Origin of the sequence: Sphingomonas phyllosphaerae, from assembly GCF_029623345.1 — a bacterium.
GTDB lineage: Bacteria > Pseudomonadota > Alphaproteobacteria > Sphingomonadales > Sphingomonadaceae > Sphingomonas > Sphingomonas phyllosphaerae_C.
On the sequence record NZ_JAPYKH010000023.1, the window covers coordinates 1 to 56,511 of the forward strand.

The 56,511-nt window shown below is 69.8% G+C and carries 51 protein-coding genes and 1 tRNA gene (1 of these 52 only partly in view); 17 read left to right on the forward strand and 35 right to left on the reverse strand.

All coding sequences use genetic code 11. From position 1 onward, the window contains the following. The first annotated feature begins 60 nt into the window (after nt 1–60). A complete protein-coding gene (locus QBJ89_RS17185; RefSeq protein ID WP_277981699.1) occupies nt 61–807 on the forward strand; it encodes an energy transducer TonB in 747 nt (248 codons plus the stop codon). A 37-nt stretch (nt 808–844) separates the two neighbouring features. On the opposite strand, the gene QBJ89_RS17190 is transcribed toward QBJ89_RS17185, so the two are convergent. Then, complete coding sequence (locus QBJ89_RS17190) at nt 845–1,429, reverse strand: L,D-transpeptidase family protein (RefSeq protein ID WP_277981700.1); 585 nt, start codon at nt 1,427–1,429, stop codon at nt 845–847. Between the two features lie 216 nt (nt 1,430–1,645). Here QBJ89_RS17190 and QBJ89_RS17195 point away from each other — a divergent pair, with 216 nt between their 5' ends. Continuing rightward, entirely contained in the window at nt 1,646–2,383 is a 738-nt protein-coding gene (locus QBJ89_RS17195) for a murein L,D-transpeptidase catalytic domain family protein (protein WP_277981756.1), read from the forward strand. Nucleotides 2,384–2,387: 4 nt separating this feature from the next. Here the strand turns inward: QBJ89_RS17195 and QBJ89_RS17200 are convergent, their stop codons facing one another. From QBJ89_RS17200 to QBJ89_RS17245, 10 genes are all read right to left on the reverse strand, one after another. Further along, nucleotides 2,388–2,693 carry a chorismate mutase gene (locus tag QBJ89_RS17200; protein ID WP_277981701.1) on the reverse strand — a complete coding sequence of 102 codons (306 nt, stop codon included), beginning with the start codon at nt 2,691–2,693 and terminating at the stop codon, nt 2,388–2,390. A 444-nt stretch (nt 2,694–3,137) separates the two neighbouring features. Next, nucleotides 3,138–4,730 carry a PepSY-associated TM helix domain-containing protein gene (locus QBJ89_RS17205; RefSeq protein WP_277981702.1) on the reverse strand — a complete coding sequence of 531 codons (1,593 nt, stop codon included), beginning with the start codon at nt 4,728–4,730 and terminating at the stop codon, nt 3,138–3,140. After that, nucleotides 4,727–5,005: a hypothetical protein gene (locus QBJ89_RS17210; RefSeq protein ID WP_277981703.1), complete on the reverse strand. Its 279-nt coding sequence runs from the start codon at nt 5,003–5,005 to the stop codon at nt 4,727–4,729. Before QBJ89_RS17210 ends, QBJ89_RS17205 begins: the two co-directional genes overlap by 4 nt. Before the next feature lie 277 nt (nt 5,006–5,282). Continuing rightward, nucleotides 5,283–7,847 carry a TonB-dependent receptor plug domain-containing protein gene (locus tag QBJ89_RS17215; RefSeq protein ID WP_277981704.1) on the reverse strand — a complete coding sequence of 855 codons (2,565 nt, stop codon included), beginning with the start codon at nt 7,845–7,847 and terminating at the stop codon, nt 5,283–5,285. A 95-nt stretch (nt 7,848–7,942) separates the two neighbouring features. Next, entirely contained in the window at nt 7,943–8,872 is a 930-nt protein-coding gene (locus tag QBJ89_RS17220) for an ABC transporter substrate-binding protein (protein ID WP_277981705.1), read from the reverse strand. Then, nucleotides 8,869–9,963 carry an LLM class flavin-dependent oxidoreductase gene (locus QBJ89_RS17225; RefSeq protein WP_277981706.1) on the reverse strand — a complete coding sequence of 365 codons (1,095 nt, stop codon included), beginning with the start codon at nt 9,961–9,963 and terminating at the stop codon, nt 8,869–8,871. Before QBJ89_RS17225 ends, QBJ89_RS17220 begins: the two co-directional genes overlap by 4 nt. A 23-nt stretch (nt 9,964–9,986) precedes the next feature. Beyond that, the gene (locus tag QBJ89_RS17230) at nt 9,987–11,216 is read right to left on the reverse strand and encodes a rhodanese-like domain-containing protein (RefSeq protein WP_277981707.1); all 1,230 of its coding nucleotides are present in this window, start codon (nt 11,214–11,216) and stop codon (nt 9,987–9,989) included. Continuing rightward, nucleotides 11,213–11,779, reverse strand: a complete 567-nt coding sequence (locus QBJ89_RS17235; protein ID WP_277981708.1) for a cysteine dioxygenase — start codon at nt 11,777–11,779, stop codon at nt 11,213–11,215. Before QBJ89_RS17235 ends, QBJ89_RS17230 begins: the two co-directional genes overlap by 4 nt. Then, complete coding sequence (locus tag QBJ89_RS17240) at nt 11,776–12,552, reverse strand: ABC transporter ATP-binding protein (protein ID WP_277981709.1); 777 nt, start codon at nt 12,550–12,552, stop codon at nt 11,776–11,778. The genes QBJ89_RS17235 and QBJ89_RS17240 overlap by 4 nt, the downstream gene beginning before the upstream one ends. 4 nt (nt 12,553–12,556) lie before the next feature. Further along, nucleotides 12,557–13,357 (reverse strand): ABC transporter permease, encoded by an 801-nt coding sequence (locus tag QBJ89_RS17245; RefSeq protein WP_277981710.1) that lies wholly within the window; start codon nt 13,355–13,357, stop codon nt 12,557–12,559. 166 nt (nt 13,358–13,523) lie between these two features. Here QBJ89_RS17245 and QBJ89_RS17250 point away from each other — a divergent pair, with 166 nt between their 5' ends. The 5 genes from QBJ89_RS17250 to QBJ89_RS17270 all read left to right on the forward strand — a co-directional run bounded on the left by QBJ89_RS17250 (nt 13,524) and on the right by QBJ89_RS17270 (nt 17,071). Next, entirely contained in the window at nt 13,524–14,369 is an 846-nt protein-coding gene (locus QBJ89_RS17250) for a LysR substrate-binding domain-containing protein (protein ID WP_277981711.1), read from the forward strand. Nucleotides 14,370–14,400: 31 nt separating this feature from the next. Beyond that, on the forward strand, nt 14,401–15,327 hold the full coding sequence (locus QBJ89_RS17255) for a TauD/TfdA dioxygenase family protein (RefSeq protein ID WP_277981712.1): 927 nt from the start codon (nt 14,401–14,403) through the stop codon (nt 15,325–15,327). Further along, nucleotides 15,324–15,995: a peroxiredoxin-like family protein gene (locus tag QBJ89_RS17260; protein ID WP_277981713.1), complete on the forward strand. Its 672-nt coding sequence runs from the start codon at nt 15,324–15,326 to the stop codon at nt 15,993–15,995. The genes QBJ89_RS17255 and QBJ89_RS17260 overlap by 4 nt, the downstream gene beginning before the upstream one ends. Before the next feature lie 597 nt (nt 15,996–16,592). After that, nucleotides 16,593–16,666 (forward strand) — tRNA-Gly (locus tag QBJ89_RS17265). Nucleotides 16,667–16,753: 87 nt separating this feature from the next. After that, entirely contained in the window at nt 16,754–17,071 is a 318-nt protein-coding gene (locus QBJ89_RS17270) for a PilZ domain-containing protein (protein WP_277981714.1), read from the forward strand. Here QBJ89_RS17270 and QBJ89_RS17275 read toward each other — a convergent pair. The 15 genes from QBJ89_RS17275 to QBJ89_RS17345 all read right to left on the reverse strand — a co-directional run bounded on the left by QBJ89_RS17275 (nt 17,061) and on the right by QBJ89_RS17345 (nt 35,757). Then, the gene (locus tag QBJ89_RS17275) at nt 17,061–18,821 is read right to left on the reverse strand and encodes a glycogen debranching protein (RefSeq protein ID WP_277981715.1); all 1,761 of its coding nucleotides are present in this window, start codon (nt 18,819–18,821) and stop codon (nt 17,061–17,063) included. The genes QBJ89_RS17270 and QBJ89_RS17275 overlap by 11 nt on opposite strands. Then, nucleotides 18,818–20,437 carry an alpha-D-glucose phosphate-specific phosphoglucomutase gene (locus QBJ89_RS17280; RefSeq protein WP_277981716.1) on the reverse strand — a complete coding sequence of 540 codons (1,620 nt, stop codon included), beginning with the start codon at nt 20,435–20,437 and terminating at the stop codon, nt 18,818–18,820. The genes QBJ89_RS17275 and QBJ89_RS17280 overlap by 4 nt, the downstream gene beginning before the upstream one ends. Beyond that, a complete protein-coding gene (glgA, locus tag QBJ89_RS17285) occupies nt 20,434–21,933 on the reverse strand; it encodes a glycogen synthase GlgA (protein WP_277981717.1) in 1,500 nt (499 codons plus the stop codon). The genes QBJ89_RS17280 and glgA overlap by 4 nt, the downstream gene beginning before the upstream one ends. Before the next feature lies 1 nt (nt 21,934). Further along, entirely contained in the window at nt 21,935–23,194 is a 1,260-nt protein-coding gene (gene glgC, locus QBJ89_RS17290) for a glucose-1-phosphate adenylyltransferase (RefSeq protein ID WP_277981718.1), read from the reverse strand. 258 nt (nt 23,195–23,452) lie between these two features. Beyond that, nucleotides 23,453–25,618, reverse strand: coding sequence for a 1,4-alpha-glucan branching protein GlgB (gene glgB / locus QBJ89_RS17295; RefSeq protein ID WP_277981719.1), 2,166 nt, complete (start codon nt 25,616–25,618; stop codon nt 23,453–23,455). Beyond that, nucleotides 25,615–28,038: a glycogen/starch/alpha-glucan phosphorylase gene (locus QBJ89_RS17300; RefSeq protein ID WP_277981720.1), complete on the reverse strand. Its 2,424-nt coding sequence runs from the start codon at nt 28,036–28,038 to the stop codon at nt 25,615–25,617. Before QBJ89_RS17300 ends, glgB begins: the two co-directional genes overlap by 4 nt. Nucleotides 28,039–28,074: 36 nt before the next feature. After that, nucleotides 28,075–28,986, reverse strand: a complete 912-nt coding sequence (locus QBJ89_RS17305) for a YihY/virulence factor BrkB family protein (RefSeq protein ID WP_277981721.1) — start codon at nt 28,984–28,986, stop codon at nt 28,075–28,077. A 291-nt stretch (nt 28,987–29,277) separates the two neighbouring features. Continuing rightward, nucleotides 29,278–29,631, reverse strand: a complete 354-nt coding sequence (locus QBJ89_RS17310) for a HesB/IscA family protein (protein WP_277981722.1) — start codon at nt 29,629–29,631, stop codon at nt 29,278–29,280. Beyond that, nucleotides 29,631–30,101 (reverse strand): SUF system Fe-S cluster assembly protein, encoded by a 471-nt coding sequence (locus QBJ89_RS17315; RefSeq protein WP_277981723.1) that lies wholly within the window; start codon nt 30,099–30,101, stop codon nt 29,631–29,633. The genes QBJ89_RS17310 and QBJ89_RS17315 overlap by 1 nt, the downstream gene beginning before the upstream one ends. Nucleotides 30,102–30,126: 25 nt before the next feature. Beyond that, nucleotides 30,127–31,347, reverse strand: coding sequence for an aminotransferase class V-fold PLP-dependent enzyme (locus QBJ89_RS17320; RefSeq protein ID WP_277981724.1), 1,221 nt, complete (start codon nt 31,345–31,347; stop codon nt 30,127–30,129). 118 nt (nt 31,348–31,465) lie between these two features. Further along, on the reverse strand, nt 31,466–32,533 hold the full coding sequence (locus QBJ89_RS17325) for a SufD family Fe-S cluster assembly protein (protein ID WP_277981725.1): 1,068 nt from the start codon (nt 32,531–32,533) through the stop codon (nt 31,466–31,468). Between the two features lie 88 nt (nt 32,534–32,621). Further along, complete coding sequence (gene sufC, locus QBJ89_RS17330; protein WP_277981726.1) at nt 32,622–33,365, reverse strand: Fe-S cluster assembly ATPase SufC; 744 nt, start codon at nt 33,363–33,365, stop codon at nt 32,622–32,624. Then, the gene (locus tag QBJ89_RS17335; RefSeq protein ID WP_277981727.1) at nt 33,352–33,843 is read right to left on the reverse strand and encodes an endonuclease domain-containing protein; all 492 of its coding nucleotides are present in this window, start codon (nt 33,841–33,843) and stop codon (nt 33,352–33,354) included. The genes sufC and QBJ89_RS17335 overlap by 14 nt, the downstream gene beginning before the upstream one ends. Beyond that, nucleotides 33,840–35,303: a Fe-S cluster assembly protein SufB gene (gene sufB / locus QBJ89_RS17340; protein ID WP_277981728.1), complete on the reverse strand. Its 1,464-nt coding sequence runs from the start codon at nt 35,301–35,303 to the stop codon at nt 33,840–33,842. The genes QBJ89_RS17335 and sufB overlap by 4 nt, the downstream gene beginning before the upstream one ends. A gap of 1 nt (nt 35,304) precedes the next feature. Next, the gene (locus QBJ89_RS17345) at nt 35,305–35,757 is read right to left on the reverse strand and encodes an SUF system Fe-S cluster assembly regulator (RefSeq protein ID WP_277981729.1); all 453 of its coding nucleotides are present in this window, start codon (nt 35,755–35,757) and stop codon (nt 35,305–35,307) included. A 298-nt stretch (nt 35,758–36,055) separates the two neighbouring features. Here QBJ89_RS17345 and QBJ89_RS17350 point away from each other — a divergent pair, with 298 nt between their 5' ends. Continuing rightward, the gene (locus tag QBJ89_RS17350; protein WP_277981730.1) at nt 36,056–37,087 is read left to right on the forward strand and encodes a quinone-dependent dihydroorotate dehydrogenase; all 1,032 of its coding nucleotides are present in this window, start codon (nt 36,056–36,058) and stop codon (nt 37,085–37,087) included. Between the two features lie 117 nt (nt 37,088–37,204). Here the strand turns inward: QBJ89_RS17350 and QBJ89_RS17355 are convergent, their stop codons facing one another. Next, the gene (locus QBJ89_RS17355) at nt 37,205–37,780 is read right to left on the reverse strand and encodes a type 1 glutamine amidotransferase domain-containing protein (RefSeq protein WP_277981731.1); all 576 of its coding nucleotides are present in this window, start codon (nt 37,778–37,780) and stop codon (nt 37,205–37,207) included. A 98-nt stretch (nt 37,781–37,878) separates the two neighbouring features. Here QBJ89_RS17355 and QBJ89_RS17360 point away from each other — a divergent pair, with 98 nt between their 5' ends. Together QBJ89_RS17360 and QBJ89_RS17365 are read left to right on the forward strand one after the other, a co-directional pair. Beyond that, nucleotides 37,879–38,922: a DNA topoisomerase IB gene (locus tag QBJ89_RS17360; protein WP_277981732.1), complete on the forward strand. Its 1,044-nt coding sequence runs from the start codon at nt 37,879–37,881 to the stop codon at nt 38,920–38,922. Nucleotide 38,923: 1 nt separating this feature from the next. Beyond that, entirely contained in the window at nt 38,924–40,084 is a 1,161-nt protein-coding gene (locus QBJ89_RS17365; protein WP_277981733.1) for a mechanosensitive ion channel family protein, read from the forward strand. A gap of 63 nt (nt 40,085–40,147) precedes the next feature. Here the strand turns inward: QBJ89_RS17365 and QBJ89_RS17370 are convergent, their stop codons facing one another. The 4 genes from QBJ89_RS17370 to QBJ89_RS17385 form a co-directional block, all read right to left on the reverse strand. Beyond that, nucleotides 40,148–42,100, reverse strand: a complete 1,953-nt coding sequence (locus tag QBJ89_RS17370) for a beta-N-acetylhexosaminidase family protein (protein WP_277981734.1) — start codon at nt 42,098–42,100, stop codon at nt 40,148–40,150. A gap of 352 nt (nt 42,101–42,452) precedes the next feature. Continuing rightward, complete coding sequence (locus tag QBJ89_RS17375; protein WP_277981735.1) at nt 42,453–43,151, reverse strand: hypothetical protein; 699 nt, start codon at nt 43,149–43,151, stop codon at nt 42,453–42,455. Between the two features lie 136 nt (nt 43,152–43,287). Next, the gene (locus QBJ89_RS17380; protein WP_277981736.1) at nt 43,288–44,829 is read right to left on the reverse strand and encodes a cation:proton antiporter; all 1,542 of its coding nucleotides are present in this window, start codon (nt 44,827–44,829) and stop codon (nt 43,288–43,290) included. A gap of 296 nt (nt 44,830–45,125) precedes the next feature. Continuing rightward, a complete protein-coding gene (locus QBJ89_RS17385) occupies nt 45,126–46,715 on the reverse strand; it encodes a sodium/sugar symporter (RefSeq protein ID WP_277981737.1) in 1,590 nt (529 codons plus the stop codon). Between the two features lie 260 nt (nt 46,716–46,975). On the opposite strand from QBJ89_RS17385, the gene QBJ89_RS17390 reads away from it, so the two are divergent. Then, nucleotides 46,976–47,365 (forward strand): hypothetical protein, encoded by a 390-nt coding sequence (locus QBJ89_RS17390; RefSeq protein WP_277981738.1) that lies wholly within the window; start codon nt 46,976–46,978, stop codon nt 47,363–47,365. Nucleotides 47,366–47,457: 92 nt separating this feature from the next. Here QBJ89_RS17390 and QBJ89_RS17395 read toward each other — a convergent pair whose 3' ends face one another. Then, a complete protein-coding gene (locus QBJ89_RS17395; RefSeq protein ID WP_277981739.1) occupies nt 47,458–48,408 on the reverse strand; it encodes a hypothetical protein in 951 nt (316 codons plus the stop codon). On the opposite strand from QBJ89_RS17395, the gene QBJ89_RS17400 reads away from it, so the two are divergent. Further along, complete coding sequence (locus QBJ89_RS17400) at nt 48,407–49,444, forward strand: TauD/TfdA family dioxygenase (RefSeq protein WP_277981740.1); 1,038 nt, start codon at nt 48,407–48,409, stop codon at nt 49,442–49,444. The two genes, QBJ89_RS17395 and QBJ89_RS17400, sit on opposite strands and share 2 nt — an antisense overlap. An 81-nt stretch (nt 49,445–49,525) precedes the next feature. Here QBJ89_RS17400 and QBJ89_RS17405 read toward each other — a convergent pair whose 3' ends face one another. Beyond that, nucleotides 49,526–50,356 (reverse strand): arylamine N-acetyltransferase family protein, encoded by an 831-nt coding sequence (locus QBJ89_RS17405; RefSeq protein ID WP_277981741.1) that lies wholly within the window; start codon nt 50,354–50,356, stop codon nt 49,526–49,528. A gap of 97 nt (nt 50,357–50,453) precedes the next feature. Between QBJ89_RS17405 and QBJ89_RS17410 the strand changes: the two genes are divergently transcribed. After that, nucleotides 50,454–51,581, forward strand: a complete 1,128-nt coding sequence (locus tag QBJ89_RS17410) for a zinc-binding dehydrogenase (protein ID WP_277981742.1) — start codon at nt 50,454–50,456, stop codon at nt 51,579–51,581. Between the two features lie 320 nt (nt 51,582–51,901). Here the strand turns inward: QBJ89_RS17410 and QBJ89_RS17415 are convergent, their stop codons facing one another. Continuing rightward, the gene (locus tag QBJ89_RS17415) at nt 51,902–52,351 is read right to left on the reverse strand and encodes a DUF2721 domain-containing protein (RefSeq protein ID WP_277981743.1); all 450 of its coding nucleotides are present in this window, start codon (nt 52,349–52,351) and stop codon (nt 51,902–51,904) included. 199 nt (nt 52,352–52,550) lie between these two features. Between QBJ89_RS17415 and QBJ89_RS17420 the strand changes: the two genes are divergently transcribed. The 4 genes from QBJ89_RS17420 (at nt 52,551) to QBJ89_RS17435 (ending at nt 56,254) form a co-directional block, all read left to right on the forward strand. Beyond that, complete coding sequence (locus QBJ89_RS17420; protein WP_277981744.1) at nt 52,551–53,006, forward strand: hypothetical protein; 456 nt, start codon at nt 52,551–52,553, stop codon at nt 53,004–53,006. Continuing rightward, nucleotides 53,007–53,750: a TorF family putative porin gene (locus tag QBJ89_RS17425; protein ID WP_277981745.1), complete on the forward strand. Its 744-nt coding sequence runs from the start codon at nt 53,007–53,009 to the stop codon at nt 53,748–53,750. 104 nt (nt 53,751–53,854) lie between these two features. Next, nucleotides 53,855–54,748, forward strand: a complete 894-nt coding sequence (locus QBJ89_RS17430; protein ID WP_277981746.1) for a LysR family transcriptional regulator — start codon at nt 53,855–53,857, stop codon at nt 54,746–54,748. 66 nt (nt 54,749–54,814) lie between these two features. After that, the gene (locus QBJ89_RS17435) at nt 54,815–56,254 is read left to right on the forward strand and encodes an MATE family efflux transporter (RefSeq protein ID WP_277981747.1); all 1,440 of its coding nucleotides are present in this window, start codon (nt 54,815–54,817) and stop codon (nt 56,252–56,254) included. A 68-nt stretch (nt 56,255–56,322) separates the two neighbouring features. Here QBJ89_RS17435 and QBJ89_RS17440 read toward each other — a convergent pair whose 3' ends face one another. After that, nucleotides 56,323–56,511, reverse strand: the 3' end of a protein-coding gene (locus QBJ89_RS17440; RefSeq protein WP_277981748.1) for a glutamate ligase domain-containing protein. 1,230 nt of this gene lie beyond the right edge of the window; the window shows 189 of its 1,419 coding nt (coding positions 1,231–1,419); its start codon lies off the right edge, out of view — the gene reads right to left on this strand; its stop codon occupies nt 56,323–56,325.

Sequence of the window (56,511 nt, forward strand, 5' to 3'; positions counted from 1 at the left end):
TCATCGCGCTTCCCGCGGCCGCTCACGCGCAATTCATGGCGCGCTTCTTATGTAGCCCGCATGTACGCGGCAGCTCGGCATGATCGATACGGCGCGGCGCTGGCTGCGGCGGCGCTGACCGCGCTGCTCGGCTGGGCGCTGCTGGTCGGCCTCGCCGGCAAGGCGGTGCGCGAGCGGATCGACCAGGGGCTCGCCGTGTTTCAGCCCCTGCCACCGCCGCCGCGTCCTGAAGCCAAGATCACGCCGCGACGCGCGACGAGCCCGCGCCGCTCGGGCCGCGCCGCCCCGCCCAACATCCGGAGTCAGGCGACCCAGGTGGCGGCGCCGCGCCCGATCGTGGTCGTGCCCGTACCGCCCCCGCCGGTTACCGTCGCGCTGAAGCCGTTCGCCGGCAGCGCGCCGACACAGGGCGCGACCGAGCGGGTCGGCTCCGGCACCGGCGCGGGCGGAACGGGCGACGGCACCGGGAGCGGCGGCTGGGGCGATGGGGATGGTGGCGGCGGCGGTGATCGCGCTCCGATGTGGAAGCGCGGCCGGCTGACCGATGCCGACTATCCCGCCGAGGTCGGCGAGGCGGGCTTCCAGGGCACGGTCACCGTCAAGTTCCTGGTGTGGACCGACGGTCGCGTGCGCGACTGCGAGGTCATGCGATCGAGTGGAAACCAAGCGCTCGACGACACGACCTGCCGCCTGATCCAGCGTCGCTTCCGCTACGACCCCTCGCGTGACTCGTCCGGCCGACCGGTGCCGGCGTGGATCCTCGAGAATCACGAGTGGGTGATCGAGGCGGAGCCGGCGGCGCGCTGAAGATCGTCCCGCGCTGCTGCCGGCGGCGGCGGTGACGCTACCGCCGCGCCAGCTCGCGCCCGCCGGCGGGCTCCATCATCGCGCCGGCGACGTACGCCTCGTCCGTCACCTCCACCGTAGCGCCCAGCGCGGTCGCCGCGAAGAGCTTCTTGGCGAACGCCGCGGGCAGCCGCACGCAGCCGTGCGACGCCGGGAAGCCGGGATTGCGCCCGGCGTGGAGCGCGACGCCGTCCCAGGTCAGCCGCTGCATGAACGGCATCGGCGCGTCGTCGTAGAGGCTCGAACGGTGCATCGCCTTCTTCTCGAGGATCGTGAAGCGCCCGAGCGGCGTCGGCTTCTCGTCCGAGCCGGTCGACACCGACGAGGCCGCAATCATCTTGCTCCCGCGAAACACATAGGCGCGCTGGTCGGGAAGCGAGATCAGCACGCTCACCGGCCCGGTGGCGGCGGCGTCATCGGCCCAGAGGTACCGTCCGGGCGCCATCACCGCCGCCGCCTCGGTGATCGCGAGATCATCCATCGCTTGCGCCTGCGCCGACGGCACCACGCCGGCAGCCAATGTGAGTGCGCCGACCAGCGGCATCACGGCACGCACGATTCCACGAGCAGCGAATCGCCGCATCAAGGCCTCCATCACGATCGAAACTCCACCGCCACGCGCTCGCGCCCAGGCCGGTCACTGCAACAAACGCGTCGTGAGCCTTTTGGTGCCAGCGACGAAGCGTTGCGCTTTCACGGCAAGTGATCGGAACGAGCGCACGATACGCCGCAAACGTTGACGATCATTAACCAGGTCCATGCTATATCCCAGCCAATGGAGCGGGGATTAACCGAAGTGATGATGGACACGCACGACCGGGTGCATTCGCGCCGTGCTTTGCTGAAGACCGGTGGACTGTTCGCGGGTGCTCTGATGATCCCGGGCGCGGTGTCGGCTGGCATGCGCGATCGCGCGCGCGGCACACCGGAGAGCCTGGTGCCGAACGATTTCTTCCAGACGCCGCACGCCCCCGCGCCGCGCCCGGTGATGGCCGCGCCGGCGCGCCCGACCCCGATCTCGGCGCCCGGGGTCAACCCGCGGCTGTTGCAGCGCGCGATGGCCGCGCTCGAGCGTCACGGCGACCGTGTTGCGCAGCGTGACCGGATCGCCGTGGCCGACTTTAGCGCAGGCTCGAGCGAGCCGCGCTTCCACCTGATCAATCTGGAGAGCGGGCGCACCGTCTCCAAGCTGGTCGCGCACGGCAGCGGCTCCGATCCGACGCACACCGGTTATCTCCAGCATTTCTCCAATTCGGATGGTTCGAACGCCTCGTGTGAGGGTGCCTTTCTCGCGGCCGATTATTACGTCGGCAAGCATGGCAAGTCGCAGCGGCTGCTCGGCTTGGATCGCACCAACGACAACGCGCTGTCGCGCGCGATCGTGGTCCACGCCGCCTGGTACGCCAATCCCGAGATGATCCGCCAGCGCGGCATGCTGGGGCGCAGCCAGGGCTGTTTTGCGGTGGGCGAGAGCGAACTGGCCGAGGTGTTCGAGCGGCTCGGGCCGGGCCGGATGATCTACGCCGCCAAGGTGTGAGGCATCAGCCGCGGCGGTCGAATGCCGCCAGCTCGTAGGCGATCGACGCTTCCACCAGTCGCTCCCACAGCGCCGCGATCGCGTCGCCGGGCAGTCCCTGCGCTTCCGCCGCCGCGCGCGCGCGCGCGATCACCTGTGCCTTCCGCGCCTCGTCGCGAACGTGGCCGCGCTCGGGCTTGATGCGCGCCGCGGCGTCCATGTAGTCGAAGCGCCGGCGCAGCAGCGCGACCAGCTCGCGGTCGAGCGAGTCGACGCCCGCCCGCACCTCCGCCATGTTGCTGCAGTCGGGGCCGGCGAGGATTTCGGTCATGTCGCGCTGCCTGCCCGCGTGAGACGGCGCTGTCCAGTGCGACGACGCGCTGCCACGGCAGCGTCAGGTACCGCTCAAGGCCCGCACATACTTTCCGTCCGCCCAATGGCGAGTACCGCGGAGGCGGGCGATCACGGCGACCGGCGGCGGCCATTGACGGCGCACGTCAACCGGACTGGCGTGAGCCTTTAGCCGCGAAGCAGGACGCGACAGACCACCCGCTCAATGCAGAGCCACCGAACCACAGCATGAAGGCCGCCGCCTCTCCCAGAAGCAGGCATGCCACACCCGGCATACAGGCCGCGAGAACGAGGAGACGTCGCCATCGGGGTGACATGTCAGACCGGTCGCCGGCGGCCCGGCGCCGCTTCGGATCACGGATGCAGAGTGCCAGGATCGCGATCGTCGAGAGGGTGATCGCCACGAGCGCGGAGCCGACCATTGTCAAGCTTTCGCGGGATGGAAGAAGGGCGGCGTCACACAGGTGACGAGCGGCCACGACAGGAAGCAGTCCCTGCAAAGCCACAGGCCGGTCGCTGAAAAGGCAACGTCGAGCAGCGCGATGATCGGCTGGCCGGTGCTGATGGCCTCGCTCCAGCCCGGACCACCGGCGACGACCAAGCGGAGCAGCGGCAACGACACCATAACGCCGCCGGTTGCGCCGACGAGCAACCAGATCAAGAAGGCGTTCGACGTGGCGACGACGCCCGCGATGAGCGCCGCGCAGGACGCGATCAGAAACGCAGCGGTGGTCCAGTACACCGCGGTGCCGAGCGGCATCGTGACAAGGAACGCCGCCGACGCGACCACGAGTGCAAACGGCAGCCCGAACGCCACGACGCTCAGAACGCGCTCAAGCCAGGCGAATGTTCGCGCCTCACCGACACGCCGGACCACCCACAGGCGCATACCGGTGTAGGTCACGTAGCATATCGCGAAACCCAGCCCGAACCAGATCGCCTTCGACAACAAACCCGCGAACGTGCCGAAGTGAAGCGGTCCCATGATCCCCACCAGCGTACCGCCAGCGGAAGGAACGGCACCAACGTTCGGCTTGGCCCGAATGAACGATGCGTCAGCGCCGCTATAGAGCAGCGCCACTGGTTCGAGGCTGCCCATGGTGGGATTGTGGTAGCTCGTCACTTGTGCGTCCGCGCGGCCGAAATTCTCGATCGCCATGAAGGTCGGGACCTCGCCCGTCCGGCGGATCGCGTCGGCGCTGATGCGGTCCATGTTGCCGGTCGGAACCGGGCGCGGATCCGGCGTTCGGGGGCTGCCGAACACGGCCTTGGTCAGCGCTTCCACATCGCCGCCGAACGCGGCCATGGCCACCACCGGCACGCCAACGGTGCCGTAGAAGGAGAAAAAACTGCCGGTGAAGGCGAGGACGAAGGCGAAGGGAAGGCTCCAGGTGCCCGCGACGCTGTGCTTGTCGCGATGGGCCAGCACGGCATTGGCGCGACGGCGCAGCGTGAAGATGTCCTTGAAGAGGTGGCGATGGATCAGCAGGCCCGAGATCGCCGCCACCAGCATTGCCAGGCCTAGGATGCCCGTCAGCAACAGCCCCCAGGGATTAGGCACATGCAGCCGGACGTGCGTGTCCACCAGAAAGGCGCTGAGCGCATCGTCGTTGCGCGGTCCGAAGAGGTCATCGCTGTCGCCGGCAACGGTGCGCTGGATGCTGCCCGCGTTGTCGACCTGGTAATAGATGCCGCTTTCAGTCGGCACGCCCTTCGCGTTTAGTTCGTGACGGTGGTAGAAGGCGCCCAAGCCATGATCACCAATCTCGAAGAGATTGACCGCCTCGCGATAGCGCGGCGGCGTCGCGGCGGTAAGGCGGCGGAGCGTCGCATCGATCGGCTGTGCGAAGGCGGAGCGCGTGGCGACGTGCCCCGCCGACCATGCGCCGATCTCGTGCGCGAACACGGCCGCCGTGCCTGTCAGCACGACCGCGTAGAGGAGCAGGCCGAGCAGGATGCCAGACCAACCGTGAAGCGCGACCATCGCCTTGGTCTCGGGCCGGTCCAAATGGATCATCGCACAGCCTTTGCCGCCACGGGCGATGACAAGAGTCGCGGAGCGACCATTCCCGCGTGGATCAGCAGCAGCGCCGCGGCGACGAACGCGACCCGCGCGATGCTGCGATCCAGGCAGGCGTGAAAGAACAGCAGCGCCCAGATCAGCGGCGCCAGCACGAGCGGAAAAGCAAGATTGTCGATGCCGGCCGCGCCGCCGGGCAGCCACAGCGGCATGCCCGCCAGCAGGGCAAGCGTCACCACGATCGCTCCCGGCCCGGCGAGCAGGACGCGCATCAGTCGGGTCGAGGACGGTCGCGCGGCCATGTGCGTCGCTTGGGGCATCGCCACTGCTTAAAAAGGACCATCGCTGAGCGCAAGGCAGATGCTATTGATACGTTGTCGCAAAGTTAGGGGCGGCGGGTCATGGGGGACGAACAGAGCAGGCTCGCGCAGGGAGAAGTTGATCATGAAGGCGCGCGTCGCTGCTCCGCCATACCACCTGAGCGACAGTCGCCGTCGCGCTCGAGCGTCGGGCGTTGTCTCGGCGCGTCGCCGTCTTGATTGCCGTTGCTCACAGGCGCCACGACAATCGCGCATAGTAGAAGCCGCCGCTGAGACCGAACGGCGCGAAGTTCCCGTAGGCGCCCGACCCATCCGAGTTGATGATGCCGTTACGCTCCGGATACACGTCGAAGAGGTTGCTCGCGCCCACCGCCAGGTTCACGTGCTCGGTCACGTCCACGCCCAGGTCGAGATCGGCAACCAGCCGTGCGCCGAACGTTCGGTCGCCCGTCGCGACGTTGCTCGATTCGGTGTAACGCCCCCACCGCGTCAGACGGGTGAGCGCGTGCAGCCGCCCGTGCGTCCAGTCGATCGTTCCCACCGCCTTGCTCCGTGGAGTCGCCGCCACGAGATCCTGCTGCGCCTGGCGGCCGAACAGGACGACGTTCAGGTTGCCCAGCGCCGACGGGTTATCGATCACCTTGAGGATGCGCGTCTTGTTGTAACTATAAGCGGCCGACAACCGGAAGCGGCCAAGCGCGCCCGCCTCCCAGCGATATTCCGCCACGGCATCGATGCCGCGCGTGCGCGTGTCGATCGCGTTGGTGAAGAACTGCGCACTGTCCACACCGGTGACGCCATTGGCCACCAGGATGTTGCGGATGGCGGTGCCGCCATTCGCCGTGGTGCCCAGAAATTCGGTCTTCACGATGCGATCGTCCACCCGGATCTGATAGGCGTCGAGTGTCAGCCGCGCCCCGCCGCGATCGAAGGTAAGCCCGGCGGTATAATTGAGCGATTTCTCCGGCTTCAGCGGCGACGCACCGAGCGCCTGAGCGGCGATGCTGTTGACCGGCAGGAACTTGGAGACGGTCGACACGCGCTCGTTGCCGACGATGGTGACGGTGTTCTGCGTCGTGGAGAAGCCGGTCTGGGCCAGCGACGGCGCGCGGAAGCCGGTGTTGACGCCACCGCGGAGCGCGATACCGGGCGCGAGTTCCACCCGGGTCGAGAACTTCCCGGCCACCGCGTCACCGGCACTGTCGTCATAATGTTCGAATCGCCCGGCCACGCCGACGAACCATCCCCGCATGAGGGTGGTGGACAGATCGACGTAGCCGGCGACGTTGTTGCGGCTGAGCGTGGCGGCGTCGGTAGGCGATGTGCCGGTGAACGAGACGAGACCCGGCGACGGCGACCGGCCGCCGTAGAGGAGCCCGAACGGCGTTCCGTCGCGCGGGATAACGTAGCCGCCATCACGATAGCTGTCGGGTTCACCCGCCTGATTGCGGAACCGCTCCCAGCGATGCTCCGCACCCACCGCGACGGTGAGCGGTTCGGCGACGCCGATGTCCACGTCGCGACTGATATCGAGATTGTTGACCCATAATTGCTGGCTCTGCTGCCCCATGAAGAAGCGCGTCTTGCTGTCGGGGCCGAGCGAGGGATTGAGCGTATTGTCCGCGCCCAACCGGACGCGATCTTCACCGTAGCTCGACGACAGGTCCCAGCGCCAGCCAGCCGCCTCCCCCTTCAGCCCGAGCGTCCCTTGCCAATCCCACTCGCTGATCCGCCGGTAGGCCTGGAACCCCGCAGGATAGAGCTGCTGCAGGCTGTTGAAGCCCTGCGGGTTGGCGAGCCCTCCATAGCCGGTCGGGGATGGGAAATACGCCCCGCGCGCGTCCCGAATGCGACGGTAGCTCAGCGTGGAGGTCGTGTAGAGCGACAGGTCGGCCGCGATCGGCAGCGCGGCATTGAGGGAGCTGTTGACGATGATGTCGCGGTTGGATCGCCCGTAGCCGCCGGCGATCAGATGATCCGCGTCTGCCTCGCGCGGATCGGCCTGGCCGTTGACCAGCGGGTAGAGCCTGGGGACGGCTTCCGCCGAAGAGGTCGCGCGATCATGGTATTTCGCTTCGACCGAGAAGCGCGCGAAGCCGCCCTCGGTCCCCAGCCGCGTCCCCCACCCGATCTGCTGCTGGAGCAGTTCGCCGCCTTTCTCGTAAAGCTGCCCCGCGGTGGTGGCCAGCTCGCCGCCCACCGTCGCGTCGTCGAGAATGATGTTGATCACGCCGGAGATCGCGTCGGAGCCATATTGCGCCGCCGCGCCGTCGCGCAGCACCTCGATCCGACCGACCGCATTGGTGGGGATCAGGTCGATGTCGACCGGGGTCGACCCGCCCGACACGCGCGACAGATTGTTGATGAGCGACGTGGTGTGGCGGCGCTTGCCGTTGACCAGCACGAGCAGATAATCGCCCGACAGCCCGCGGATCGAGATCGGGCGCACGCTCGCCGACGTACCGCCGCCGCCCAGAGCGGGCATCGTCAGCGACGGCACGATGTTGCCGAGCACCTCCTTCAATCCGGTGCGACCGGTCGCGCGAAGTTCATCGCGCGCGATCACGTCGATCGGCACCGGGCTGTCCGCCACGGTGCGCGCGACGCCGCTGCGTGATCCGGTGACCACCACGTCGCCCTGATCCTCCGTCGCGGGGCCGGGCGCGCCATCGGCCGCTGATACGTCGGCGGCGCGAGCGACGTCGGCCGGGACGTTACCGGCGGCCTCGGCGTGCGCAACGCCGATGGCCGTGAATGCCGCCAGCATCGTGCCGGTGACCAAGGTCTTGTTCATGTCCCTCCCTCTCGATGTCGAATGACACAGCGCCGCCTTTCCCCGCCGACGCGCGGCGGGGTCCTCCCCTCGTTCTCGTTTGCTGGTGCCGCCGCTCAGGCGCCGGCGGGCGGCACGAAGGCCTTCGCGATGTCGCGTGTTCCGGCGACGGTGCCGGCCTGGCGGAACGTCTTCAGCACCCGTCGCTGGTCGTCGATCACCTTGGCGTCGATCGGCACGCTGCGACGGCCGTTCTTGATCGCGTAATCACGCGCGATATCGGCGGGCAGCCCGGTTTCGCGCGCGAGCACCGCGGCATAATCGTCCGGGTGCGTCCGCGCCCAGTCGAGCGCCTTGGCTTCGCGCGCCAGGAAGTCGTCGAGCAACGCGCGGTGTTCCTTGACGGCGCGATCGTTCGCGACATCGAAGCCATAGCCGCTGACCAGATCATGCCCGTCCACCAGCACGCGCGCGCCTTCCTTCAGCGCCATCGGCAGATACGGCGTCCAGATCGCCCAGGCGTCGATCCGGCCGGAACTGAATGCCGCTTTGGCATCGCCGGGCGCGAGGAAGGTGAAGCGCACGTAATCGGCCGGCAGCCCGGCCGCCGCCAGCGCCGCGAGCGCGAGATGATGCCCCACCGACCCGCGCGTGGTCGCCACCGTCTTGCCCTTCAGGTCGGCGAGTTGGCGCGCCGGCGACGCGGCGCGCACCACCAGCGCCAGCGCGCCGCGCGGACGCTCGGCGACATATTGCGCGCCGACCGCCTTGATCGGCGCACCGCTCTGATAGGCGAACATGAACGGTGCATCGCCGACGAGCCCCAGATCGACCGATCCCCCCGCGATCGCCTCCAGCAGATGCTGCGCCGCCGGGAATTCCGACCAGTCGACGGTATAAGGCGCGCCGTCGAGCGCATGGCTCGCCAGCATCACCGCCTTGGTGCCGCCGCGCTGGCTGCCGACGTGAAGGACCTCGCGCGTGTCCTTCGCCCCACACGCGGCAAGCGCGAGCAGCGCGGCGACGGCGGCGGCGATGCGGCTCACGCCGCGGACCTGTCGCGTTCGCGCGCCGCGTCCGCGGCGGCGACGCGTGCGCGCACCAGAGGCAGCAGCTCGCGGCCGTACACGATCGCGTCGTCCAGCGGCTCGAATCCGCGGATGAGGAAGTGGTCGATCCCGAGGTGATAATAATCGAGGAAGGCGTCGGCGACTTGCTCCGGGGTACCGACCAGACCGGTGGAATTGCCCTGCGCCCCGCCGACCGCCGCCAGCCCTGTCCACAGCCGCGTGTCGGCGCGATAGCCCGCCTCCGCCGCCTTCAGCAGGCGCTGCGCGCCGGCATGGGGCGGCGCATGGTCCTTCGTTTCCAGTCCGGCATCGGCGCGGATCGAGCGGACGATCTCGACGATCTCGTCGGCGCGCTTCCACGCCGCTTCCTCCGTGTCGGCGACGATCGGGCGCAGCGACAGGGAGAAGCCTGGCGCGCGATTGTACCGCGCCGCCGACGCGCGGATGCCGGCCACTGCCTCGCGCACCTGTGCCTGCGTCTCGCCCCACAAGGCGTAGACGTCGGCGTGACGTCCCGCGACGTCGATCGCTTCTGGCGACGAGCCACCGAAGAATACAGGCAGGTTCTGCGGCTTGATCGCGGCATAGCCGCCGCGGATCCGATAGAAGTCGCCGTCATGATCGAACGGCGTCTCCGACGTCCACTCGCGGCGCAGGATCGTCAGATACTCGTCGGTGCGGCGGTAGCGCTCCGCCTTGTTGGTGCGGTCGCCGTCCTTCTCCATCTCGCTGTCCGCGCCGCCGGTGATGATATGGACCGCGACCCGGCCACCCGACAGCTGGTCGAGCGTCGCGAGCTGGCGCGCGGCGACGGTCGGCTGCGTGAAGCCGGGGCGATGCGCGATGAGAAAGCCGAGCTTCGTCGTCCGCGCCGCTGCATGCGCGGCGACGATCTGGCTCTCGGGCGAGTTCGAGCCAAACGGAATCAGCACGCGGTCAAACCCACCTTCTTCCTGCGCGGCGGCGGCTTGCTCGACATAATCGCGATCGAGCGGGCGCAACTGCCTCGGACCGTGGATCTCGCTCTCGTTGTTGAAGCCGATATAGCCGATGAACTTGACGGTCATGGTGCGAACTCCTTCGATGATGGTCAGATGACGTAGAAGCCGTGGGTGCCGTCACGCGCGAGCTGGTCGACCAGACCGTATTCCCATTCGAGATACGCCTGCATCGCGACAGCGGGATTGTCGGTACCTTCGTACGGCCGGCGGTAGCGTCCCTCGCGTCCGCGCGGCGGCACCGCGTCGGCATCCCCCGTGGCGGATGCGCCGATGGGGTCGGTGAGCACGAGAACCTCCCATCCCATCTGCGCGAGCCACGAGGCGGTCATGTCGGCGCGCACGCCGCGATCGTCGGCCAGCACGATGCGCGCGCCGCGCACCGGGGCGAAATGATCGGTCTCTTGCACGAGCTGACCGCCTGGGGCGGAGCGGAAGCCAGCGGGATGAGCTGCCGCATATTCCTCGGGCGTACGCACATCGAAGCGGTAGAGCGTCCGCCTAGCGTCGGCGGCGATGGCGGACAGCTCATGCCGGTCGATCTGGCGCACGCCGGCGCGGTACGCGACCTGGCGGGCGCGGCGGCGCGCCTCGTCGGCAAGGTCGTCATCGACCTCGGGGAAGCGCGTCTTGGAACCCTGCGCCAGCGGCTTCCCCGCCAGCGTCCAGCCGATCGTGCCGTTGCGCAGCGCACGCACCGGGTTGGGCACACCGGCGTTGATGAGCGACTGCGTGCCGATGATGCTGCGCGTCCGCCCGGCGCAATTGACGATGATCGTCGTCGCCGGATCGGGTGCGATCGCGCGCGCGCGCAGCACCAGTTCGGCACCGGGCACGCTGACCCCGCCGGGCAGGCTCATCGTGGCATATTCGTCGAAGCGCCGCGCATCGAGGATCGCGATGTCGGCGCGGTCCGCGATCAGCCCATGCACTTCCTCGGCCGAGAAGGACGGGGTGGCGCGGCGATGCTCCACCAGCTCGCCGAACGCCTTGGCATAGCTGTTGACGTCCTCGAACAGCTCATGGCCGGCCGCCCGCCACCCCGTCAGACCGTCCTCCATCAGCCGCACGTCGCGATAGCCCAGAGCGCTGAACCGTTTCCTCGCCGCCTCTTCGTCACCGTCGCCGTAGAGGATCAGCGTGCCGTCGCGGCGCGGCCACCGCGCCGCTGCCTCGACCTCGATCCGGTCCAGCGGCACTTGCGCCGCAAACAAGGGATGACCGGTGGCGAACGCGGCCTCGTCGCGGGTGTCGATCAGCGCGACCTCCGCTCGGGCGAGCAACGCCGCGCGGACGTCGCGCGGGTGGATGGTGGCGGTCATGGCAGCAACGGCTCCAACGGGGCGTAGCCGGAGATGAAGCGCTTCGCTTGTCCGGCGTCGTCATAGGTGGCGCGCTCGACCGCCCCGATATCCGCGCCATAGACGTGGATCGAAACGGAGGTGCGATCGTCATAGGCGTTCGCGACACGGTGGATGTCACCGATCCAGGGCGACACCGCATCCACGGCGCCGGCCGACAGGCGGATCGCGGCGCCGGTCGCCCGCAACGTCCCCTCCTCGTCGCGACGGAATCGCTGCACCAGTTCCGCGCCGCGCAGGACTCCGACCAATCCCCAGACGCGGTGGTCGTGCACCGGCGTCGCCTGACCAGCCCCCCAGACGAAACTGACCACCGAAAAGCGCGAACCCGGATCGCGATACAACAGATATTGCCGGTAGCGGGCGGGATCCGGCGCGGCATACGCCTCTGGTAGCCAGTCGTCCCTCGCCACCAGGTCGCGGAGCAGCACGTCGCCGCCGGACAGGATCGTCGCCTCGTCGGTCGCGCCATCGACCAGCGCGCGAAAGGCAGCAGCGAAAGCCGCGAAGCGCGTGTCGGTCATTCCGCGGCCTCCGCGACATGACCGGCCACCGCGTCGGCATAGCTGCCGCTCGCCGCCTCCACGCCCAGAGCAGCGAGCAGCCGCCTCCGCAGCTCTCGCACCGCGCCGCTGCGCTGCCCCCGCTCGGCGGCGATCCGCTCCTCCAGCGCGATCCGGCCGCGATCGAGCACCAGCACGCGGTCGGCGAGCGCGATCGCCTCGTCCACGTCGTGCGTGACGATCAGTACGGCCGGGCGGTGCGTCCGCCACAACTTGAACACCAGCTCGTGCATCCGCATACGCGTGAGCGCGTCCAGCGCGGCGAAGGGTTCGTCCAGCAACAGCAATTGTGGCTCGCGCACCAGCGCTCGCGCCAGCGCGGTGCGCTGCGCTTCGCCGCCCGACAGCGTCAGCGGCCAAGCGTCCGCCCGGTGCGACAAGGCGACTTCGGCCAGCGCCACATCAGCCCGTGCGCGCGCCGCGGCGCGCGGCAGACCCAACGCGACATTGGCCCACACCTTCTTCCACGGCAACAACCGGGCGTCCTGAAACACGACCGCACGCGCGGACGGGATCGCCACGTCCTGCCCCTCCGCCGCGTCGAGGCCGGCGAGTGTGCGCAGCAGCGTCGTCTTGCCGCTCCCGGAGTGACCGAGCAGCGCCACGAACTCGCCCCGCGCCACGTCCAGATCCAGCTGGTGCAGGATGGTGTTGGTGCCGAAGCGGCGGGTCAGACCGCGCAGCCGGACGACCGGCGCCGCGTCGCGAACCGTGGGAAACATGGTGACGCTCATCGGATCAGGCCTCCACCAGCTTGGGCCGCCACGCGAGCGCACGATCTTCGAGCGTGCGCACGATCAGGTCCGCGCCCAGCCCGAGCAACGCGTAGACCATCAGGCAAACGACGATGATGTCGGTGCGCATGAAGTCGCGCGCGTTGTTGACGAGGAAGCCGAGTCCGGCGCTCGCATTGATCTGCTCCGCGATCACCAGCATGACGATGGCGATGGTCAGCGCATAGCGCAGCCCGACCAGCAACGATGGCAGCGCTCCCGGCAGGATGACGTGCACGATCAATTGCCAGCGATCGAGCCCGAAGCTGGACGCCGCATCCAGCAGCCGCCGGTCGACGCCGCGGATACCGTTGTAGAGGTTGAGATAGACGGGAAAGAGCGTGGCAAAGGCGATCAGCGCGACCTTGGTGGTCTCCCCGATGCCGAACCACACGATGAACAACGGCGCGAGCGCCACCACGGGAATGGCGCGCTTGATCTGCAACAGCGGGTCGACCCACGCCTCTCCGGCGCGCGACAGCCCGGCGATCAGCGCCAGCACGACGCCGGTGCCGAACCCGAATGCGAGCCCCAGCGCCACGCGGCGGAAGGAAACGAGCAGGTTCGCAGGCAACTCGCCCGACGCGATCATGCCCAGCATCGTCGCGAACACCGCCGAGGGTGCCGCCAGGACATGCTGCGGGATCAGGCCGGCGCGCGAGGCCAGCTCCCAGCTCGCCAGCAGCAGCAGCGGGGTGAGCAGGCGCGAGCGAGCGACACGGCGCGTGCCGGAGCGCAAGGGCGAGGAAGAGGGCAGATCAACCATGCCCCCAGCCTCCCGATAATCCCTACTGATTCAATGGAGTTTAGCTGCTATGACCTATTAGCCCTGCTTGTGGGTCCGGCGTTCCGCCGCGGCGCCCGGGAAAGGTTGGGGGATCTATGCACCATTGCCGCTTCTGTAGCTCTCCGCCGCCGCAGCGGAGCCGGACATGCCGGTGAACCTGCCCACCAACATGCTGCGCAGCTTCGCTGCGATCGTCGACTCCGGGTCGATGCTCAATGCGACCGAACGGGTGTTCGTCACCCAGTCCGCGCTCAGCCTTCAGATCAAACGTCTCGAAGAGCTGATCCAGCAGACCTTGTTCCACCGCGACGGTCGCCGGCTCGCGCTGACACCCGCCGGCGAGCTGCTGCTGGGATATACGCGCCGCATCCTTGCGATCCACGACGAAGCCGTGGCGGCGGTCAGTGCCGGCGCGTGCGCAGGGCCGGTGCGGATCGGGATGGTGCAGGACTTCGCCGATCTGCTGCTCGGCGGGCTGCTGGCCCGTTTCGGTGAGCTTCATCCCGAGGCGCAGATCTTCGCCAGGGTGGCAGGCACGGCGGAGCTGCAACAGATGCTGGAGCGTGCGCAACTCGATCTCATCATCGGCTATGCCGCGACCGACGACGCGCGGGCGCTGCGCGTGGCGCCGACGCACTGGTACGGCGCCGAGGCGCTCGCGATGCGGGACGAGATCCCGCTGGTAGTGCTGGAAAAGCCCTGCCGCTTCCGCGAGGCGGCGATCGCCGCGCTGGACGCGGCCGGACGGCGCTGGCGCATCGCCGTGGAGACGCCGAACCTCTCGACACTCAAGGCGGCGGTCGTCGCGGGGCTCGGGTTGACGAGCCGGACCGGCCTGTTCCTGCGCGACCTCGTGCCGCTGCGCGCTGAAGGCTTGCCGGTGCTGCCGGACGTCTCGTGCATCCTGCTGCGTGGCGACGGCGTGGGCGCCGCTGCGACACGCCTGGCGCATCTCGCCGCGGAGGAGGTCTGCGCGCTTCCGGACCTATAGGTAAAACTCAATTCCTGATCAGACTTCCGCGTTGGTACGCCTTTGTCGAAGCGGACTAGCCTTCCAGTGTCCCATCAGGAGGCACGTCATGGCTATTGCAACGCTGACCCGAGACAATCCGCAGCCGCATACCGATAGGCTGACCGTCGAGCAGCTTACACCGATCATCGGCGCGGAGATTAGCGGCGTCGACTTGCGCGAAGCGCTGGACAGCGCGACGCGTGACCAGCTCTATTCGCTTCTGCTTCGCCACAAGGTGCTGTTCTTCCGCGATCAGCAGATCGACCGCGACCAACAGCTCGCCTTCGCGCGTCATTTCGGCGAACTCTACGCGCACCCTACCGGTGGGTTGCAGAGCCATCGCATCATCCAGCCGATCGCCGCCGCCGATTTCATCAAACACGACGTGCGCGAGAACCATTGGCACACGGACACCAGCTGGCGGCTCAACCCGGCACTAGGGGCCGTACTGCGCGCCGAGCACATCCCCCCGGTCGGCGGCGACACGATCTGGGCGAACGGCGGCGCGATCCTGCGCGGCCTGCCGGAGGATCTGCGGGCGGCGATCGATGACCTCTACGTCGTTCATGATTATCAGTCCGCACTGGCTCGAGCGGGCGAGATCTATCCGCTCGTCGCCCATCCCGCGATCCGGACGCACCCGGAAACGGGTGAAGACATTTTCTGGATCAACTTCAGCCTGAAACCTCGCTTCGTCGATCTCGATCGCACGGAGAGCGATGCCTTGCTCGCCCGGCTGTACGACGAAGTGAAGAAGCCCGAGCATAGCGTCCGCTTCCGGTGGACGCCCGGTGCGATCGCCTTCTGGGACAATCGCGCCGGACTGCATTATCCCGTGCGCGATTACGGCGACTTCCCGCGCGTCATGCACCGCGTCCTCATCGCCAGCGACGACATCCCGCATCGCGTCCGCCCCGCACAGGCAGCCGCCGCATGACCGCGACGCTGCGCGCCCGCTTCGAGGCCCTGGAAGCGGAACGAGAGCGCGACTGGTCGCCCGACCGGCTGCGCGCCAACCGGGCGCAGCGACAGGTGCTGGTGGATCGCTTCGACCGCACGGCGGTGGTGCACGAAGGGCAGCCGGTCGCGCCGTTCACGCTTGAGACGCCCCACGGTCCGGTGACGCTGGAGGAGTTGACGCGCGATGGCGATCTGCTCCTCATCTTCTTCCGCTTCGCCGGCTGTCCGGCGTGCAACATCGCGCTGCGTTATTACGACGAGGAGCTGGCCGGCCCGCTTGCCGCGCAAGGCGTACGCATCGTAGCGGTTACGCCGCATCTGCAGGAAAAGGGCGCGGACGCCATCCGCACACGTCATGGCCTCGGCTACACCGTCGCGACCGATCGCGGCAACGCGCTGGCCCGCAGGTTCGGCCTCGCCTTCCTCCCCGAGGAGCCCGCGCCAGCACCTAGCGGAGGCGGCGAGTGGATCGGTAGCCTCACCGGATTGGGCACCGGCGAATTACCGCAACCGGCTCTCGTTCTGATCGGGGAGGACCGCATAGTGCGATTTGCCGACGTGAGTCCCGATTGGCTTCGGCGCACCGAGGCAAATTCGGTATTGGAGAGGATCGCTCTAACCAACACACCGGCGGCCGTTCACTAACCACACCTGCTGATGATCAGGTGGCGACTCGGGGCGAGACCATGGACCGACGTGGTGCTGCGTGGCGGTCGCGGCGGTGCAGTCTACTGGCCGGCAGCGCGCCGCCCCTGAGCCGCCACGCCTAATTCGCCCCCTCGCTCGAGATCACGCCCGGCACCTGTTGGACGTGTGATGAACTGCGATGCCGGCCCGAAATGTCTCGCAGTGACAGCCTGACGCGTGCCGGCAGGCGACGGCTCGACGCCATCGACATGCTGCATGGGCCGGTGATCGTGCTCATGGTGCTCGACCCCGTCCGCCACTGCGTCGGGTCGGCACGCTGTGGCACCCCCTACGTACATGGTTCTGGTCACTGCCCGCGGCAGCGCCTTGCCACCTGAACATGCTGCCGAACGCGGTGACCCGCCTCGTCGAGAAGGCCGCGGTCGACGACGCCAGGGGCTAGTCATCCGAAGAGGTCCGGCAAAGCCCGACGATCTACGTTGACGACCACGCCGGGAATGTGGCACTCGGCCGTCGGATCGCACGCAGGTCTGAAAACCGGGATGGTAGACCGGGGTCTCAGAAGTGATCCGAGCAGCGCTAAGTCGTTGTTCCGCGGGTGTAGCTCAATGGTAGAGCAGAAGCTTCCCAAGCTTACGACGAGGGTTCGATTCCCTTCACCCGCTCCACTACTCCCGCTGCGTTCATCCCGCCTTACCAATCGTTAACCAGCGGATGCTAACGTCCGCCCCGACACCAAGGGGGGGATGTTCCGCGTGGCCTCGCAGCCCAGTACCGACAACCGGCGCGACCCGCGCTTCAGTACCGAGTGCCGCGCGATGGCGCGCGTTGCGATCTCGGTGACCATCCTCGACGTCTCGGCCAACGGGCTACGCGCGCGCATCTCGCTGCCGCTCGCCGTGGGGACGTTGCTTAAATTCTCGCTGCCGGGCGGGAGCGAGCATCACGCGCGGGTCGCGTGGCACGACGGTGGCGTGTTCGGCTGCGAGTTCATGAAGACGCTCAACTCGCACGAGTTGCGCCGCGTCGTCGAGGCGAGCAGCAACGCCGCACCGGTCGCGATCAGCGGCTGAGCGGGGCCGCCCGCATCTCGACCCGCCGGGCCGCACGGTCGATGCGGACGGAGAACTCGGGCAGCCGCAGCTCGAAGCCGTCCGCGTCACCCCAGTCCGGGTCGCGCATCGGCGCGCCGTCGAGCCGATACCAGCGCGCGTCGTGACGCAGGACCGGGTCGCGCAGCGCGGGGAGCGCGCGGCGCAATGTCGCCAGCTCGGCGACGAAGTCCTCCAGCGCGACGTCGCGCCCCGCCCAGTCGAGCCACGTGGTGGCATTGTCCTGCGCATAGGCGTTGTTGTTGCCATGCTGGGTGCGGCCGAACTCGTCGCCCGCGGTGAGCAGGACGGTGCCGCGCGTGGCGAACAGCGTTGCCAGCAGCGCGCGCGCGTCGGCGGCGCGGCGGGCCAGCACCATGGGATCGTCGCTCCCGCCCTCGACGCCGTTGTTCCACGCGATCTCGCTGCCGTGCCCGTCGCGATTGTCCTCGCCGTTGGCGTGGTTGTGCCGCTCGGCATGGGCGACGAAGTCGGCGAGCGTGAACCCGTCATGCGCGGCGACGAAGCTGACGCCGCGCGCCCGCTCGGGGCCGAAGACATCGCTGGAGCCCGACAACCGCGTCGCGAGCGCCCCCATGCCGCCGTCGCCGCGCCAGAAGCGGCGCACGTCGTCGCGGTAGCGGTCGTTCCACTCCCACCAGCCCTCCGGAAAGGCGCCGAGCTGGTAACCGCCCGGCCCCGTGTCCCATGGTTCGGCGATCATCATGCGGTCGCGCAGCAGCGGGTCGGCGGCGATCTCGGCGAAGATCGGCGCGTCGGCGGCGAAGCCGGGGCCGCGCGCCATCACCGTGGCGAGGTCGAAGCGGAAACCGTCGACGCCCGCCTGCGCGACGAAGTGGCGCAGCGAGTCGCACACCAGCGCGCGCACCCAGCCCTGCGCGAAGTCGAGCGTGTTGCCGGTACCGGTGTCGTTGATCAGCGTGCCGTCGGGGGCGCGCGCATAAGCGGTGTCGTCGAGCCCGCGCAGCGACAGCGTCGGGCCGAGCTCGTCGCTCTCGCCGGTGTGGTTGAAGACGAGGTCGAGGATCGTGCCGATCCCCGCCGCGCGCAGCGCCGCGACCGTGTCGCGCAGCTCGCGCACGCCACCGGGCACCAGCCGCGGGTCGAGCGCCATCGGCACGACCGGGTTGTAACCCCAGGCGTTACGTAGCCCGAGCGGCGGGAGGTGGCGCTCGTCGATCCAGGCGGTGATCGGCATCAGCTCGACCGCGTCGACCTCGACCTTGAGCAGGTGCGCGAGCACCGCAGGGTGCGCCAGCGCGGCGACGGTGCCGCGCTGTGCCGCGGGCACGTCGGGGTGCAGCATGGTGAAGCCGCGGACGTTGATCTCGTAGATCAGCCCGCCCGCGCGCGGCAGCGGCGGGAGGTCGAGCGTGGGCAGCAGGGCGCGCACGATCGCTCTCGGCACCAGGGCGGCGGTGTCGGCCCCGCGCTCGGCCAGCCGCGGGTCATAAGCGAACGGTCGGTCGAGCTCGATCGCGTGCGGGTCGACGAGCAGCTTGGCCAAGTCGAACGGCGGCTCACCCTCCGCGCGCAAGCCATAGCGCGTGCCCTCGCCGATGCCGGCGACATGGACGCGCCAACCCTCGCCGTCGCGCGCCATCGCGACGCGGTGTTCCTCCTCGCCGTCGAACAGGCACAGCCACAACGCCACCGCGGCGGGCGCGCGCACCGTGAAGGTGACGCCGCCCGCCTCGATCGTCGCGGTCACGTCACGACGTCGGGGCGCTCGCGGCCGGTGTGCTGGCGGATCGCGGCGAGTTGCTCGGCCGCGGCGACGATGTCGGCGAGCATGTCGCCCGTCTCCTCGTCGAGCTGGCCGCCCGCTGGCTCATAGCGCTCGAGATAGACGCGCAGCGTCGCGCCGCTGGTGCCGGTGCCCGAAAGGCGGAAGACGACGCGGCTGCCGCCCTCGAACAGCACGCGCACGCCCTGGTTGCGGCTGACCGATGCGTCGGTCGGGTCCTCATAGGCGAAGTCGTCGGCTTCGGCGATCGTCAGCCCGGCGACCGACGTGCCCGGCAGCGACGCGAGCTTGCCGCGCAACTCGCGCATCAGCGTGTCCGCCGCGGCGCTGTCGACGCCCTCATAGTCGTGGCGCGCGTAATAGTTACGGCCGTAGGTCGCCCAATGCTCGCGCGCGATCTGGTCGACGCTCTTGGCCGTCCCCGCAAGGATGTTGAGCCACAGCAGCACCGCCCACAGCCCGTCCTTCTCGCGGACGTGATCGCTGCCGGTACCCGCGCTCTCCTCGCCGCAGATCGTCGCCATACCGGCGTCGAGCAGATTGCCGAAGAACTTCCAGCCGGTCGGCGTCTCATAAGCGGGGATGCCGAGCTTCTCGGCGACCCGGTCGGCCGCGGCGCTGGTCGGCATCGAGCGCGCAATGCCCTTGAGCCCGCTCTTGTACCCCGGCGCGAGATGCGCGTTGGCGGCGAGCATCGCGAGGCTGTCCGAGGGGGTGACGAAGCGGCTGCGCCCGATGATGAGGTTGCGGTCGCCGTCGCCGTCCGAGGCCGCGCCGAAATCGGGCGCGTCGGCCGACATCATCAGCTCGTACAGTTCGTGCGCGTGCACGAGGTTGGGGTCCGGATGATGGCCGCCGAAATCCTCCAGCGGCATGCCATTGCGCACCGTGCCGGGCGCGAAGCCGAGCCGCCGCTCGAGGATCTCGGTGGCGTACGGCCCCGTTACCGCGCTCATCGCGTCGAATGCCACGGTGAGCCCGGCGGCGCGGATCGCGGCGAAGTCGAACAATCGCTCCATCAGCGCGGCATAATCGGCGACGGGATCGATCACCTCGACCGTCATGCCCTCCACGGTCACCTCGCCGGGCGAGTCGAGGTCGACGTCGGCGCTGTCGGCGGCGTGCCACTCGCTCAGCGACAGGGTGCGGGCGTGAATCGCCTCGGTCACCTTCTCGGGCGCGGGGCCGCCGTTCGCGACATTGTACTTGATCCCGAAATCCTCGTCGGGGCCGCCGGGATTGTGGCTCGCCGACAGCACCAGCCCGCCGAGCGCGCCGCGCTGGCGGATCACGTTCGAGGCGGCGGGGGTCGAGAGGATGCCGCCCTGCCCCACCACGACGCGTGCGAAGCCGGCGGCCGCGGCCATGCGGATCGCCTTCTGGATCACGACCCGGTTGAGGTAGCGACCGTCGCCGCCGATCACGAGCGTCGCGCCCTGCTTGCCTTCGACCACGTCGAACACCGACTGGATGAAGTTCTCGGCGTAGTTGGGCTGCTCGAACACGCGCACCTTCTTGCGCAGCCCCGAAGTGCCGGGCTTCTGGTCGTCGAACGGGGTGGTGGCGGTGGTGACGATCATGCGGCGAGCAGCTCCCTGTACAATGACGCGTAACGGCGACCGCTCGTCGCCCAAGAGAAGTCGGCCGCCATGCCGGCGCGCTGGATCTGCTCCCAGCGCTCGGCATCGGCGTAGAGGTCGGTCGCCAGTGCGATCGCACCCACCAGTGACTCGTATGTGACGGTATCGAACTGAATACCGGTGGCAACCCCCGCCGCCAATGCGGCGGCATTGGCGTGGATCACGGTGTCGGCGAGCCCACCGGTGCGCGCCACCACGGGCACGCAGCCGTAAGCGAGGCCGTAGAGCTGGGTCAGCCCGCACGGCTCGAAGCGCGACGGGATCAGGATCGCATCGCTGCCTGCCTGGAGCAGGTGCGACAGCGCCTCGTCATAGCCGAGCCGCACGCCGATCTGGCCGGGGAAACGCTCCGCAGCGTCGCGGAAGGCCTGTTCGAGCCAGGCGTCACCCGAGCCGAGCAGCGCCAGCCGTCCGCCCCGCTCGACCAGCGCGGGAATTGCGTCGGCGAGCACGTCCATGCCCTTCTGCCACGTCAGCCGGCTGACGACGCAGAAGATCGCGCCCTCGCCGGGGTCGAGCGCAAAGGCCTGCTCCACCGCGCGCTTGTTGACGGCGCGGCGGGCGAGCGTGGCGGCGTCGTAACGCGCCGGCAGCGACGGGTCGGCGGACGGCGACCACACTGCGGTGTCGATGCCGTTGACGATCCCGCTGACGCGGCGCTGTCGCGTACGGATCAGCCCCTCCAGCCCCATGCCGAAGTCGGGCGAGAGGATCTCGCGCGCGTAAGTCGGGCTCACCGTGGTGATCGCGTCGGCGGACTCGAGCCCGGCCTTGAGGTAGCCGACCCCGCCGTAATATTCGACGCCGTCGACGGCGAAGGCGAGCGCGGGCAGGGCCAGCGAGGCGAAGATGCCCGCGTCGTAGCGGCCCTGGAAGGCGATGTTGTGGATCGTCATCACCGTTCGCGGCACGGCCGGCGCAGGCGGCGCGAAGCGGAGATAGGCCGGCGCGAGCCCCGACTGCCAGTCGTGCGCGTGGAGTACGTCGTAGCGCTCGCCCGCCACCGCGCCGCCCGCGACGTCCGCCGCGGCGCGCGCGAAGGCGGCGAAGCGGCGCCAATTGTCGTCCCAGTCGCGCCCGGCCGGGTCGCCATAAGGGCCACCCTCGCGCGCGAAATAGCCCGGCGCGTCGAGCACCAGCAGGCGATGGCCCGCGATCTCGCCCTCGAGCAGCTGCGCCGGGGCACCGAGCAGGTCGGGCCAGCGGTGCAGCGGCGCGCCCAGCGCGTGACTCACCTCGCCTGAACCGCCGTGCTCCTGCTGGGAGGAAGCAGCCTCCAGCGCGGCGAGGACCCGGGGGTAGCCCGGCAGGAAGGTGGTGACGTCGACGCCGTGCGGCGCGAGCGCGGCGGGCAGCGCGCCGACCACGTCGCCCAGCCCGCCGGTCTTCACCAGCGGATAGGCCTCGGACGCGACCGAGAGGACGGAGATCGCCATGTCAGCCGAGGCGATCGATCATCGGCTGCGTGATCAGGCACACGCCCTTCTCGGTGCGGCGGAACCGATGTGCGTCAAGCTCCGGATCCTCGCCGACGATCAGCCCGTCGGGGATGATCACGCCGCGATCGAGCACCACCTTGCTCAGCTTGGCGCCGCGACCGATGTGGCAATGCGGCAGCACCACCGCCTCGTCGAGCGACGAGAAACTGTGCGCGCGCACGCCGGTCGATACCAGGCTGCGATGCACGTTCGAGCCCGAGATGATCGTGTCGCCCGCGATCAGGCTAGACACCGCTTGGCCGCGCCGCCCCTCGATGTCGTGGACGAACTTGGCGGGCGGCGTGAGCTCGGAATAGGTCCACAGCGGCCACTCGCGGTCATACAGGTCGAGCTGCGGCACCACGTCGGTGAGGTCGATGCTCGCTTCCCAATATGCGTCGACCGTGCCGACGTCGCGCCAATAGGCCGCGGGCTCGTCGGGCGAACGGACGCAGCTGGCGGAGAAGCGGTGCGCATAGGCGTTTCCGTTCTTCACCAGATACGGGATGATGTCCTTGCCGAAGTCGCGCGCCGAACCCTCCGTAGCGGCATCGCGGCGCAGCTGGTCGATCAGCAGCCGCGTGTGGAAGACGTAAATGCCGAGACTGGCGAGCGCGAGATCCGGCTGACCAGGGATCGACGGCGGATCCGCGGGCTTCTCGACGAAGTCGATGATGCGATCCTGCTCGTCAACGTGCATCACACCGAAGGCGCTCGCCTCCATACGCGGCACTTCGAGACACGCGACGGTGACGTCGGCACCGCTGTCGCAGTGCTGCCGCAGCATGATCTCATAGTCCATCTTGTAGATGTGGTCGCCTGCCAGGATCACCATGAACTCGGGCGTGATATCCTGGATGATGTCGATGTTCTGATAGACCGCATCGGCGGTGCCCTCATACCATTGGAACTCGCTGATCCGCTGCGAGGCCGGCAGGATATCGAAGCTCTCGTTGCGCTCGGGGCGAAGGAAGTTCCAGCCGCGCTGCAGATGCCGGATCAGCGAATGGGCTTTATACTGCGTTGCAACACCGATCCGCCGGATGCCCGAGTTGATCGCGTTCGACAGCGCGAAATCGATGATCCGGCTCTTGCCGCCGAAGTAGACCGCCGGTTTGGCCCGCGTGTCGGTGAGTTCCTTGAGGCGGCTACCGCGCCCGCCGGCCAGAACATAGGCCATGGCGTCACGTGCCAGCGGCTGACCTCTGCGTTCGTCCACGTCAGACTCCTCCCTGTACCGTCTTTACTGCCGCGCTCGTGCCGGTTAGGCTCGGAACGCTCGAGCAGATTCCGCGTTGCTCAGTCAGTGATGGCGTATCAAGGAACGACAATGATAAGAGAGGATCTGCAATGGATCGCGCATATCCGTATCGTTCGCCCGACGGTCTGATCCGCGGGTTGATGACGGCCATTATTCCTTCGATCCTGGCCTGGGCCATGATCATCGCGGTGCTCACGCGGCTCTTCTGAGCGCTGCTCACCCTTCGAACTCCAGCATCACGGTCGCCAGCGGCGGCAGGGTCACGTCAGCATAGCCCGCCGCCGCAACGACACCACCGAGATTGCCGAGCCCCGATCCCCAATAATCCTGCGCGTCCGAGTTGATCAGCTCACGCCAACGGCCTTCGTGCGGCAGCGGCACGCGATAGGGCATCCGCGCCACCGGGGTCATGTTGACGATCACCGCCACGGGCGGCGCGCCGGGTGCGCGACGCAGCCAGGCGAACACGGAATTCTCCGCATCCCCGTCGATCAGCCACTCGAAACCTTCAGGCTCGCAGTCGCGGGCATGCAGCGCGCGATGCTCACGGTAGACCTTGTTGAGATCGCGGACGAGCTTGCGCACCCCGTCGTGTGCGGAGGAGTTGGTCAGCCCCCAGTCGAGCGCGCGCTCCTCGCTCCATTCCTGGCGCTGCGCGAATTCCTGCCCCATGAACAGCAGCTTCTTGCCGGGATAGCCCCACATCATCGCGTAATAAGCGCGCAGGTTGGCGAACTTCTGCCAGTCGTCGCCGGCCATCTTGGTCAGCATCGAACCCTTGCCGTGCACCACTTCGTCGTGGCTGATCGGCAGCACGAAGTTCTCGCTGAAGGCGTAGACCAGCCCGAAGGTGATGTTGTGGTGATGGTGGCGGCGATGGATCGGATCGCGTGCCATATACTGGAGCGTGTCGTGCATCCAGCCCATGTTCCACTTGAAGCCGAAGCCGAGCGCGCTCGGTGCGCCCTCGTCATAAGCGGGGGTGGTGACGCCCGGCCAGCTGGTCGATTCCTCCGCCACGGTGATCACACCGGGGTGCCGCGCATACACCGCCCTGTTGGTGGCGCGCAGGAACTCGACGGCCTCCCAGTTCTCGCGCCCGCCGTCGGTGTTGGGGATCCACTCGCCCGCTTTGCGTGAGTAGTCGCGGTACAACATCGACGCCACCGCATCGACGCGCAGCCCATCGACATGGTAGCGCTCGGCCCAGAAGATCGCGTTGTTGACGAGGAAGGCGGACACCTCGCGCCGCCCGAAATTGTAGATCGCGGTGTTCCAGTCGGGGTGATAACCCAGCCGCGGGTCCTGGTGCTCGTAGAGCGCGGTACCGTCGAAATGCGCGAGACCGTGCGCATCGGTCGGAAAGTGCGCGGGCACCCAGTCGAGCAGCACGCCCAGGCCGGCACGATGCGCGCCATCGACGAAGCGCGCGAAGCCTTCGTGGTCGCCGAAGCGCGCGCTCGGCGCGAACAGCCCGGTGGTCTGATAGCCCCAGCTCGGATCATAGGGGTGTTCCGAGATCGGCATGAACTCGATGTGCGTGAAGCCCATCGCGACGGCATAGGGAATCAGCCGCTCGGCGAGCTGGTCCCAGCTGAGATACCAGCCGTTCTCGTCGCGATCCCAGCTGCCGGCATGGACCTCGTAGATGCTGATCGGCACGCGCCGCGGATCGACCGAGGCCCAAGCCTCGCGATGCGCGGCGTCGCCCCATTCGTGGGTCGGCGGCGCGGTGGTGAGCGAGGCGGTCTTCGGGCGCAGCTCGGCGGCGAAGGCATAAGGATCGGCCTTGAGCGGCTGCATCACGCCGTCGGGTCCGGTGATCGCGTATTTATAGGCGTGGCCGGCGCCAAGATCGGGCAGGAAAATCTCCCAGACGCCGGTGTCGGCGCGCAGCCGCATGCCGTGGCGGCGCGCATCCCAGTCGTTGAAGCCGCCCACCACCGCGACGCGACGCGCGTTGGGTGCCCAGACCGCGAAATGCACGCCGTCGGCGCCCTCGTGGTTTAGCAGGTGTGCGCCGAGCTTGTCGTAGAGGCGGAAGTGCGTCCCTTCGTTCATCAGCAGGTCGTCGACCGGGCCGAGCACGGGGCCGAAGCTATAAGGGTCGGTCACCCACCATTCCGCGCCACCGCCGCGCGCACGGTAGCGCAGCGGCTGGGGATCGCCCGCGATCATCCCCTCGAACAAACCGCGATCGTCGATCCGCTCGAGCGCGCCGAGCGGCGCGCCCGCCAGCGTGTGCGGCTCGGCAGTCTCGGCGCCGGGGATCCAGGCACGCGCGAACGTGCCACCGGGCCCCGCATGCGCGCCGAGCAAGGCGAAGGGATCGGCGCTGGTGCCGTCGAGCAGCGCGTCAATCGCTGCCGCCGGCGGCCTCACAGCACGCCCCAAATCTCGCGCGCATACTCGCCGATCGTTCGATCGGACGAGAACCAGCCCATGTTGGCGGTGTTGCGGATCGCGCTGCGCTGCCAGCCGTCGCGGTCGCCCCAGCGGCGGTCGACGTCGCGCTGCGCGGCGGCGTAGGCGTCGAAGTCGGCGGCGACCATGAACCAATCGTGGTCGTAGAGGCCGTTCATGAGATCGCGATAACGGTCGGGGTCATCTGGCGAAAACACCCCAGATGCGATCGCGTTCACCGCCTGCGCCAGCTCGGCCGAATTTTGGATCACGTCGCGCGGCACGTAACCGCCGGCCCGCTTCGTCGCTACCTCGTCCGCGGTCATCCCGAAGATCACGATGTCGTCGGCACCGACATGGTCGCGGATCTCGATGTTGGCGCCGTCGAGCGTGCCGATCGTCAGCGCGCCGTTGAGCGCGAATTTCATGTTGCCCGTGCCCGACGCCTCCATGCCCGCGGTCGAGATCTGCTCGGACAGATCGGCGGCAGGGACCATCCGCTCGGCGAGGCTGACGTTGTAATTGGGCAAGAACGCTACCTTGAGCAGCCCACCGATACTGGGATCGCCGTTGATCCGCCGCGCCACGTCATTGGCCAGCTTGATGATCAGCTTGGCGTTGACGTAGCTCGACGCTGCCTTGCCCGCGAACAGCTTGACCCGCGGCGTCCAGTCGCGCTCGGGATGGCTGCGGATCTGGTCGTACAGCGCCACGGTCTCGATCAGGTTGAGCAGCTGGCGCTTGTATTCGTGGATGCGCTTGATCTGGACGTCGAAGATCGCATCCGCATCGAGCCGCAACCCGATCGTGTCGCGGACGTGCTCGGCCAGCGCGACCTTGTTGGCGCGCTTCACCGCGGCGAACTTCTCGCGGAACGCGGCATCGTCGGCGAACGGCACAAGCGCCGGCAGCTTCTGCGCGTCGTCGGTGAAGTCCGGCCCGATCGCCTCCGCGATCAGCGCGGTCAGCGCGGGGTTGCAGCCCTGCAACCAGCGCCGCGGCGTGATGCCGTTGGTCTTGTTGTTGATCCGGTCGGGGTAGAGGCGGTGGAGGTCGGCGAAGACGGTCGACTTCATCAGCTGGGTGTGGAGCGCCGCCACGCCGTTGACGCTGTGCGCGCCCGCGAAGGCGAGGTTGGCCATGCGCACGCGGCGCTCGCCGCCCTCGTCGATCAGGCTGATCGCGGCGATGGCACGATCGTCGATCCCCTCGGCGGCGCGCGCCTCGCGCAGCAATTTGGCGTTGATCGCATAGACGATCTGCATGTGCCGCGGCAGCAACCGCTCGAACAGCGGCAGCGGCCAGCTTTCCAGCGCCTCGGGCAGCAAGGTGTGGTTGGTATAGCCGAAGGTGGCGCGGGTGATCGCCCAGGCCGCGTCCATATCGAGCTCATGGTGATCGACCAGCAGCCGCATCAGCTCGGCGACCGCCACCGCGGGGTGGGTGTCGTTGAGCTGAATCGCGGCGCGATCCGGCAGCGTGCAGATGTCGCCGAAATACTGGATGTGGCGGCGGACGATGTCCTGGATCGACGCCGACGAGAAGAAATATTCCTGGCGCAGCCGCAGCTCCTGCCCCGCCGCGGTGGAGTCATTGGGGTAGAGCACGCGCACCAGGCTGTCGGCGCGGAGCTGGTCCGCCATCGCGCCCTCGAAATCGCCGCGATTGAAGGCATCGAGCTTGAACGGGTCAAGGCTGCGCGCGGTCCACAGCCGCAACGTGTTGACGCGCTTGCCGCGCCAGCCGACCACGGGCGTGTCGACCGCGACCGCCTCGACGGCCTCGCCCGGCTGCCAGTGGACGCGGCCGGCCTCGTCGCCGGTCACCTCGCCGCCGAAGCCGACGAAATAGGCGCTCTCGCGGCGCTCGAACTCCCACGGGTTGCCGTGCGCCAGCCAGGTCTCGGGCAGCTCGACCTGCCATCCGTCGTCGATGCGCTGGCGGAACATGCCGTTCACGTAGCGGATGCCATAGCCGTAGGCGGGCAGGTCGAGCGTCGCCAGGCTCTCCATGAAACAGGCCGCCAGCCGGCCGAGCCCACCGTTGCCGAGCGCGGCGTCGGGCTCCAGCTCCTCGATCGCGCCGAGGTCGACGCCGAGCTGGCGCAACGCCTCCCCCACCTCATCGTGATGCTGGAGATTGGCGAGCGTGTCGCGCAGCAAGCGGCCGATCAGGAACTCAAGGCTGAGATAATAGACCCGCTTGGCACCGGCGGCATGCGCCTGCTTGGTGGAGGCCATCCAGCGCTCGATGATCTCGTTGCGCAGCGTGAGAATCGTCGCCTCGAGCCAATCGTGCGGGCGCGCGGCGCGCTCGTCCTTGCCGATGCGGTGGACGAGCGTGTCGATGATGGCGAGCGCGAGCGGCCCGCGCTCGCTGACGTCGGTGGTCGCGGTCAAATGTCTGGCCCCCGGGCGATGATGACGATGCGGACCCTAACCGCCCGGCGTCGCGGTGGCTATGTCCGAGATGGCGGGATGGTCGGGTCGGCCGCGATAGGCCTGGACGTCGAGCGCAGCGCCGAGCAAGAAGGCGTAGACGCTGATCCACAGCCAGGTGAGCACCACGATAATGGCGCTGAGCGAACCGTAGGTCGCGCCGTAATTGCCGAAGTTGGCGACGTAGAGGCTGAACCCGACGTTCGCGAGCAGCCACACCGCGGTCGCCACCACCGTGCCCGGAGTCGCCCAGCGCAACCGCGCGCGCGGGCGGTAGGGCCCGAAGCGGAACAGCAACGACGCGCCGGTGACGACCAGCAGCGCCAGCGCGGCATAGGTGCCGATGCGGATCACCGCGAGCACCACGCCGGGGAACCACGGGATCAGCGCCCCGACGAAGGCGGCCAGCGCGCTCGCGGCGATACCCGTCAGCACCAGCACCACGCCGGCGAGCACGATCGCGAACGAGGTGAGCGTCCAGGTGACGAAGCTGCGCTTGTCCTTCACCTCATAAGCGACGTTGAGCGCGGTCATCATCGACGTGGCAGCCTTGCTGCCGCCGTACAGCGCGATCGCCAGCGCCAGGATGATGCCGAGCCCCTTCTTGCCCTGCGAGCCCGAGACGACGGTGTCGAGCTGCTGGCCGATCAGGACGGCGACATCGCGCGGAAAGGCGGCGAACAACGCGCGTATGTCCTCCTGCACCGTCTGCGCGTCGGCGAACAGGCCGTAGCCCAGCACCGTCACCGCGAGGATCGGCGCGATTGAAGAGATGATATAGAAGGCAGCACCCGCCGCGATCAGACCAAGATTGTCGGCGTCAGAGGCGGTGTAGGCGCGCTTCAGCTGGCCCCACCAGTCGGCGCGGAAGGAGCGCCACAGGTCGGCGGAGGAAAGGTCGACTCGCATTGTCTGGGGCAACGCCGCAGCGCAGCAGAGGGTCCGTGGAGATTTGTTGCGCCAGGTAAAGGGGTTAGTGGGTGACGAGCCGCGCCGGTTGCCCGCAGGCCGCACTCGATGCCGACCTCACGCGCCACCCCCACCTTTACGTCATCCACGCGGAGGCGGGGAACCAGACGCGCTAAGGTCGCGCTTCAGCGCCAGACGCCAGCGTGTCTGGATCCTCGCCTTCGCGGGAGCGACGGGAAGGAGAAAGAAGAGAGTGGGAGCAATGGGTAGCGGGCCGAGCCCCACCGACCCTCACACCGTGAAGCTCTCCCCGCAGCCGCATGCGCCCTTGGCGTTGGGGTTGGCGAATACGAAGCCGGCGGTGAAATCGTCCTCGACCCAGTCCATCGTCGAGCCGATCAGGTACAGCAGCGAGGCGCCGTCGACGAACAGCACCCCGCCCGGCGTCTCGATCCGCTCGTCCATCGCGCTCGCGGACGCGACATAATCGACCGAATAGGCCAGCCCCGAGCAGCCGCGCCGGGGTGTCGACAGCTTCACCCCGACCGCGCCCTCGGGCGCCTTGCCCATCAGTTCGGCAATACGCGCCTCGGCGCTCGCGGTAAGGTTCAGCGCCGCGGGGCGCGCGCGCAGGGTGGTGGCCATCACAGCATCCCCAATTCGAGCTTGGCGTCGTCCGACATCTTCTGCGGGTCCCACGGCGGATCCCACACCAGGTTGACGTCGGCGAAGGCGATCCCCGGCACCGCGGCGACGCGCATCTCCACCTCGCCCGGCATCGACTCGGCGACCGGACAGTTGGGCGTCGTCAGCGTCATCGTCACCGTCGCCTGGCCGGCGTCGGTCACCTCGACCGCGTAGATCAGGCCGAGGTCGTAGATGTTCACCGGAATTTCGGGGTCATAGATTTCCTTGAGCGCGTCGATCACGCCCTCGTACAGCGCGCCGCCGGGCTCGTGCGGCGCCTCGCCGCCGGCGGGCTGCTGCGCCAGGAAGCCGGCGAGATAGTCGCGCTGGCGCGGCTCCGCGCCTGCGGGCTCGACCGCGTCGGACACCTTGGCACGCGGCGGCGCCTGCACCGTGTCGACTTCCTCGACCTTGATCGGGTCGCTCATCGTCCCTCGTTCCTATCCAACATCATCATCCGAAGATCCGCGCCACGCGCTCGATCCCCGCCATCAACGCGGCGACATCGTCGGGGCCGTTGTACACGCCGAAGCTGGCGCGCGCAGTCGCCTCGACGCCCAGCGCGGCCATCAGCGGTTGCGCGCAATGATGGCCGGCGCGGATCGCCACCTTCGACTCGTCCAAGATGGTGCCGATGTCGTGCGGATGCACCCCCTCCATCGCGAAGGAGACGATCCCGGCGCTGTCCGCCGGGCCGAGCACGCGCACCGAGTTGATCCTCGCCAGCGCCTCGCGTGCCTGCGCCACCAGCGCGGTCTCGTGCGCGTGGATGCGCTCGAGACCGATCGCCTGCACATAGTCGATCGCGGCGGCGAGCCCGAGCGCGCCGACGATATGCGGCGTCCCCGCCTCGAAACGCGTCGGCGCCGGCGCGTAGGTGGTGCGCTCGAACGACACGCGATCGATCATCGAGCCGCCGCCCTGGTAGGGCGGCATCGCGTCGAGCAGCTCGCGCCGGCCCCACAATACGCCGATGCCGGTCGGGCCGTACAGCTTATGGCCGGAGAAGACGTAGAAGTCGCAGCCGAGCGCGCGCACGTCGACCGGCAGCCGCGCCACCGCCTGGCAGCCGTCGATCAGGATCGTCGCGCCGACCGCATGCGCGAGTTCGCTGGCGCGGCGCACGTCGAGGGTCGAGCCGAGCACGTTCGAGACATGCGCGAGCGCGACGAGCTTGTGCTCGGGCCGCAGCATCCGCGCCATCGCGTCAAGGTCGATGCGCTGGTCGGCGGTGAGCGGCACCACGTCGATCGCGGCGCCGACGCGCTCGGCCACCATCTGCCACGGCACGATATTGCTGTGATGCTCGAGCGTGGAGAGCAGGATACGATCGCCGGCGTTCAGCGTCGTGCCCGCGAACGATTGGGCGACGAGGTTGATCGCCTCGGTCGCGCCGCGGACGAAGACGATCTCGTCGGCGGTGGCGTTGACGAAGCGGGCGACGGTGTCGCGCGCCGCCTCATAGGCCAGCGTCATGTCGGCGGAGCGCTGGTACACGCCGCGATGGACGGTGGCGTAATCGGTGTCGTAGCCGCGCGTGATCGCGTCGATCACCGCGCGCGGTTTCTGCGCCGTAGCGGCCGTGTCGAGATAGGCCCAGCCCGCGGGAATCGCGGGGAAATCCGCGACGACGTCGAGCGGGCGCGTGGCGGGATCGGCGGTCACGACGGTCATGCGCGCTCCCCAATGTTGCGAATGTTGAGTCGGCCGCGCCCCGCGCGCGCGCCGATGCCCGAGGACCAGGGAGCCGCCGCCCTCGCCCCTTCGCACCGATCCCGCGCGTAGGACAGCGTCACAGCGTGCGCTCCAGCCACGCCGCGGCGTCGGCCGCGAATGCCGCGCGCACCGTCTCATCGGCGATGCGGTCGAGCGCGTCGGCGACGAAGGCGTGCGTCAGCAGCGCCTTGGCGCGGGCCGCCGGGATGCCGCGGCTCTCCATGTAGAACAACGCGCGCGCGTCCAGCTCGCCCACGGTCGCGCCGTGCGCGCATTTCACGTCGTCGGCGAAGATCTCCAGCTCGGGCTTGAGGTTCACCGTCGCGGTGCGGTGGAGCAGCAGCCCGCGCAACGACTGCTCGCCGTCGGTCTTCTGCGCGTGGCGCGCCACCTCCACAGCGGCGGCGAGGCTCGCCTGCGACTGGTCGGCCGCGACCGCGCGCCACAGCTGGTGCGACTGGCCGTTGGGCTCGGCGTGGCGCACGCGCACCGCGCATTCCTGCTGGAGCCGGTCGCGCGTCAGCAGCGCGCCGCCGAACTCGGCGTAGCCGCCCTCGCCCGCCAGCGTCAGCGCGGCGTCGACGCGCGCGCCCTGGTCACCCGCGGCGAGCACCGTGCCCACGAAGCTCGCCGCCTTGCCGAGCACGATCTCGTCGCGCAGCGAGACGAAGCCCGCCGCCTGGGTCAGCCGCACCGCGCGCGACAGCCGCGCGCCGCGCCCCAGCCGGACGCTGGTGAAGCGATTCGACCAGCCCGCGCCGACGAAGGTCTCGACCAGCTGCGCGACCGCGTCGTCGCCCAGCTCGATTGCGGCGCCAAGGTGGTTCTCCGCGCCGGTGGCGACATGCACGATTTGAACCGGGTCGGCGACGGCGTGGGAGTCGAGCGTGAGCGTCCAGCCACGCGCGGCGCGGCGGCCGAGCGGGTGGTCGCTCGGGGCGATCGCGCCGATGGTGACGCGGCGGAGCTCGCTCGCACTTTGGTCCAGCTCGCCATCGACGAACAGGAGCTTGGCGCCGGGCAGGTCGAGGAACTGCGCACCCGGACGCGCGACCGGCGCGAGCGCGGCGGCCGCGGCGATCCCGCCGAGGTCGGCCCAGCGCCACGCTTCCTCGCGGTTGGAGGGAAGATCGAGCACGCTCATGCGGCGGCTCCCACCCGGCCGGTCACCGTGTTCCTGCGCACGCAGGAACACGTCACCGCTCCGCCGCGGCGTCGCGTGAACGCCATCGTCACGCCGCCACCTCGGCGTAACCCTCGCGCTCGAGCTGTTGCGCCAGCTCGGCCCCGCCCGAGCGCGTGATGCGCCCGTCCGCCAGCACATGCACGCGATCCGGCCGGACATAGTCGAGCAGCCGCTGGTAATGGGTGATCAGCAGCACGGCCTTGTCGGGCCGGCGCATGATGCGGTTGATGCCGTCGCCGACCACGCGCAGCGCGTCGATGTCGAGCCCCGAGTCGGTCTCGTCGAGGATCGCGAACTTGGGGTCGATGATCCCCATCTGCACCATCTCGTTGCGCTTCTTCTCGCCGCCGGAGAAGCCGACGTTGACCGGGCGCTTGAGCATGTCCTGCTGGAGCCCGAGCGCATCCGCCTGCGCCCGCGCCACCTTGAGGAACTCGGCGCCCGACAGCGGCTTTTCGCCGCGCACCGCGCGCTGCGCGTTGAGGCTCTCGCGCAGGAACTGCACGTTCGACACGCCCGGGATCTCGACCGGATATTGGAAGCCGAGGAACACGCCCGCCGCGGCGCGCTCGTGCGGTTCCTTGTCGAGCAGATCCTCCCCGTTAAACGTGACCGAGCCCGCGGTCACTTCATAGCCGGGCCGCCCGCCGAGCACGTAGCCGAGCGTCGACTTGCCCGCGCCGTTGGGCCCCATGATCGCGTGGATCTCGCCCGCATCCACCTGGAGCGTGAGACCCTTGAGGATCGGCTTGCCGTCGATCTCGGCGTGAAGATTGTCAATCGTGAGCATCGTCATTCCTGAAGCCCCTCCCCTGCAGGGGAGGGGTTGGGGTGGGGCGCCGCCGCGAGGGGACGGCCTGAAGCTGGGCGAGCAGCGTGGCGAGCACGCCGTCGAGGTTCCGCATCACGTCCGCGTTGGCGAAGCGAAGGATGCGATAACCGAGCGCGCGCAGGTCGGCTTCACGCGCGATATCGGCGGCAGGGTCGGCGTGGGTGTCACCATCGACCTCGACGATCAGCCGCGTCGCCGGGCAGAGGAAGTCGGTGATGTAGCGGCCGATCGCGGCTTGGCGGCGGAACTTATAGCCGCCGAGTTGGGCGCGCGAGAGCGCGGACCAGAGGCGCTTTTCGGGCTCGGTAGGATTGTTGCGGAGCGCGCGCGCGTTCGCCTGAACGCCGGCGATGGCGTTCGCAGAGAGGCCCCACCCCCGGCCCCTCCCCTGAAGGGGAGGGGAGTTCAAGCGACGGTTCTCGTCCTTCGGCGTCACCCCACGCTCCCCTCGAGCGAGATCCCCAGCAGCTTCTGCGCCTCGACCGCGAACTCCATCGGCAGCTGCTGCAGCACCTCGCGCGCGAAGCCGTTGACGATCAGCGCCACCGCCGCCTCGGCATCGAGCCCGCGCGACATCGCATAGAACAATTGGTCCTCGCTGATCTTCGACGTCGTCGCCTCATGCTCGATCTGCGCCGAGGGGTTGCGCACCTCGATGTACGGCACGGTGTGCGCCCCGCACTGGTCCGACAGCAGCAGCGAGTCGCACTGGGTGAAGTTACGCACGCCCTCCGCGGTCGGCGCGACGCGCACCAGCCCGCGATAGGTGTTGTCCGACCGCCCCGCCGAGATGCCCTTCGACACGATCGTCGAGCGCGAGCCCTTGCCCAGATGGATCATCTTGGTGCCGGTGTCGGCCTGCTGAAGGTTGTTGGTCACCGCCACCGAGTAGAATTCGCCGACGCTATTCTCGCCCGCCAGCACGCAGCTCGGATATTTCCAGGTGATCGCCGAGCCGGTCTCGACCTGAGTCCAGCTCACCTTGCTGTTCCTGCCCTGGCAGAGCGCGCGCTTGGTGACGAAATTGTAGATGCCGCCGACGCCGTTCTCGTCGCCGGGATACCAGTTCTGCACGGTCGAATATTTGATCTCGGCATCGTCGAGCACGACCAGCTCGACCACCGCGGCGTGGAGCTGGTTCTCGTCGCGCATCGGCGCGGTGCAGCCCTCGAGATAGCTGACGTACGCGCCCTTGTCGGCGACGATCAGCGTGCGCTCGAACTGGCCGGTGTTCTCGGCATTGATGCGGAAATAGGTGGACAGCTCCATCGGGCAGCGCACGCCCTCGGGCACGTAGACGAAGGTGCCGTCGGAGAAGACCGCCGAGTTGAGCGTTGCGAAGTAATTGTCGCGCTGCGGCACCACCTTGCCGAGCCACTTGCGGACGAGGTCGGGATATTCGCGGATCGCCTCGCTGATCGACAGGAAGATCACGCCCGCCGCCTTGAGCTCCTCGCGGAAGGTGGTCGCCACCGAGACCGAGTCGAACACCGCGTCGACCGCGACCTTGCGCGCGCCCTCCACGCCCGCGAGCACCTCCTGCTCCCGGATCGGGATGCCGAGCTTCTCGTAGGTGCGGCGGATCTCCGGATCGAGCTCGTCGAGCGACGCGATCGTCTTCTTCTGCTTGGGCTCGGCGTAATAATACGCGTCCTGATAGTCGATCGGGGGGACGTTGAGCTTGGCCCAGTCGGGCGCCTGCATCGTCTGCCACAGCCGGAACGCCTTGAGCCGCCAGTCGAGCATCCACTCGGGCTCGTTCTTCTTGGCACTGATGTAGCGGACGGTGTCCTCGCTCAGCCCCTTGGGCGCGAAGTCCTGCTCGATGTCGGTGGCGAAGCCCCACTCATACTTCTTGGCGACGGCCGCATGGGCCTCGGCGTTCTTCGTGGCCATGTTATGCCTCAACCTTCATCTGTTCGGGCGCGCCCTGTTGTGGAAGGGGCGCGGCGGCGAGCGACGCCAGCGTCACCCCCGCGAGCGCGCCGCGCACCGCCTGATTGACCGCGTTCCAGTGCGGCTTGACGCGGCAATTGCCTTCGATCGCGCAGTCGTGCTCGGCGGCGTCGACGCAGGCGGTGAGCGCAATCGGCCCCTCCACCGCCTCGACAATGTCCGCCAGCGTGATCGTCGCGGGCGGACGCGCCAGCCGGATCCCGCCGCCGGTGCCGCGCGTGCTGTCGATCAGCCCCGCCGCCGCGAGCCGGCTGACCAGCTTCTGCGCGGTCGGCAGCGGCACGCCGGTCTCCTCGGCGAGCGACGTGGCGTTCCTCCGCGCCAGCCCGCCGCAGTGGCGCGCGGCGGCGGTGAGCAGCACCACGGCATAGTCGGTCAGGCTCGAGAGGCGCATCGTCCCACATTCGGTAGTTGCGATCGACTCTCAAATCGGAGTAGATCGTTCCGATTGCCATGTGGCCGCCCGACCGGGCGAAATCAACCGCGCCCGCCTGCGCTGCGCGCAAAAAAAGGGCCCGGCAGAGGCTGCCGGGCCCTTGAGGAAAGAACTTCCGTTCGGAAGCCCTTCGGGTCGCAGTCGCGTTATGCACACAGCTCGTCGCGCAAGGATTGGACGGATTCAGCGCGGCCAAGACGATTTTTTACAACTCGCCCGGCTTGATCTCGCTTCGGGACGCGACGACAGACGCATCATGGCGATCTCCTCCCTCTTCCATCGCGCCACGCTGGCGCTGCCACCCGAGCGCGCGCACGACGTCGCGCTCGGCGCGCTGGCGCGCTGGGGCGCGCTTGGCGGACCACTCGGCGGCACGATGCCACGGCTTGAGACTCGAGTCGCGGGAATCGACTTCCCCAACCCGGTCGGCCTCGCCGCCGGGCTCGACAAGGACGCGCGCGCCGTTGCCGGGCTGATGCGGCTCGGCTTCGGGTCGGTCGAGGTCGGCACGCTCACGCCGCGCGCGCAGCCCGGCAACCCGCGCCCGCGGCTGTTCCGGCTCGCCGAGGACCGCGCGATCATCAACCGCATGGGCTTCAACAACGGCGGGCTCGCCGCCGGCGTCGCGCGCGCCGCAGCGGCGCGGCGCCACGGCGGCGTGCTCGGCATCAACGTCGGCGCCAACAAGGACGCGACCGACCGCGTCGCCGACTATGTCGCGGGGGTGAGCGCCGCGGCGCCGGTGGCGGACTATGTCACGATCAACGTCAGCTCGCCCAACACGCCGGGGCTGCGCGACCTGCAGCACGGCGCCGCGCTGGCCGAGCTGCTCGCCGCCTGCGTCGCCGCGCGCGGCACCACGCCGCTGTTCCTCAAGGTGGCGCCCGACCTCCAGGCTGCGCTGGTCGACTCGATCGCGCGCGCCGCGCTCGACGCAGGGATAGACGCGCTGATCGTGAGCAACACCACGGTGAGCCGCCCGCCGCTGCGCAGTGCGCACGCGGGCGAGGCCGGCGGGCTGTCGGGCGCGCCGCTGCGCGCGCTCGCGGCCGAGCGGCTGGCCGACTTCCGTCGCGCCACCGGCGGTGCGCTGCCGCTGATCGCAGTCGGCGGGATCGACAGCGGGGCGGAGGCCTATGCGCGCATCCGCGCCGGCGCGAACCTGGTGCAGGTCTACACCGCGCTGATCTACGAAGGGCCGGGGCTGCCGCGCCGGATCGTGGCCGAGCTGGCGGCGCGCCTCGCGCGCGACGGGTTCGCGAGCGTGGCGGAAGCGGTGGGGGCGTAAGCCCCCCTCCCGAAAAGGGAGGAGGCGGGGGGTGGGTAGGTCGCTTTGCAGGAAACCGCTTGAGGAGAGCACCCCACCCCGTCCCTCCCCTTGCAGGGAGGGCTCTAGCGTGCGCCCTTACGCCTCCTCTTCCTCCTCCTCGTCGGCGCCGAGCTCCTCGGTCAGCGCGGCGATGATCGCCTTGTTGAAGGCGGGGATGTCGTCGGGCTTGCGGCTGGTGATGAGATTGTCGTCGACGACGACCTCCTCGTCGACCACCTCGGCGCCGGCATTTTCCAGATCGGTGCGGATCGACTCGAAGCCGGTCAGCCGCCGCCCGTCGATGACATCGGCCTCGGCCAGCAGCCAGGGCGCGTGGCAGATCGCCGCGACGATCTTGTCCTCATCCATGAAGTCCTGGACGATCTGCACCGCCTTGGCCTCGACGCGCAGCTTGTCGGGGTTGGCGACGCCGCCCGGCAGCACCAGCGCGTCGTAATCGTCGACCTCGACCTCGTCGAGCGTGAGGTCGGGGGTGGCGGTCTCGGCCTGGTTGATGTCCTGCTTCATGCCCTGGATCGGATCGCGCTTGATCGAGGCGAGCGTGACGGTGACGCCGGCGGCTTCCAGCGCCTTGCGCGGTTCGAACAGCTCCACCGTCTCGAAGCCGTCGGCGGCGAGCATCAGCACGCGGGCTTGCGACAGGTCGGCCATGGGAAATCTCCTGATACGTGTCGGTTCGACAGCGCCCCAAACCCCGTCCCCGCGCCGCCGTTCCGGAACGATGCGGCAGCCCGCGCATTTCCCGCGACATGAGCGTAGAAGCGGAGCGCACGACCGAGAACGGCTGCCATATCGTCTATTTCGACGACGGTGAGCCCGGCATCACGCGCAAGAAGACGCGGCACGGCGCCTGGGCCTATTATGATTCCGACGGCGCGCGCATCAGCGACCGCGACGAGATCGATCGGCTCAACGCGATCGGCCTGCCCCCCGCTTATACCGACGCCTGGTTCTGCCCCGACCCGACCGGCCATATCCAGGCGGTCGGCTGGGACGAGAAGGGGCGCAAGCAGTATCGCTATCACCTCGATTACCGCGCGCAGCAGGAGGCGGCGAAATACGACCTGTGCGCCCCGTTCGGTCGCGCGCTGACCAAGCTGCGCGCGCGCGTCGAGGCCGATCTCGACAAGCGCAGCCACAGCAAGGAGCGCACCGTCGCCGCGATCGTCAAGCTGCTCGACATGGCGGCGCTGCGCATCGGCAACGAGACCTATGCCAAGACCAACAAGAGCTACGGCCTGACCACGCTGCGCGACCGCCACGCGCAGATCAAGGGCAGTACGCTGGCGCTCCAGTACAAGGCCAAGTCGGGCAAGATCCGCAAACTGCGCATCACCGACGGCAGCCTCGCGCGCTTCGTCAAGAAGTGCCAGGACCTGCCGGGGCAGAAGCTGTTCCAGTACGTCGGGGATGACGGTGCGCCGCACGCGGTGACCTCGTCCGACGTCAACGCCTATCTCCGCGCTGCCATGGGCGACGGCTTCACCGCCAAGCATTTCCGCACCTGGGGTGCGAGCGTCGTCGCGTATGAGGCATTGGTCGAGGCACCCGCGCCGATCGGGCTCAAGACGATGCTCGAGCCGGTGGTCGAGCGGCTCGGCAACACCCCTGCCATCGCGCGCAAATCCTACGTCCATCCCGCATTGATCGAGCTCGGCAAGGACAAGGCGCTCCAGGCGGCGTTCCGGCAAACGCTGCGGCTGCCGCGCGCCAGCCAATATCTCAGCCGAACCGAGCGTGGACTGATCGCCTTCCTCGAGCAGAGCGGCGCGTGCGAGTTGAAGGCGGCCTGAGATGAGTGACAGCAAGGCGGCGGTGGCCAAGCCGGCCGCGTCGATCGACGCGGGTCGCGTCGGCGACCAGGCGCAGGCCCTGCTCGGTGCCAGTGTCACCTGGCTGCAGCAGCATTGGCTCCAGATCCTGATCGCGCTCGGCATCGGCGTGGCGATCGCGCTGCTGCTGTTCTGGCTGCGCGCGTTCGGCCCGCGGCTGGCGCGACGCAGCGCCTCGGGCAAGGGCTGGTCGGCGGTGCTGGGGCGCGCGGTGGAGCGCACCAACGCCTTCTTCATCACCATGCTCTCGGCCCGGCTGGTGAGCGGCTATGCCGCCACCCCGCCCGAGCTCGACGCGACGATCGCCTTCCTGTTCAAGGTGGCGGTCACCTTCCAGGGTGCGATCTGGGCACGCGAGCTGATCCTCGGCGCGATCGAGCATCGCACCCGCGGCGAACATTACACCGGCGAGGCGCTGATGAGCGCGATGGGGCTGATCCGCCTCCTCGTCAGCGTCGCGGTGTTCGCGATCGCTTTGGTGGTGGTGCTCGACAACCTCGGGGTCAACGTCACCGGGCTGGTCGCGGGGCTCGGCGTCGGCGGCATCGCCATCGGCCTCGCCGCGCAGGGCATCTTCGCCGATCTGTTCGCCGCGCTGGCGATCATCTTCGACCGCCCGTTCCGCCGCGGCGACAAGATCAGCTACGGCACCACCAGCGGCGTAATCGAGTCGATCGGGCTGAAGTCGACGCGCATCCGCTCCTTCACCGGCGAGCTGCGCATCATCTCCAACCGCAACCTGCTCGACAAGGAGATCCAGAACACCTCGCTGCGCGATCATGTCCGCGTGTCGTACACGATCGGCGTCACCTACGAGACGCCGCCCGACACGCTGGCGCGCGTGCCCGCGATCCTGACCGAGCTGGTCGAGGCGGAGGGCGCGAAGGTGGCGCGGTGCGGTTTCGAGACGTTCGGCGCGTCGAGCCTCGACTATGCGCTCCAGGTCGACACGCCGGGCGACGACTGGGCCACCGCGCACGCCACGCGCGACCGGCTGATGGTGGCGATCATGCGCCGCTTCGCCGCGGAGAAGATCGGCATCGCCTATCCCACGCAGACGACGTACACCGCCGCGCCCGACGGCACGCTGGTGATGCCTTATGCGGAGGCGGCGCGGGGCTGAGGGCTAGGCTAAGCCCCTCGCCTTCAGGGGAGGGGAGAAGCTAGCGCTCTACCTACCTGCGCCTCACTCCCCTACCAGCGCCGCGCCCACCAGCCCCGGCGCATCCGCGACGAAGCGGTCGAGCACACCATCGGCCACCTTCACCGTACCGTCGAAGCGTGTCGCGCCGGGGATCGTCTTCACCGCCGCCGCCTGCGCCGCCAGCTGCCCCGCCGCGGCGAAGTCGCGCGACGCCGCCGCGCTACGGTCGAGCGCCGCCTCGAGCCCGGCAGCGGTGAGCTGGAGCGCGCGGCCCCACAAGGCCGTGGCGTCGAGCCACGGTGCCGCCTGCGCCGCGAAGCCCGGGTCGGTCACGCCGGCGCGGATCGTGTCGGGCGCCGCCGCCAGCGCGTCGGCGCGCGCCGCCAGCGCCGCGACCGCCTCTCGCTTGGCGCCGTCATCGCCGTCCGCCAGCGCGAAGCGGACGCCGTCGAGCAGCGCCTTGAGCCGCGGTGCCTGCTCCTGCCACGGCTGGCTCCCGAACGTGGGCGCGAGATGCTGCGTGTCGAAGAAGTCGAGCAGCGCCGCCGCGGTGCGCGCATCGCCGCCCGACAGCGCGTCGGCGGCGAAGCGCCAGCCTTGCGCCGGATCGTAGCCGCGGTCGTTCCACGCGAACGCCGCCACCCCCGCCACCGCGACCCGGCTCGGCGCCTCTTGGTTCATCGGGTTGGAGAGGATGCCGCTCAACTCGCCCGCCAACCCGGCCTCGCGCCGTGCGTACGGGGCGAGCAGCAGCCGGCCGGTGGTCTGGGCGTAATCGTTGACCGGGTAATTGTCCCACAGCAATGTCTTGCGCCCGAACGCCGTGGTGGCGGTCTTGGCGTCGCCGATCGAGATCGCGGGCGGCACCACGTCGGTGCCGGTCCATTGCACCACCACGCGCGGATCGAGCTCGCGCCGCAGCGCGGCTTTGTAGGGCGTCTCCTTGGCGTCGTAATATTCGGTCGGCACCATGATCAGCGGCGGCGCGGCGCGGTCCTTGGCGATCAGGTCGCGTTGCACCGCATTGAGCAGGCGCGCCTGCGCCGTGCCCGCGGCGGCCGCGCCGGAGGCGCCGAACGCGGCCTCGTCCTTGGCGCAATTCCACTTCTTATACTCGATGTCATCGAGCGCGACGTAGAAGCTGCGCACGCCGATGCCGCGCAGCGCGTCGAACTTGCGCTCCAGCGCGGCCGCGTCGGCGGGGTCCGAGAAACACACCGTCGGGCCCGGCGAGATGGCGTAGACGAAGTTGACGTGGTCGCGCTTCGCCGCGGCGGCGAGCGTTCCCAGCTCGGCCAGCGTCGCCGCCGGGTACGGCTCGCGCCAGCGGTCGCGCGCGTACGGATCGTCCTTGGGACTGTAGACGTAGGTATTGGCCTTGACGCTGGCGAGGAAGTCGAGGTGGCGGATCCGGTCCTCCTGCGTCCACGGTTTGCCGTAGAAGCCCTCGATCGTGCCGCGGATCGGCATGGCCGGATGGTCCTGGATCACCAGTCCCGGCACCTCGCCGCGGCGCGCGAGCTGGCGCAAGGTCTGCGCGGCGTGGAACAATCCATCGGCATCGTGTCCCGCGAGCGCGATCAGCCCGCCGCCCGCGGCGTCGGGACGCGCCGCGAGCGTGTAGCCTTCGGAACGGTCGTCGGCGGTGGCACCGGCGCGCGCGAGCGAGTCGCGCACCGCGGCGGCGTCGCTGGTCCCGACGACGACGTGGAGCGTGATGAGCGCGGCGGGCAGCCGGCTGGCGGTGGTGACCTGGGCGACGCCCGCGGCGACGAGCGCGGCACGCACCAGCGCCACCGTCTCGGGCGCTGTCCCGGGCGCGACCACCAGCACCGCGGCGCGACCGAGCGCGACGCGGCCGCCGGTCAGCGCCATCGACGTGGGCGCGGGGAAGATCGCGGGGAGCGTCGGCACCTGCGCCGCGGCGGGCACGGCCGCGGCGGTGGCGAGCGCGGCGGCGAGCCACAGGGGGCGAAGGGTCCGCGTGCGTGTCATGTCGCGCTCCGGTATCATGTTGGTATTATGATTGTCTGGGTAGGAGGCGTGGGGCCGCTTCGCAAGCGGTCGCATGGTGGAGGCGGCGGGCGACGCAACGAGAGGGGCTGGGTAGAGCGCGTTCCTCCCCATTGCTGTTGTCATCCGAGCTTGTCTCAGGATCCACCGGCCCGCGAACGCCGCGGCGTGATTCTGCGCGGCAGGGTGGATCCTGAAGCGAGTCCAGGATGACGCCGGTGAGAGGGTGGCGCTTCCCCGGCCAGTGCTGCCGGTGCGACGCCGGCGCGTCCGCGTTCCCCGGCGCCGCGGGCGGCGACAAAGCCTGCCCCCCGGTCCGCGAGACTGGCTCCTGCTACCCCACCGTCCCGGCGACCGGCCGCGGCGGCGGCGACGCGCCGGCGGCCACCACCGTGGCGGGAACGAGCTGCCCCGCGCGCCAGCGGTCGTACGCGGCGAAGAAGTCGGTGAATGGCCGCTCCAGCGCCGCCAGCCGCTCCGCCGCGAAGCCCGGCAGCGTCGCCGCCGGCACCGCCGCCATCGCGCCCAACGTGTCGGCCGCGCCGGCGCAGAAGGCCTCGCGCGCGAGGTCCTGCGCGAAGAAGTTGTAGAGCCGTGTCATGTGATCGTCGAACCGGTCCTGCCAGTCGCCGCCGCCGGCGCGATACTCGGCCTGGAGCGTCGCCTGCGCGCTGGCGAACTCGACCTTCCGCGCCGCAAGCATCGCATTGTACTGCGCGATGATCGTCGCCTCCTGCGCGCCGCGGCAGGCGAGCGCGGCGACGTTGAGCGCGCTGCGCAGGTGCCACACCGCGCCCGCGCCGCTGAGCGCGCGGTTGGGCGTGGGATAACTGCCGTCGGGCAGGCGCGCGGGCACGTTCATCCCCGGCCGCGCGCCCGCGGGCAGCGGTGCGGGCACCATCGCGACCACGGGCGGTGGAGCAACCGAGGCAGTCGGCGGCGGCGCGGCGTGGCGCGCGCAGCCCGCGAGCAGCGCGGCAGTGAACAGCGCCCCGGTGATCGACGCGACGGGCGCGCTCTGCTGGAAACGCACGGTCCGGCCCCTTTTTCTGTGTCCCCGCGGCGGGTGTACGCCCGCCCGGTGCGCGCGCCCACGGCAGCATGACCCACCCGGCCGCGGTTCGCGCCCAGCCGAGTCGCTTTCGCGCCAGAGCGAGTCGGGGCGCCGCTCAGGCCTCCTCGATGCGGCGCTCCTCCTCGGTGCGCAGGCTCATCTCGGTGAAGTCGAGCTCCTCCTGCAGCACCAGGAAGGAGTCGGCGCCCACGTTCTGCGCCTCGCGCAGCTCCTCCAGTCGCTCGCGCTGGCACGCCACCGCGGCGAGGCCGAGCTGGCGCTTCTCCTCGCCCGCGCGCGCGTCGCCGCCCGGCCGCATCGCATCGCGCTTGGTCGCGAGGCCGTAGCGCCAATGGTCCGCCGCCGCGCCGGGCGTGTCGCCGATCCGCGCCAGCGCCGCCTCCGCCATCGCGACGCGCGCGCGCGCCAGTTCCTCCCCCAGCCCGTCGTCGCCGTCGAGCCCGAGCCAGCGCACCAGCGGCGCCAGCGTCAGGCCCTGCACCACCAAGGTCGCGAGCACAACCGCGAAGGCGGTGAGCACGATCAGGTCGCGCTGCGGAAAATGGCCCGGCAGCGCGAAGGCAGTGGCGAGCGTGACGATGCCGCGCATCCCGCACCAGCCCACCACCACGCTCTGCGCCAGCCCGGTGGCGGGATAGTCGCCGCGCAGCTTGGGGAAGTGGAAGGCTAGCCGATTGTAGATCAACACCCAGGCCATGCGGACGACGATCAGGCAGGCCACCACCGCCGCGGCGAACAGTGCCGCCTCGCGCAGGCGCTCGGGTGCCATGCCGCCCGCGATCGTACGTGCCTGGAAGCCCATCAGCAGGAAGGCGAGCACGTTGAGCAGGAACACCGCGGTCTCCCACACCGCGAAATCGTGCAGCCGCGCGCGCGGCGGCGTGACCAGCCCGGCCGAGCGCGCGATCGTCATCGCGAAGGTGACGAGGCACAGCACCGCGGAAAGGCCCAGCCGTTCGGCCACCAGCCAGGCGGCGAAGCCCGACACGAACTGAAAGATGTTGCCGCTCAGCGTACCCCAGACCAGCGGCTGGATCCGCCGCATCGCCAACGCGAGCAGGTAGCCGAGCAGCATGCCGCCGGGCACCGCGACGCCGACGCGCAGCGCCAGGCCGCCGTCGAGGCCGCCGTGGCTCTCCACCAGGATCGCGGCGGTGTAGAGCAGCAGCGCCGAGGCGTCGTTAAGCAGGCTTTCGCCCTTCAGCACGGCGACGGTGCGGCGCGGCATGCGCACGCTGCCCGAAATCGCGGTGGCCGCGGCCGCATCGGGCGGCGCGACGATCGCGCCGAGCGCAAGCGCGGCATAGACCGGCAGACCGGCGAGCGCGACGCCGAGCCAGGTCACCGCGCCCGCGCTCAGCAGCACCGCCACCAGCGCCAGCGCGGTGAGCGGGCGCCACAACCGCATCACCGTGCCGACAGGGAAGTCGAACGCGGCGTCGATCAGGATCGGCGCGATGAACAGGGCGAGCGCGGTGTGCGGGTCGAGTGCGATCGTCGGCGCGCCGGGCAGCCAGGCGAGCGCCACGCCCGCCGCGGCGAGCAGCGCGGGATAGGGGATGCTGGTACGGCGCGCGAGCTGGAGCAGCAGCACCGCGACGCCGAGCAGCGCGAGCAGGCTCTCGAAGAAGGTCACGGCGCGCTCCCCTGCCGCGCCGTTATCCCCAGCGGCGCGCGGGAGCAGCATGGCCCAACGCGCGCGGCGGCGCCAGCGGGGCGGTCGAGGTGCGACCTTCGCCGCAGCCTCTTGCAACGCGTCATTGGATGCGGACGCGCCCTCCGCTCCCAACCGGCGTCATCCTGGGCTTGTCTCAGGATCGACCGTGCCGCGGACACCGCCCGCAGTCGAGCATGCGGCGGGGTGGATCCTGAAACGAGTTCAGGATGACGCTATCGAGCGGACGGCGCCTCCAGGCTCGCCCCCCAAGCCCCTCACCAGAAGGTTGCGTACAGCGCCACCAGGATCAGCACGAGCGCCAGCGCGCCGACGTTGAACGCCGCGCTGGTGGCGTAGCGCACGTCGCCGGTGACGATCGTGTCGCGGTCGTGGCGCCGCGGCGTCGCCAGCGAGGCGCCCACCGCCAGCGCCAGCGCGATCAGGAAGACCAGCCCCATCCGGTCCATGAACGGCAGCCCGGGCAGCAGCAGCTTGAACCCCCAGGACAGCAGCACGGAGGCCACCGCGGCGCTGATCGCGCCGGCCTCGTTGGCGCGCTTCCAGAACAGGCCGAGCAGGAAGATCACGGTGATGCCCGGCGTGAAGAAGCCGGTGAACTCCTGGATGAACTGGAACGCCTGCTCGGACGATCCCACCAGCGGGCGCGCGGTGAGGATCGCGATCACCGTCGCCACCATCGCGGCGACGCGGCCAACCAGCACCAGCCGCGAATCCTCTACCGCGCCGTCTTCGGCCGCGGACGGGCGGCGCTTGAACTTGGCCCAGACGTCGAGCGTGAAGATGGTCGCGATCGAGTTGATCTTGGAGGCGGTGGAGGCGACGATCGCCGCCACCAAAGCGGCGAAGACGAGGCCGAGCAGCCCGGTCGGCAGCAGCCGCATCATCGTCGGGTACGCCTCGTCGGGCTTGGCGAGCCCCGGCGCCAATATCACCGCGGCGATCCCCGGCAGCACGATGATGATCGGCATCAGCAGCTTGAGGAAGGACGCGAACAGCACGCCCTTCTGCGCCTCGGCCAGCGACTTGGCCGCGAGCGCACGCTGGATGATATACTGGTTGAACCCCCAATAGCTGAGATTGGCGATCCACATCCCGCCGATCAGCACCGACAGGCCGGGCAGGTCGATGTAATGCGGGTTGTCGCGCGACAGGATCATCTCGAAATGGTCGGGCAGCTCGCGCGTCAGCCGCGCGAAGCCCGCGGTCAGGCCGGCGCCCTGCCCCAGCTCGCCGAGCGTGAGATAGGCGATGATCAGGCCGCCGAGCACCAGCAGCGTCACCTGCACGATGTCGGTCAGCGCCACCGCCTTCAGCCCGCCCTTGAGCTGGTACAGCAATGCGAAGGCGCCGAGCACCACCAGCGCGATATTCTGGTCGACCCCCGCCACCTTGGTCACCGCGATCGAGCCGAGCCAGATGATGCTGGTGAGATTCACGAAGACGTACAGCGCCAGCCAGAACAGCGCCATCAGCGTCCGGATCGAGCGGCCGTAGCGGCGCTCGAGGAACTGCGGCATCGTGTAGATCTCGTTGCGCAGGAAGATCGGCAGGAAGAACTTGCCGACGATCAGCAGCGTCAGCGCCGCCATCCACTCGTACGACGCGATCGCGAGGCCGATGGCATAGCCCGAGCCCGACATGCCGACGATCTGCTCGGCCGAGATATTGGCCGCGATCAGGCTGGCGCCGATCGCCCACCACGGCAGGTTCTTCGAGGCGAGGAAATAATCGGTGGTGTTCTTCGGCCCGGCCCCCGCCTTGTCGCGGCTGACCCATTGCGCCAGCGCGAAGATGAAGATGGCATAGGCGACGACCACCAGCACGTCGATCGTGGCAAGCTGCACCCGTGTCTCTCCCCGTCCGCCGCGCATCGCGTGTCGCGCGCCGTTGTAGGTCGCGGCGGTTGGCTGTCTACCCGTGTCGTGGGCGCGCGGGGAAGCGACAAAGGTTGCGGCGCCGACACATGCCGCAATCCTGCGATGCGCCGCGGCCGCCACCACGGAATCGAGGCCGCGGCGTTCCCGTGCTGTCCGCGCCTCGCGTCGCCCGTTTCTCCTCCCGGTGGGCGGGCGGCGCTTTACTCGACCGCGGCGGGGAGAAGACGATGATGACCCTTCTGCTCGCCGCGGTCCTTCTGGCCGGGACCGCATCAGACGCCGCCGTGCCGGCACCGCCGCAGCGCGTCCGCAGCGTCGCGCTCGCGCCCGGCGAGGCCTGTCCCAAGCCCGCCGGCGACGAGGTGGTGGTGTGCGCCCCGCTCGATGAGCCCTATCGCATCCCCAAGCCGCTGCGCCGCGGCGAGATCGCCGCGAAGAACCAGAGCTGGGTCAACCGCGTCGCCACGATGGACGAGGTCGGTCGGGTCGCCGGCGGGCTGCCCGACACCTGCTCGGCGGTGGGTACCGGTGGTCAGACCGGCTGCACCCAGTCGATGATGCGCGCCTGGGCCGCCAACCGCCGCCAGCTGGCGCGCGAGAGCGCGGCGGTGCCGTGACCTCGGCTGATGACGACGTGCGTTCGTTCGCCTGACCGTGCGCGCGCCCGTTCGCTCCATTGCCGCGTCGGGCGAGCGACCGGATCAGCGCCTCACCCCAGCGCCGCCCGCTCCACCGCGCGCGCGTCCGCCATGTTGCCCGCGCTCGCCTCCACCAGCGCGAGCTCGGGCGCGAGCGCACGCTCCAGCGCCGCCCGGCGTTCCAGCCGCGCCGCATTGTCGAAGGCCTGTGCGGGATTCTTCGAGTAGGTCGCGAACAACTCGCCCGATGCCACACCATTGAGCCAGGAGTCCTCCAGCGGCAGTGCCAGCTGCCGCGCCGCCGCCTGGAGCGCCGCGCCAGGCGCCGCGAAGAAGCGCTCGGCGTCGAGCGAGCGCGCGTTCGGCCACGCCGCGAGCACCGCCGCGAAGCGCGTCATCTGCGCCGACCACAACCGCGCCGCGCGCACCGCGTCGGGCGCGCCCGCCAGGTCGCCGAGGTGCGGCGCCAGATCGGTCGTCACGCGCCGCAGCCATGCGCGATGCGAGTCGCTGCGGAGGATCGCGAGCGCATAGTCGCGCAGCGGCAGGTAGAGCAAAATCGCGCGTGCGTCCGGCTGCGCCGCCGCCAGTGCGGGCAGCAGGAAATTGACCGGCACGTTCGCCTTGACCAGCGTCGGCGCGTCGTCGCGATAGCGCCGCCCCAGCATCGCGGCGACCAGCGCCAGCCGGACCGGGTCGGGTGCGAGCGCGGTCTGGCGCAGCGCCTGCGGCTCGCGCAGCACCAGCCCGCCCTCCATTGAGTCGAGCGCGCGCGCCAGCAGCGTCGACCCGCAATGCGCGACGTGGAAGATCCAGGCGGTCGCGCGCGGCGCCGGCGGATCGCGCAGCATCGCCACGGACAGTCGCATCTCCTGCGGCACCGCCGGGGCAATCCGCGCGTCGAGGAAGATCGAGCGGTGATAGGCGGCACGATCCATCGGCACGAACACCGCCGCGTCGCGCTCGAAGCGCTGGAGATAATGGTCGGGCGAGGCGTACAGGTCGGCGAGCGTCAGGGCCATGGCGCGCTATAGCGCGGACGGCCTCTCGTCGCTAATCCAGCAGCTTATGCCGGATATCACGCTGCCGGGGCCGGGCCGCCCGCATGTTCTGATCGTGGCCGAGGGGGCGGAGCGGCTCGCCGCGCTCGATCGCGACCAGGTCATCGACCTCTACCGCACGCACGGCGCCCTGCTGTTCCGCGGCTTCGGCGCCGACGTCGACTCGTTCCGCCACTTCGCCAAGCGTTTCTGTCGCACCGCCGTCGTCAATGAGAGTCCCGGCCGCAAGCCGATCGATCCCGCCGCCAACATCCACACCGTCGACGGCGGCACCGGCGCCTTCGCGCTCCACCCCGAGCTGTCGCGCGAGCCGTGGAAGCCCGACGCCGCCTTCTTCGCCTGCCTCTCCGCGCCGACGCGCGGCGGGCAGACGACCATCTGTGACGGCGTCGCGCTGGCGCGCGGGCTGCCCGAGCCGGTGCGCGCCGGGCTGCTGAACCGTCGCCTGCTCTACATCAAGCCGGTCTGGCCGTCGCTGCTGGGCTATTGGCTCGGCACCGAGACGCCGAGCGATGCGCAGCTCGCCGCGCCGCCGCCCGCCTGCCCCTATCAGTTCCGGCGCTTTCCTGACGGCACGATCGTGCGCTTCTTCTCGCGCCCGGCGCTGCACACGCCGATGTTCGTCGACGCGCGCGCCTTCGGCAATTTCCTGCTGTTCGCGCGGTTCAACAATAACCGCCCCGATCATCCCGTGCTCGACGACGGACGCCCGGTGCCCGAACCGTGGCTGCAGGCGATCAAGGCGGTGGGCGACCGGCTGATGGTGCCGGTCGAGTGGCAGAACGGCGACGTGCTGATGCTCGACAACACGCGCTTCCTGCACGGCCGTACCGCGATCACTGACCCGGGCGAGCGGCTGATCGCGACCTATTTCGGCTATGTCGACTTCGCGCGGCCCGATCCCGAGGAACCCGCCGACGCGATCTGGCGCCGCGAGGATTTCGCCCCGCCGCTGCCGCCCGATCACCCGCGGCTGCGCGAGCAGGGGATGCGCTAGGGGGGGGGGCGCGAGGCGGCGACCGCTACTCCTTACCCTCATCCCGGCCCGAGGCCGGGATGACCGGAGAACCTCACCTCCTCAGAACAGCCCCAGCGCGGCCACTTCCTCCTTCGCCAGATCGATCCCGAACATCAGGCTGAGCCGCATGCGATAGACGCGCGAGTCGGTGATCTCGCCCTCGGCGGTGTTGCCCGCGGCGCGGCGGCGGTAGCTGCGGTCGGTCAGCGCGGCGAAGCCGTGCGGCAGCACGATGCTCACCACCACGCGCTGGGTGAAGCGGCTCGCCGGCGCGCTCATCGCCCAGTGGTTGGCCACCGCCAGGTCGCTGTCGTGCACCGCCTCGGTGGTGAAGCTGTATTGCGGTTGCCAGCTCGTGCCCTCCCAGCCCGGCGCGGTGCGCCCGTCGGTGCTGACCGGATCGCCGTCGCGCAGCAGCAGCCAGCCGCCATCGTCCTCGCGCGCCAGCCGGAAGCGCGCGCCGTCGGGTGCGGTCACCTCCTGGTCGGCGACCAGCGGCATCACCGGCGCGTAGCTCGCGCCGAAGCCGGTATCCGCGATCCACTCGGCACCGTCGACCGTCACCAAGGACAGCGCGTGATTGCGCGGCGGACTCGCCTCGGCACCGAGCCACACGCGCGCGAGCAGCGGGCGCGCTTCCATCTCCAGCGCGGCCAGCGCGTCGAGCAGCAGCCGGTTGTGCTCGAAACAATAGCCGCCGCGGCGCGAACCGACGAGCTTGGCCGCGACCGACTCGCCGTCGATCGCGATCGCGCGGCCGAGCCGCACGTCGAGATTCTCGAACGGGATGGTGAGCCGGTGCGCGAGCTGGAGCCGCGCCAGCCCCGCGGCGTCGCGGGTGGGGCGCGCGGGCAGCTCGATGCGGGCGAGATAAGCGTCGAGGTCGAACATGCCGCCGCGCTACCCCAGCCGCGCGCGGATGAGAACGGATTTGACCGCAAACTTTTGCACCGGCATCCCGCGGACAGGCACAAGACAGGAGGCGAGGATGGACGAGGTGACCGGGCTGGAGCTGCGCTCGACCGTGGACGAGGGCGGTACGCTGACCCTGTCGCTCGAGCCGGTGACGCTGTCACCCCCCGAGGGTGACGAGCTGATCGTCCGCGTCGAAGCGGCGCCGATCAACCCTTCCGACCTCGGGCTGCTGCTCGGCCCCGCGGACGTCGGCTCGCTGGTGCGCAGCGGCAGCGCGGAGCGGCCCGAGCTGCGCCTCCAGGTGCCGCACGCGCGGATGGGCGGGGTGCGCGCGCGGCTCGGCCAGTCGCTGGCGGTCGGCAATGAGGGCGCGGGCACGGTGATCGCCGCGGGTCCGGAGGCACAGTCGCTGCTCGGGCGAACGGTGGGGATGATGGGCGGCGCGATGTACGCGCAGTATCGCAAGCTGCGTGCGCGCGACGTGGTGCCGCTGCCCGCAGGCGCCAGCGCCGCAGACGGCGCGGCCATGTTCGTCAACCCGCTGACCGCGCTCAGCTTCGTCGAGACGGCGCGGCAGGAGGGGCATCAGGCGATCGTCCACACCGCGGCGGCGTCGAACCTCGGGCAGATGCTGCAGAAGATCTGCCTCGCCGACGGCGTGCCGCTGGTCAACGTCGTGCGCAGCGAGGCGCAGGCGGCGCTGCTGCGCGACATCGGCGCCACCCATGTGGTCGACAGTCGCGCCGCGGACTTCCGCCGCCAGCTCGCCGATGCGGTCGCGCAGACCGGCGCGACAATCGCCTTCGACGCGATCGGCGGCGGCACGCTCGGCAGCGACATCGTCCAGGCGATGGAGCAGGCCGCCAACCGCCGCGCCACCGAGTACAGCCGCTACGGCTCGACCGTGTTCAAGCAGCTGTACATCTACGGCGCGCTCGACACGGCGCCGACCACGCTCAACCGGCTGGCGTTCGGCTTCCAGTGGAGCGTCGCGGGCTTCCTGCTGACGCCGTGGTTGCAGAAGGCGGGGCGCGAGACGGTGGCGCGGATGCGCCAGCGCGTGGTCGACGAGCTGACGACCACCTTCGCCAGCCGCTACACCCGCACGATCGGCCTGGCCGAGGCGCTCGATCCCGACGTGCTCCGCGCATACGAGCGCAAGGCGACGGGGGAGAAGTATCTGATCGACCCGACGCGGTGAGCGGCGGGGGCGAAGGCCAACGTGCCTCGCTCGACCGCCGTCATCCCGAACTTGTTTCGGGATCCGACGGGCCGCACGCCCAGGCGCCGGGGCGTCCGCGGGACGGTGGATCCTGAGGCGAGCTCAGCATGACGCCGGTGGAGGCCGAGGCATGATCTAACGCCGGTCGATACTCGCCCCTCCCATTCAGGCGAGCGGTTGGGGTGGGACCTCTTCGCGAGCGCGGCCCATGCGGAAGCGCCCCACCTCCCAGCCCCTTCCCTGAGGGGGAGGGGTGAGCCCCGCTCGCCGTCATAGAGGGCGCGCGCATGCCCCTTCCCCTACCGCAGCAGCTCGTCGCGCACCCGAATCGCGTGGATCGAGAGCCGCACCTCCACCATGAAGGCCACGAACGCCGCGATCAGCAGCGACATCGCCAGGATGAAGCTGAACGCCACCCACTGGCCGATGTGGTAGCGAGTCAGCGCGCCGACGAAGAGCATCGCCACCACGGTGCAGGTCGCCACCGCGCTCGCCACCGCCAGGAACAGCGAGGCGTTGATCACCTTCATGCGCCGCGCCAGCCGGCGCAGCTCGTCGGCGGCACGGGTGCGGTCGTCGCGCTGGAGCGCAGGGTGGCGCTCCTCCAGCACGCGCGCGCGATCGATCACACGCGCCAGCCGCCCGGTCAGCACGTTGAGCAGCGCGCCGATGCCGGTGAGCATGAATACCGGGCTGAGCGAGGCCTGGATCGCCTCGGCGATGGTAGGGAGGGCGGGGGCATAGGGCATCGCGCGCGACTGTGCCGCGCCGCCGCGGCGCGCACAACTGTCGCACTGAGGTCGCTCCGACCCGCCGCCAGCAACATTGGCCGTATCGCCTGTGATGAATCATTGCGCCCGCGGCCGGCTTCGTTGAAGCGGGCGCGCATGCCCTCATTTCGGTGGTGCCACCGGGCAGCATGGCCCGGGGCAGCGCAAGGAGCAGAAGATGTACGTTCCCCTCATCGCCGGGCTGGCCCTGGCGCTCACCGCAACCGAGCCGGTGCCCGCCGCCCCTGACACCGGCCACCAGGTCCAGCTCGACCATCGCGGGCAGCGCGTCGACGTGACCTATCGCAGCGACGTCAGCGTGACTCATCGCCAGGTCGGCGCGGTCGGCGCGCCGGGCCGCCCCAGCGCGCTGCGTTGCGCCTGGCAGGCCTCGGTCGCGGTGCAACGCGAGGCGCGTCATCCTGCCGGCCACGTGCTGGCGCGCACCGTCAGCGCGGAAAAGCCGCTCACCGGCTCGCGCCCCGGCTGGTGCACGACGCAGAAGGACGCGATCGCGCAGGACGTCGCGGCTCGCAGCGGCGCGGTGCGCGCGCATCTGCTCGCCGCAGCCGCGCGCGACCAGGACCCGCTGGTCGCCGAGCTCGACGCGGCGCATGACCGGGTGCGCGGCTGAGTGCGGCAGCGTCCCTATCTGCTGGCGGCGCTGACCGGCGCCGCCCTCGTTTCCCCGGCGGCGGCGCAGATCGCGCCGCACGCCGGCGTCGAGGTCGCCACCGACGAGCGCCGTCGCGGGTTGAGCTGGAGCGATTCGCAGCTCGCCCCCGCCGCCTGGGCGCGGATCGACCTGCCCGCCGGGATCGACCTGGGCGCGCGGGTCACCGGCACACGCGGCGACCCGCGCCACGGCGGCGCCGACGCAGTGATCGAGCCGACGCTCGGCTATAGCAGACTCGCCGGCGGTTTCCGGCTCGACGGCTTCGTCACCGGCCATCTCTTCACCGGCGCGCGCGGGTCGCTCGACTATGGCGAGCTCGGCGCCGGCGCCAGCTACACGCTCGGTCCGGTCGAGGCGGGCGCCGAGGCGCGCTACGCGCCGTCGCAACGCGCGATCGGCGGCGACAATCTCTACCTCGGCGTGCGCGGGCGCGTCGGCATCCCGGTGACGCCCTGGTCGCTCACCGCCAGCCTCGGCCGCTCCTCCGGCAGCGTCGACGACCCGATCCGCGCGGCGCGGCTGCGACCCACCGGGAGCTACCGCGACTGGTCGGTCGGGCTCGAGCATATCACCGGGCCGGTGACGCTGGCGCTGGTCTATACCGGCACCGACATCAGCGACGATGCGGTGGTGGTCTCCCCCTATGCCGCGCTCGACCACGCCGGCGACCGGATCGCGGCGCGGGCGTCGATCGGCTTCTGAGCGCCGCGCCGTTTCGCCGGCGAGCCTACAGCGCTAGGACGCGATACGACGGATCGGATTGATCCTGCCCTTGCAGGGAAGGATCGCTCCGCGCGGGAGACGTGATGGACCTGCTCGCCCTCGCCGACTTCACCCTGGTCGCCCGCCACGGCGGGGTCGGCCGTGCCGCGCGCGCCGCGGGGCGGCCGAAGGCGACGCTCTCGCGCCGCGTCGCCGAGCTGGAGGCGGCGCTCGACCTGCGATTGTTCGAGCGCGGCGCGCGCTCGCTCAAGCTGACCGAGGAGGGGCGCGCGCTGTACGAGCGCACCGCCGCACTGCTTACCGAGCTGGACGAGACTGCCGCGGCGGTGGCCGCTGGCGGGCAGTCGCCGCGCGGACGGCTCAAGGTGAGCGCGCCCCTGCTCTTCTCGCAGACCGCGATGGGGCGACTGGCGGCCGGCTTCGCGCTGGCGCACCCCGAGGTGCGGCTTGAGGTGAGCAGCGAGGACCGCGCGGTCGACCTGATCGAGGAGGGCTATGACCTCGTCATCCGCGTCGACCCGGCGCCCGATGCCGCTCTGGTCGGCCGTTCCTTCCTGCGCGACCGGCTCGTCGCGGTCGCCGCGGCCGGCATCGCGCCGCCTGCGCCGGGCGAGCGCGCGCCCGCGGTGGTGCGCGGCGGCGTGGGCGAAGAAAGCGAGTGGCGGCTGCGCCCCGGCAGCGTGGCGGAGAGCGTCGCGGTGACGCCGGTGCTCGGCCTGTCCTCGCTGGTGATGGTGCGCGACGCCGCGCTGGCCGGCGTCGGAGCGGCGCGGCTGCCGATCTCGCTGGTCGCGCGCGACCTCGCCGCGGGGCGGCTGGCGCTGTGGGGCGAGCTCGACGCCGCCCCGATCCAATTATGGGCGCTGTACCCGACGCGGCGGCTGCTGAGCGCGCGCGTCGCCGCCTTCCTCGACCATCTCCGCGCCGCCTTCCCCACCGGCAGCGCGGAGGAACTCGCCGCCTATCTCGCCGACTGAACCCCGCTATCGCCCGCCACGATAAGCCTCTAGAGCGCACGCGGGGCAAGGGGAGGAGCAGGACCGATGGCGCGACCGCCGCAGCGCGACCTCACCGCCGGGCCGATCGGGCGCACGCTCCTTCTGTTCGCGCTGCCGACGCTCGGCTCCAGCGTGCTCCAGTCGCTCAACGGCTCGATCAACGCGATCTGGATCGGGCAATTCCTCGGCGAGCGCGCGCTGGCCGCGACCACCAACGCCAATATCATCATGTTCCTGCTGATCGCCGCGGTGTTCGGCTTCGGCATGGCGGCGACGATCCTGATCGGCCAGAACATGGGGCGGCGCGACCTCGACGCGGTGCGACGGGTGCTCGGCACCTCGCTCGGGCTGTTCGCGGGCGTGTCGGTGGTGACGCTGCTGGTCGGCTGGTTCGCCGCGCCCGCGATCCTGCGCGCGCTCGCCACGCCGGCGGAGGTCTACCCGCTCGCGCTCGCCTATCTGCGCGTGATCTTCGTGGCGATGCCGCCGGGCTTCCTCTCGGTGCTGCTGACGATGGCGCTGCGCGGCACCGGCGACTCGATCACGCCGCTCAAGTTCATGGCGCTCGGCTCCGCGATCGATGTCGCGCTCAATCCGTTGCTGATCCGCGGGTGGGGGCCGCTGCCCGCGCTGGGGATCGAGGGTTCGGCGCTGGCGACCCTGCTGGCGAACAGCGTCTCGCTGCTCGCGCTGCTCGGCCATATCTACCGCCGCGACCTGCCGGTGCGGCTGCGCGGGGCGGAGTGGCGCTATGTCCTGCCCGATCCGGCGCTGCTGCGCATCATCGTCGCCAAGGGCGTGCCGATGGGATTGCAGATGCTGGTGGTCTCCACCTCGGCGCTGGCGATGATCGGGCTGGTCAACCGCCACGGCACCGCCACCACCGCGGCGTACGGCGCGGCCAACCAATTGTGGACCTACGTCCAGATGCCCGCGATGGCGGTCGGCGCGGCGGTGAGCGCGATGGCGGCGCAGAATATCGGCGCCGGGCGGTGGGACCGCGTTGGCCGGATCACGCGCACCGGCATCCTCACCAACCTGGCGCTGACCGGCGGTCTCGTCGCGCTGCTGACTGTGCTGGATCGGCATGTGCTGTGGCTGTTCCTCGGACAGGACGGCGACGCAGTCGATATCGCGGCACGGATCAACCTTATTGCCGGGTGGAGCTTCGTGCTGTTCGGTGTGTCGATGGTGTTGTCCGCCACGGTGCGCGCCAATGGCGCCGTGATCGGGCCCTTGGTGATCCTCGCGGTGGCGATGTTCCCGTTGCGTCTGGGCATGGCCGCGGGACTGTCGCCGCGCTGGGGCGCGGACGCGATCTGGTGGAGCTTTCCCGCCGGCTCGGTCGGCTCGATGCTGATGATGATCGGCTTCTATCTTCACGGCGGGTGGCGCCGCGGGCGGCTGCCCGCGTCCCCGCACGAGGCCGAGGAGAAGGCGCTGGCGCACGCCGAGCCGACCGCCAAGTCGATGCCGGTGGGGTGAGGCAGCGCCGGGCGGTCTCGACTCGCCCTGCTGAAGCCTGACGCCTGCCGGCGGCCAACGTCGCCCAGCTAGGCCGCCCGCGCCTCCAGCATCGCCACCATCTCCGCAGCGAGCAGCGACAGGGTATCGTCGCGCGCGCCCATCACCACGATCCGGTCGCCCGGCTTCGCCACCGCCACGCAATGCGCCGCCGCGCTCGTGCGGTCGGGGATATGGAGCGCCTGCCGCCCCGCCACGCCCACGTCGCGCACCACGTC

Excerpts from the sequence above, each read along its gene's own strand:
- QBJ89_RS17185 (WP_277981699.1), top strand. The coding sequence starts at position 61 with ATGTACGCGGCAGCTCGGCATGATCGATACGGCGCGGCGCTGGCTGCG.
- QBJ89_RS17190 (WP_277981700.1), bottom strand. The coding sequence starts at position 1,429 with ATGCGGCGATTCGCTGCTCGTGGAATCGTGCGTGCCGTGATGCCGCTG.
- QBJ89_RS17195 (WP_277981756.1), top strand. The coding sequence starts at position 1,646 with ATGATGGACACGCACGACCGGGTGCATTCGCGCCGTGCTTTGCTGAAG.
- QBJ89_RS17200 (WP_277981701.1), bottom strand. The coding sequence starts at position 2,693 with ATGACCGAAATCCTCGCCGGCCCCGACTGCAGCAACATGGCGGAGGTG.
- QBJ89_RS17205 (WP_277981702.1), bottom strand. The coding sequence starts at position 4,730 with ATGATCCATTTGGACCGGCCCGAGACCAAGGCGATGGTCGCGCTTCAC.
- QBJ89_RS17210 (WP_277981703.1), bottom strand. The coding sequence starts at position 5,005 with ATGCGCGTCCTGCTCGCCGGGCCGGGAGCGATCGTGGTGACGCTTGCC.
- QBJ89_RS17215 (WP_277981704.1), bottom strand. The coding sequence starts at position 7,847 with ATGAACAAGACCTTGGTCACCGGCACGATGCTGGCGGCATTCACGGCC.
- QBJ89_RS17225 (WP_277981706.1), bottom strand. The coding sequence starts at position 9,963 with ATGACCGTCAAGTTCATCGGCTATATCGGCTTCAACAACGAGAGCGAG.
- QBJ89_RS17230 (WP_277981707.1), bottom strand. The coding sequence starts at position 11,216 with ATGACCGCCACCATCCACCCGCGCGACGTCCGCGCGGCGTTGCTCGCC.
- QBJ89_RS17235 (WP_277981708.1), bottom strand. The coding sequence starts at position 11,779 with ATGACCGACACGCGCTTCGCGGCTTTCGCTGCTGCCTTTCGCGCGCTG.
- QBJ89_RS17240 (WP_277981709.1), bottom strand. The coding sequence starts at position 12,552 with ATGAGCGTCACCATGTTTCCCACGGTTCGCGACGCGGCGCCGGTCGTC.
- QBJ89_RS17245 (WP_277981710.1), bottom strand. The coding sequence starts at position 13,357 with ATGGTTGATCTGCCCTCTTCCTCGCCCTTGCGCTCCGGCACGCGCCGT.
- QBJ89_RS17250 (WP_277981711.1), top strand. The coding sequence starts at position 13,524 with ATGCCGGTGAACCTGCCCACCAACATGCTGCGCAGCTTCGCTGCGATC.
- QBJ89_RS17260 (WP_277981713.1), top strand. The coding sequence starts at position 15,324 with ATGACCGCGACGCTGCGCGCCCGCTTCGAGGCCCTGGAAGCGGAACGA.
- QBJ89_RS17280 (WP_277981716.1), bottom strand. The coding sequence starts at position 20,437 with ATGATCGTCACCACCGCCACCACCCCGTTCGACGACCAGAAGCCCGGC.
- glgA (WP_277981717.1), bottom strand. The coding sequence starts at position 21,933 with ATGGCGATCTCCGTCCTCTCGGTCGCGTCCGAGGCCTATCCGCTGGTG.
- QBJ89_RS17305 (WP_277981721.1), bottom strand. The coding sequence starts at position 28,986 with ATGCGAGTCGACCTTTCCTCCGCCGACCTGTGGCGCTCCTTCCGCGCC.
- QBJ89_RS17310 (WP_277981722.1), bottom strand. The coding sequence starts at position 29,631 with ATGGCCACCACCCTGCGCGCGCGCCCCGCGGCGCTGAACCTTACCGCG.
- QBJ89_RS17315 (WP_277981723.1), bottom strand. The coding sequence starts at position 30,101 with ATGAGCGACCCGATCAAGGTCGAGGAAGTCGACACGGTGCAGGCGCCG.
- QBJ89_RS17320 (WP_277981724.1), bottom strand. The coding sequence starts at position 31,347 with ATGACCGTCGTGACCGCCGATCCCGCCACGCGCCCGCTCGACGTCGTC.
- QBJ89_RS17325 (WP_277981725.1), bottom strand. The coding sequence starts at position 32,533 with ATGAGCGTGCTCGATCTTCCCTCCAACCGCGAGGAAGCGTGGCGCTGG.
- sufC (WP_277981726.1), bottom strand. The coding sequence starts at position 33,365 with ATGCTCACGATTGACAATCTTCACGCCGAGATCGACGGCAAGCCGATC.
- sufB (WP_277981728.1), bottom strand. The coding sequence starts at position 35,303 with ATGGCCACGAAGAACGCCGAGGCCCATGCGGCCGTCGCCAAGAAGTAT.
- QBJ89_RS17345 (WP_277981729.1), bottom strand. The coding sequence starts at position 35,757 with ATGCGCCTCTCGAGCCTGACCGACTATGCCGTGGTGCTGCTCACCGCC.
- QBJ89_RS17350 (WP_277981730.1), top strand. The coding sequence starts at position 36,056 with ATGGCGATCTCCTCCCTCTTCCATCGCGCCACGCTGGCGCTGCCACCC.
- QBJ89_RS17355 (WP_277981731.1), bottom strand. The coding sequence starts at position 37,780 with ATGGCCGACCTGTCGCAAGCCCGCGTGCTGATGCTCGCCGCCGACGGC.
- QBJ89_RS17360 (WP_277981732.1), top strand. The coding sequence starts at position 37,879 with ATGAGCGTAGAAGCGGAGCGCACGACCGAGAACGGCTGCCATATCGTC.
- QBJ89_RS17365 (WP_277981733.1), top strand. The coding sequence starts at position 38,924 with ATGAGTGACAGCAAGGCGGCGGTGGCCAAGCCGGCCGCGTCGATCGAC.
- QBJ89_RS17370 (WP_277981734.1), bottom strand. The coding sequence starts at position 42,100 with ATGACACGCACGCGGACCCTTCGCCCCCTGTGGCTCGCCGCCGCGCTC.
- QBJ89_RS17390 (WP_277981738.1), top strand. The coding sequence starts at position 46,976 with ATGATGACCCTTCTGCTCGCCGCGGTCCTTCTGGCCGGGACCGCATCA.
- QBJ89_RS17400 (WP_277981740.1), top strand. The coding sequence starts at position 48,407 with ATGGCGCGCTATAGCGCGGACGGCCTCTCGTCGCTAATCCAGCAGCTT.
- QBJ89_RS17395 (WP_277981739.1), bottom strand. The coding sequence starts at position 48,408 with ATGGCCCTGACGCTCGCCGACCTGTACGCCTCGCCCGACCATTATCTC.
- QBJ89_RS17405 (WP_277981741.1), bottom strand. The coding sequence starts at position 50,356 with ATGTTCGACCTCGACGCTTATCTCGCCCGCATCGAGCTGCCCGCGCGC.
- QBJ89_RS17410 (WP_277981742.1), top strand. The coding sequence starts at position 50,454 with ATGGACGAGGTGACCGGGCTGGAGCTGCGCTCGACCGTGGACGAGGGC.
- QBJ89_RS17415 (WP_277981743.1), bottom strand. The coding sequence starts at position 52,351 with ATGCCCTATGCCCCCGCCCTCCCTACCATCGCCGAGGCGATCCAGGCC.
- QBJ89_RS17420 (WP_277981744.1), top strand. The coding sequence starts at position 52,551 with ATGTACGTTCCCCTCATCGCCGGGCTGGCCCTGGCGCTCACCGCAACC.
- QBJ89_RS17430 (WP_277981746.1), top strand. The coding sequence starts at position 53,855 with ATGGACCTGCTCGCCCTCGCCGACTTCACCCTGGTCGCCCGCCACGGC.
- QBJ89_RS17435 (WP_277981747.1), top strand. The coding sequence starts at position 54,815 with ATGGCGCGACCGCCGCAGCGCGACCTCACCGCCGGGCCGATCGGGCGC.